Annotated in this window: 56 protein-coding genes, 3 tRNA genes and 1 pseudogene (1 of these 60 cut by a window edge); 54 read left to right on the top strand and 6 right to left on the bottom strand. The window is 69.6% G+C overall.

Annotation, left to right across the window (positions count from 1 at the left end; genetic code table 11):
- Together ABIA38_RS38265 and ABIA38_RS38270 are read right to left on the bottom strand one after the other, a co-directional pair.
- A pseudogene (locus ABIA38_RS38265) lies at positions 1 to 216 on the bottom strand (sugar ABC transporter permease); the annotation flags it as partial.
- A 4-nt stretch (positions 217 to 220) separates the two neighbouring features.
- A complete protein-coding gene (locus tag ABIA38_RS38270; RefSeq protein WP_424643591.1) occupies positions 221 to 1,513 on the bottom strand; it encodes an extracellular solute-binding protein in 1,293 nt (430 codons plus the stop codon).
- A 347-nt stretch (positions 1,514 to 1,860) separates the two neighbouring features.
- On the opposite strand from ABIA38_RS38270, the gene ABIA38_RS38275 reads away from it, so the two are divergent.
- From ABIA38_RS38275 to ABIA38_RS38295, 5 genes are all read left to right on the top strand, one after another.
- Entirely contained in the window at positions 1,861 to 3,408 is a 1,548-nt protein-coding gene (locus ABIA38_RS38275; RefSeq protein ID WP_424643592.1) for an N-acyl-D-amino-acid deacylase family protein, read from the top strand.
- A gap of 4 nt (positions 3,409 to 3,412) precedes the next feature.
- Positions 3,413 to 4,285, top strand: coding sequence for an IclR family transcriptional regulator (locus ABIA38_RS38280; RefSeq protein ID WP_424643593.1), 873 nt, complete (start codon positions 3,413 to 3,415; stop codon positions 4,283 to 4,285).
- Positions 4,282 to 5,478: an alanine racemase gene (locus ABIA38_RS38285; protein ID WP_424643594.1), complete on the top strand. Its 1,197-nt coding sequence runs from the start codon at positions 4,282 to 4,284 to the stop codon at positions 5,476 to 5,478. Before ABIA38_RS38280 ends, ABIA38_RS38285 begins: the two co-directional genes overlap by 4 nt.
- Positions 5,479 to 5,588: 110 nt before the next feature.
- The gene (locus ABIA38_RS38290; RefSeq protein WP_424643595.1) at positions 5,589 to 6,599 is read left to right on the top strand and encodes a sugar kinase; all 1,011 of its coding nucleotides are present in this window, start codon (positions 5,589 to 5,591) and stop codon (positions 6,597 to 6,599) included.
- 79 nt (positions 6,600 to 6,678) lie between these two features.
- Positions 6,679 to 7,059, top strand: a complete 381-nt coding sequence (locus tag ABIA38_RS38295; RefSeq protein WP_424643596.1) for a RidA family protein — start codon at positions 6,679 to 6,681, stop codon at positions 7,057 to 7,059.
- A gap of 19 nt (positions 7,060 to 7,078) precedes the next feature.
- Here the strand turns inward: ABIA38_RS38295 and ABIA38_RS38300 are convergent, their stop codons facing one another.
- The 3 genes from ABIA38_RS38300 to ABIA38_RS38310 all read right to left on the bottom strand — a co-directional run bounded on the left by ABIA38_RS38300 (position 7,079) and on the right by ABIA38_RS38310 (position 7,906).
- Positions 7,079 to 7,207, bottom strand: a complete 129-nt coding sequence (locus tag ABIA38_RS38300) for a hypothetical protein (protein ID WP_424643597.1) — start codon at positions 7,205 to 7,207, stop codon at positions 7,079 to 7,081.
- A 34-nt stretch (positions 7,208 to 7,241) separates the two neighbouring features.
- Entirely contained in the window at positions 7,242 to 7,484 is a 243-nt protein-coding gene (locus ABIA38_RS38305; protein ID WP_424643598.1) for a chaplin, read from the bottom strand.
- A gap of 116 nt (positions 7,485 to 7,600) precedes the next feature.
- Complete coding sequence (locus ABIA38_RS38310; protein WP_424643599.1) at positions 7,601 to 7,906, bottom strand: hypothetical protein; 306 nt, start codon at positions 7,904 to 7,906, stop codon at positions 7,601 to 7,603.
- A gap of 223 nt (positions 7,907 to 8,129) precedes the next feature.
- Here ABIA38_RS38310 and ABIA38_RS38315 point away from each other — a divergent pair, with 223 nt between their 5' ends.
- From ABIA38_RS38315 to ABIA38_RS38365, 11 genes are all read left to right on the top strand, one after another.
- Complete coding sequence (locus tag ABIA38_RS38315) at positions 8,130 to 8,981, top strand: DUF4132 domain-containing protein (RefSeq protein ID WP_424643600.1); 852 nt, start codon at positions 8,130 to 8,132, stop codon at positions 8,979 to 8,981.
- Positions 8,978 to 13,849 (top strand): hypothetical protein, encoded by a 4,872-nt coding sequence (locus tag ABIA38_RS38320; protein ID WP_424643601.1) that lies wholly within the window; start codon positions 8,978 to 8,980, stop codon positions 13,847 to 13,849. Before ABIA38_RS38315 ends, ABIA38_RS38320 begins: the two co-directional genes overlap by 4 nt.
- Positions 13,849 to 15,030 carry an ATP-binding protein gene (locus ABIA38_RS38325; protein WP_424643602.1) on the top strand — a complete coding sequence of 394 codons (1,182 nt, stop codon included), beginning with the start codon at positions 13,849 to 13,851 and terminating at the stop codon, positions 15,028 to 15,030. The genes ABIA38_RS38320 and ABIA38_RS38325 overlap by 1 nt, the downstream gene beginning before the upstream one ends.
- Before the next feature lie 4 nt (positions 15,031 to 15,034).
- Positions 15,035 to 19,672 carry a DUF5682 family protein gene (locus ABIA38_RS38330; protein ID WP_424643603.1) on the top strand — a complete coding sequence of 1,546 codons (4,638 nt, stop codon included), beginning with the start codon at positions 15,035 to 15,037 and terminating at the stop codon, positions 19,670 to 19,672.
- On the top strand, positions 19,669 to 21,513 hold the full coding sequence (locus ABIA38_RS38335; RefSeq protein WP_424643604.1) for a hypothetical protein: 1,845 nt from the start codon (positions 19,669 to 19,671) through the stop codon (positions 21,511 to 21,513). The genes ABIA38_RS38330 and ABIA38_RS38335 overlap by 4 nt, the downstream gene beginning before the upstream one ends.
- A 65-nt stretch (positions 21,514 to 21,578) precedes the next feature.
- Positions 21,579 to 21,651: transfer RNA gene (locus ABIA38_RS38340), tRNA-Thr, on the top strand.
- Between the two features lie 45 nt (positions 21,652 to 21,696).
- Positions 21,697 to 21,772: transfer RNA gene (locus tag ABIA38_RS38345), tRNA-Met, on the top strand.
- 76 nt (positions 21,773 to 21,848) lie between these two features.
- Positions 21,849 to 22,013 carry a 50S ribosomal protein L33 gene (rpmG, locus tag ABIA38_RS38350; protein ID WP_004571794.1) on the top strand — a complete coding sequence of 55 codons (165 nt, stop codon included), beginning with the start codon at positions 21,849 to 21,851 and terminating at the stop codon, positions 22,011 to 22,013.
- A gap of 117 nt (positions 22,014 to 22,130) precedes the next feature.
- Positions 22,131 to 22,589, top strand: a complete 459-nt coding sequence (locus ABIA38_RS38355) for an FAS1-like dehydratase domain-containing protein (protein ID WP_424643605.1) — start codon at positions 22,131 to 22,133, stop codon at positions 22,587 to 22,589.
- Positions 22,590 to 22,591: 2 nt separating this feature from the next.
- Positions 22,592 to 23,020, top strand: coding sequence for a MaoC family dehydratase (locus ABIA38_RS38360; protein WP_424643606.1), 429 nt, complete (start codon positions 22,592 to 22,594; stop codon positions 23,018 to 23,020).
- A 34-nt stretch (positions 23,021 to 23,054) separates the two neighbouring features.
- Positions 23,055 to 24,107: a UDP-N-acetylmuramate dehydrogenase gene (locus ABIA38_RS38365; protein WP_424643607.1), complete on the top strand. Its 1,053-nt coding sequence runs from the start codon at positions 23,055 to 23,057 to the stop codon at positions 24,105 to 24,107.
- A gap of 59 nt (positions 24,108 to 24,166) precedes the next feature.
- Here ABIA38_RS38365 and ABIA38_RS38370 read toward each other — a convergent pair whose 3' ends face one another.
- Entirely contained in the window at positions 24,167 to 25,240 is a 1,074-nt protein-coding gene (locus ABIA38_RS38370) for an adenosine deaminase (protein ID WP_424643608.1), read from the bottom strand.
- A gap of 330 nt (positions 25,241 to 25,570) precedes the next feature.
- Between ABIA38_RS38370 and ABIA38_RS38375 the strand changes: the two genes are divergently transcribed.
- The 38 genes from ABIA38_RS38375 to map form a co-directional block, all read left to right on the top strand.
- Positions 25,571 to 25,643 (top strand) — tRNA-Trp (locus tag ABIA38_RS38375).
- Between the two features lie 120 nt (positions 25,644 to 25,763).
- A complete protein-coding gene (gene secE, locus ABIA38_RS38380; protein WP_424643609.1) occupies positions 25,764 to 26,090 on the top strand; it encodes a preprotein translocase subunit SecE in 327 nt (108 codons plus the stop codon).
- A gap of 65 nt (positions 26,091 to 26,155) precedes the next feature.
- Entirely contained in the window at positions 26,156 to 27,022 is an 867-nt protein-coding gene (nusG, locus tag ABIA38_RS38385) for a transcription termination/antitermination protein NusG (RefSeq protein ID WP_424643610.1), read from the top strand.
- Between the two features lie 170 nt (positions 27,023 to 27,192).
- Positions 27,193 to 27,627, top strand: a complete 435-nt coding sequence (gene rplK, locus ABIA38_RS38390) for a 50S ribosomal protein L11 (RefSeq protein ID WP_020549250.1) — start codon at positions 27,193 to 27,195, stop codon at positions 27,625 to 27,627.
- 129 nt (positions 27,628 to 27,756) lie between these two features.
- Positions 27,757 to 28,473, top strand: a complete 717-nt coding sequence (gene rplA, locus ABIA38_RS38395) for a 50S ribosomal protein L1 (protein ID WP_424643611.1) — start codon at positions 27,757 to 27,759, stop codon at positions 28,471 to 28,473.
- Between the two features lie 443 nt (positions 28,474 to 28,916).
- Positions 28,917 to 29,480: a 50S ribosomal protein L10 gene (gene rplJ / locus ABIA38_RS38400; RefSeq protein ID WP_424643612.1), complete on the top strand. Its 564-nt coding sequence runs from the start codon at positions 28,917 to 28,919 to the stop codon at positions 29,478 to 29,480.
- A 94-nt stretch (positions 29,481 to 29,574) separates the two neighbouring features.
- Positions 29,575 to 29,958, top strand: coding sequence for a 50S ribosomal protein L7/L12 (rplL, locus tag ABIA38_RS38405; protein ID WP_424643613.1), 384 nt, complete (start codon positions 29,575 to 29,577; stop codon positions 29,956 to 29,958).
- Between the two features lie 670 nt (positions 29,959 to 30,628).
- Complete coding sequence (gene rpoB / locus ABIA38_RS38410) at positions 30,629 to 34,108, top strand: DNA-directed RNA polymerase subunit beta (protein WP_424643614.1); 3,480 nt, start codon at positions 30,629 to 30,631, stop codon at positions 34,106 to 34,108.
- A gap of 138 nt (positions 34,109 to 34,246) precedes the next feature.
- Positions 34,247 to 38,122, top strand: a complete 3,876-nt coding sequence (locus ABIA38_RS38415) for a DNA-directed RNA polymerase subunit beta' (protein WP_424643615.1) — start codon at positions 34,247 to 34,249, stop codon at positions 38,120 to 38,122.
- Positions 38,123 to 38,275: 153 nt separating this feature from the next.
- Positions 38,276 to 38,773 (top strand): DUF4190 domain-containing protein, encoded by a 498-nt coding sequence (locus ABIA38_RS38420; protein ID WP_424643616.1) that lies wholly within the window; start codon positions 38,276 to 38,278, stop codon positions 38,771 to 38,773.
- 449 nt (positions 38,774 to 39,222) lie between these two features.
- Positions 39,223 to 39,597: a 30S ribosomal protein S12 gene (gene rpsL / locus ABIA38_RS38425; RefSeq protein ID WP_020549242.1), complete on the top strand. Its 375-nt coding sequence runs from the start codon at positions 39,223 to 39,225 to the stop codon at positions 39,595 to 39,597.
- Positions 39,597 to 40,067 carry a 30S ribosomal protein S7 gene (rpsG, locus tag ABIA38_RS38430; RefSeq protein WP_020549241.1) on the top strand — a complete coding sequence of 157 codons (471 nt, stop codon included), beginning with the start codon at positions 39,597 to 39,599 and terminating at the stop codon, positions 40,065 to 40,067. Before rpsL ends, rpsG begins: the two co-directional genes overlap by 1 nt.
- Before the next feature lie 42 nt (positions 40,068 to 40,109).
- On the top strand, positions 40,110 to 42,239 hold the full coding sequence (gene fusA, locus ABIA38_RS38435) for an elongation factor G (protein WP_424643617.1): 2,130 nt from the start codon (positions 40,110 to 40,112) through the stop codon (positions 42,237 to 42,239).
- Between the two features lie 132 nt (positions 42,240 to 42,371).
- Positions 42,372 to 43,565, top strand: a complete 1,194-nt coding sequence (tuf, locus tag ABIA38_RS38440; RefSeq protein WP_391585395.1) for an elongation factor Tu — start codon at positions 42,372 to 42,374, stop codon at positions 43,563 to 43,565.
- 526 nt (positions 43,566 to 44,091) lie between these two features.
- Positions 44,092 to 44,400: a 30S ribosomal protein S10 gene (gene rpsJ, locus ABIA38_RS38445; protein ID WP_020549238.1), complete on the top strand. Its 309-nt coding sequence runs from the start codon at positions 44,092 to 44,094 to the stop codon at positions 44,398 to 44,400.
- A gap of 13 nt (positions 44,401 to 44,413) precedes the next feature.
- Positions 44,414 to 45,058: a 50S ribosomal protein L3 gene (rplC, locus tag ABIA38_RS38450; protein ID WP_424643618.1), complete on the top strand. Its 645-nt coding sequence runs from the start codon at positions 44,414 to 44,416 to the stop codon at positions 45,056 to 45,058.
- Positions 45,059 to 45,063: 5 nt separating this feature from the next.
- Positions 45,064 to 45,741, top strand: a complete 678-nt coding sequence (gene rplD / locus ABIA38_RS38455; protein ID WP_424643619.1) for a 50S ribosomal protein L4 — start codon at positions 45,064 to 45,066, stop codon at positions 45,739 to 45,741.
- A complete protein-coding gene (gene rplW / locus ABIA38_RS38460; protein ID WP_424643620.1) occupies positions 45,738 to 46,079 on the top strand; it encodes a 50S ribosomal protein L23 in 342 nt (113 codons plus the stop codon). Before rplD ends, rplW begins: the two co-directional genes overlap by 4 nt.
- 34 nt (positions 46,080 to 46,113) lie before the next feature.
- Positions 46,114 to 46,950: a 50S ribosomal protein L2 gene (rplB, locus tag ABIA38_RS38465; RefSeq protein ID WP_020549234.1), complete on the top strand. Its 837-nt coding sequence runs from the start codon at positions 46,114 to 46,116 to the stop codon at positions 46,948 to 46,950.
- An 11-nt stretch (positions 46,951 to 46,961) separates the two neighbouring features.
- Entirely contained in the window at positions 46,962 to 47,243 is a 282-nt protein-coding gene (gene rpsS, locus ABIA38_RS38470) for a 30S ribosomal protein S19 (RefSeq protein ID WP_020549233.1), read from the top strand.
- Between the two features lie 43 nt (positions 47,244 to 47,286).
- Positions 47,287 to 47,631 (top strand): 50S ribosomal protein L22, encoded by a 345-nt coding sequence (gene rplV / locus ABIA38_RS38475; RefSeq protein ID WP_078979279.1) that lies wholly within the window; start codon positions 47,287 to 47,289, stop codon positions 47,629 to 47,631.
- The gene (gene rpsC / locus ABIA38_RS38480) at positions 47,631 to 48,506 is read left to right on the top strand and encodes a 30S ribosomal protein S3 (RefSeq protein WP_355532993.1); all 876 of its coding nucleotides are present in this window, start codon (positions 47,631 to 47,633) and stop codon (positions 48,504 to 48,506) included. Before rplV ends, rpsC begins: the two co-directional genes overlap by 1 nt.
- A 5-nt stretch (positions 48,507 to 48,511) precedes the next feature.
- Entirely contained in the window at positions 48,512 to 48,931 is a 420-nt protein-coding gene (gene rplP, locus ABIA38_RS38485; RefSeq protein ID WP_020549230.1) for a 50S ribosomal protein L16, read from the top strand.
- Positions 48,931 to 49,164: a 50S ribosomal protein L29 gene (gene rpmC, locus ABIA38_RS38490; protein WP_020549229.1), complete on the top strand. Its 234-nt coding sequence runs from the start codon at positions 48,931 to 48,933 to the stop codon at positions 49,162 to 49,164. Before rplP ends, rpmC begins: the two co-directional genes overlap by 1 nt.
- Positions 49,161 to 49,442, top strand: coding sequence for a 30S ribosomal protein S17 (rpsQ, locus tag ABIA38_RS38495; protein WP_355532996.1), 282 nt, complete (start codon positions 49,161 to 49,163; stop codon positions 49,440 to 49,442). The genes rpmC and rpsQ overlap by 4 nt, the downstream gene beginning before the upstream one ends.
- 62 nt (positions 49,443 to 49,504) lie before the next feature.
- Entirely contained in the window at positions 49,505 to 49,873 is a 369-nt protein-coding gene (gene rplN / locus ABIA38_RS38500; protein ID WP_020549227.1) for a 50S ribosomal protein L14, read from the top strand.
- A 15-nt stretch (positions 49,874 to 49,888) separates the two neighbouring features.
- On the top strand, positions 49,889 to 50,212 hold the full coding sequence (rplX, locus tag ABIA38_RS38505) for a 50S ribosomal protein L24 (RefSeq protein WP_424643674.1): 324 nt from the start codon (positions 49,889 to 49,891) through the stop codon (positions 50,210 to 50,212).
- A complete protein-coding gene (gene rplE / locus ABIA38_RS38510) occupies positions 50,212 to 50,781 on the top strand; it encodes a 50S ribosomal protein L5 (RefSeq protein ID WP_161360668.1) in 570 nt (189 codons plus the stop codon). The genes rplX and rplE overlap by 1 nt, the downstream gene beginning before the upstream one ends.
- A gap of 44 nt (positions 50,782 to 50,825) precedes the next feature.
- Positions 50,826 to 51,011, top strand: coding sequence for a type Z 30S ribosomal protein S14 (locus tag ABIA38_RS38515; RefSeq protein ID WP_020549224.1), 186 nt, complete (start codon positions 50,826 to 50,828; stop codon positions 51,009 to 51,011).
- Between the two features lie 181 nt (positions 51,012 to 51,192).
- Positions 51,193 to 51,591: a 30S ribosomal protein S8 gene (gene rpsH, locus ABIA38_RS38520; RefSeq protein WP_020549223.1), complete on the top strand. Its 399-nt coding sequence runs from the start codon at positions 51,193 to 51,195 to the stop codon at positions 51,589 to 51,591.
- An 18-nt stretch (positions 51,592 to 51,609) separates the two neighbouring features.
- On the top strand, positions 51,610 to 52,149 hold the full coding sequence (rplF, locus tag ABIA38_RS38525; protein WP_424643621.1) for a 50S ribosomal protein L6: 540 nt from the start codon (positions 51,610 to 51,612) through the stop codon (positions 52,147 to 52,149).
- 2 nt (positions 52,150 to 52,151) lie between these two features.
- On the top strand, positions 52,152 to 52,535 hold the full coding sequence (gene rplR / locus ABIA38_RS38530) for a 50S ribosomal protein L18 (protein ID WP_020549221.1): 384 nt from the start codon (positions 52,152 to 52,154) through the stop codon (positions 52,533 to 52,535).
- 46 nt (positions 52,536 to 52,581) lie between these two features.
- Complete coding sequence (gene rpsE / locus ABIA38_RS38535; protein WP_020549220.1) at positions 52,582 to 53,187, top strand: 30S ribosomal protein S5; 606 nt, start codon at positions 52,582 to 52,584, stop codon at positions 53,185 to 53,187.
- Positions 53,187 to 53,369 carry a 50S ribosomal protein L30 gene (rpmD, locus tag ABIA38_RS38540; protein ID WP_020549219.1) on the top strand — a complete coding sequence of 61 codons (183 nt, stop codon included), beginning with the start codon at positions 53,187 to 53,189 and terminating at the stop codon, positions 53,367 to 53,369. The genes rpsE and rpmD overlap by 1 nt, the downstream gene beginning before the upstream one ends.
- A 1-nt stretch (position 53,370) precedes the next feature.
- Positions 53,371 to 53,829, top strand: coding sequence for a 50S ribosomal protein L15 (rplO, locus tag ABIA38_RS38545; RefSeq protein ID WP_424643622.1), 459 nt, complete (start codon positions 53,371 to 53,373; stop codon positions 53,827 to 53,829).
- Positions 53,830 to 54,178: 349 nt separating this feature from the next.
- Positions 54,179 to 55,501 carry a preprotein translocase subunit SecY gene (gene secY, locus ABIA38_RS38550; protein ID WP_424643623.1) on the top strand — a complete coding sequence of 441 codons (1,323 nt, stop codon included), beginning with the start codon at positions 54,179 to 54,181 and terminating at the stop codon, positions 55,499 to 55,501.
- Positions 55,502 to 56,158, top strand: coding sequence for an adenylate kinase (locus ABIA38_RS38555; RefSeq protein WP_424643624.1), 657 nt, complete (start codon positions 55,502 to 55,504; stop codon positions 56,156 to 56,158).
- A 129-nt stretch (positions 56,159 to 56,287) separates the two neighbouring features.
- Positions 56,288 to 56,833 carry the 5' portion of a type I methionyl aminopeptidase gene (gene map / locus ABIA38_RS38560; RefSeq protein WP_424643625.1) on the top strand. It continues 222 nt past the right edge of the window, so 546 of the gene's 768 nt are visible here — the first part of the coding sequence; the start codon lies at positions 56,288 to 56,290; its stop codon lies off the right edge, out of view.

The following is a 56,833-nucleotide window of genomic DNA, read 5'->3' on the forward strand; positions in this document are numbered from 1 at the left end:
CGCCTGCGGCTGGCCGAACTTCAGGAACGACAACAACCCGAGCTGGTAGAGCGGGTAGCCGAACAGCGGGATCAGGATGACCGCCGACGGCAACAGCAGCCACAGCGGCATCCAGGAGCGCCGCCGGCCGGTTGTGGTCTTGCCTGCGCCGCCGCGCGGGCGAACCCGGGCCGGGGTCGGCCGGTCCGCCCGCGCGGGCGTGGTGGTCGTGGTCACCGGGTTACTTCCCGGCGAACGCGTTGTCGATGACGGTCTTCGCCTCGCTCGTGGCACCGGCCACATCCGACTTGCCGGTGATCACCTTCTGGAACATCGTCGGCACCACGGCCTGCGAGTCGATCTTGGCCCACGCGGCGTCCTTGGGCACGAACTTGGTGCCCGCGTTCAGCGTGTCGATGAACGGCTTGAGCCACGGGTCCCTGGCCACCACGTCACCGCGCGCCGAGGCGAGCGTGGGCAGGTTGCCCATCGCCTCGAACATCTGCAGCTGGTACTTCTTGCCGCCCAGGATCTTCATGAAGTCCACCGCGAGGGAGCGGTGTTGCGAGGACTTCAGCACGCCCAGGTCGTTGCCACCGGAGAAGGCCGGCGCGATCGAGCCCGGCGTGTTGCCCGGCAGCGGGACGACCGCGTACTTGCCCTTGGCCGCGCCCGCCTCGACCGCGCTGCGCGAGGAGTTGGGCAGGATCGCCATGCCCGCGGTGCCCGCCGCGAACGCCTCGACCGTCTTGCCACCGGTCAGGTCGGCGCACTGCTGCGGCGGACAGATGTCCTTGGCGAACAGGTCGGTGTATGCCTTGACGCCCGCCTGCGACTGCGCCGTGTCGAGCGAGGCCGCGTACTTGCCGCCCTGCTGCGTGGCGATGTCGCCGCCGTTGGCCCACACGAACGGCAGGCCGCCGTAGGTGTACTTGCCGCCGACCGCGATGCCGAACATGTCCGGCTTGGCGGCGCGCACCTTCTTCGCCGCGTCGACCAGTTCGGCGTAGGAGGTCGGCGGCTTGAGGCCCAGCTCGGTGAACACGTCGGTGCGGTAGTAGAGCGAGCGCAGGCCCAGCCACCACGGCAGGCCGTAGGTCTTGCCGTCGACCAGCGTGGTGTCCTTGAGGTCCTTGGGCAGGTCGCCCGCCTCGGACCAGGTGCCCAGGTCGGCCGAGATGTCCGCGAGGCCGCCGGCCGCGACGTAGCCGAACAGGTCGGTATTGCCGAACTCGACCACATCCGGCGCGCTGTTCGGGTCGTTGAACGCGCCCTTCATCTTCTCCGCGCGCGGACCCGCGTCGGTCGGGATGTAGCCCACCTCGACATTTACTTTCGGATGCGCCGCCTTGAAGTCGGCGACGGCCGCGTTCACGACCTTCTCCTTGGGCGCGCGGTTGGCCTCGTCGTACAGCCACACCTTGAGCGTGCCGGTCTGCTCGTCGGCGGACTTGGTCTTGGACGCCGTGCCCGGCGCGCACGCAGCCAGCGCGATGCCGGCCACTGCGACGGCGGCCAAACTCCGGATCTTCACGACAATTCCTCCTGCGGCGAGGCAGGCCGGAGCGACCGCGGTGGGTGCCGCGACCCGAGGGATCGGCCTGTACGTCTGGACGTCTGCATCAATCGACACGAACGGGCCGCAAGGGGAAACATCCGGTGCGGCGTGAGCGGGACGTTAGAAAGCGGCGCCGCGTTCCGACAAGGCGTCCCGCCGAACGTTGTGCACTGCAAAACTGTGTGCTGCGAAAGTGGCACGGGGCGCTTACGGACACGTAACGTCCCTCCTCGGTCGACCCCTCGGTCGGCCCACCCGGCGACGCACCGCCGGCGCCGATGCGCTCGGCCGCGACCGGATCACGAAGGGCAGGGAGGGCTCGCATGTACGACGTACTGCTGCGCGGCGGGCAGGTGCTCGACGGCACCGGCGCCCCCGCCTTCCGGGCCGACGTGGCGATCACCGGCGAGCGGATCGCCGCGATCGGCCGGCTCGACGGCGCGCGGGCCCGGCTCGAGATCGACGCGACCGGCCGCCACGTGTCGCCCGGCTTCGTCGACGCGCACGTGCACGGGGACGCCGCCGTCCTCGACCCCGACGTGCAACTCGCCGCGCTGCGCCAGGGCGTGACCACCTTCGTGCTCGGCCAGGACGGCCTGTCCTACGCCCCCGCCACCCCCGCCGCGCTGGCCTACGTCACCCGCTACTTCGCCGCGATCAACGGCACCCACCCCGGCCTGGGCCAGGGCCCGGTCTCCGTCGCCGACCTGCTGGCGACCTACGACCGGACCACCGCGGTCAACACCGCCTACCTGGTCCCGCACGGCACCGTCCGGCACAGCGCGCTCGGCCCCACCGCCCGCGCCGCCGACACCGCCGAGCTGGCCGAGATGACCCGGGCCGTCGAGCGCGGCCTGGCCGAGGGTGCCTGCGGCCTGTCCACCGGCCTGGAATACGTCCCCGGCCGCTACGCCGACACCGCCGAACTGGCCGCGCTGCTCGCCCCCGTCGCGGCCCGCGGCCTCCCGCACGTCTCGCACATGCGCGGCTACGAGGCCGCCGCCGGACCGGCCATGGCCGAGCTGCTTGCGGTGGCCCGCGCGACCGGCGTGGCCACCCACGTATCGCACTACCACGGCCCGGCCGAGGAACTGATCGCGATCGTGGACGACGCCCGGGCCGAGGGCCTGGACCTGACCTACGATGCGTATCCCTACCTGCGCGGCTGCAGCATCCTGGCGATGGTCGCGCTGCCCCGCGCACTGGACGACCCCGACCCCGATCGGGTGGTCGCCGCCCTTGCCGAACCGGCCACCCGCCGCCTGCTGGCCACCGACGTGGATCCGGCCCTGTGGCCCCGGATCACCCTCGCGCACGTGCCCGCCGCCGACTTCCGCTGGGCCGAGGGCCGCCGACTCGTGGACGCCGCCGCCGAGGTCGGCACGAGCCCGGCCGAGTTCTGCGCCGACCTGCTGATCGCCACCGACCTGGTGGCGAGCGCCGTGTTCGACCAGCCGCCGACCAACAGCGACGCGTCGGTCCGCGCGCTGCTGCGCCACCCCGCGCACATCGGCGGCTCGGATGGCATCTACATCGGCGGCAGCCCGCACCCGCGCGGCTGGGGCGCGTTCGCCCGACTGCTCGCCCGCCATGTGGTCGAACTCGGCGACTGGACCTGGGAACAAGCCGCGGTACACCTCGCGTCGCACCCCGCCCGGCGCTTCGGGCTCACCGACCGAGGGCTCCTGCGGGTCGGCCTGGCCGCCGACATCGCGGTCATCGATCCGACGCGCGTGGCCGACCTCGCCGACTACCCCGACGCCCGCCGCCCCGCCGCCGGCATCGACGACGTGCTGGTGGCCGGCGTCCCCGTACTCTCGTCCGGAGCCCTGACGGGAAACACGCCCGGGCGCCCGGTCAGGCCGTCCTGAGGACATGCCAGTGAGTACTCCCGAGCACGAGCGCGGCGCCGTCGAGTCACCCGGCGAGACCCGGGGCGGTCCGCGCCCCGAACCTCGCGCCGAAGCCCAGCCCGCCGCCCCGCCCCGCAACCAGTCCGCGTCGCTGCGCCGCGCCCTCGCGGTGCTCGACCAGGTCCGCGACCACGCCGGCGCCGAGGGCCTGTGCCTGACCGAGCTGGCCGACAGCCTCGGCCTGGCCAAGAGCACCGTGCTGCGCCTGGCCCAGCCCCTCCTGGACACCGGACTGCTGGCCCGCGACCGCCGACACGGCCACTTCCGGCTCGGCCCCGGCGCGCTCGCGCTCGGCCAGGCCTACCTGGCCGGGATCGACCTGCGCACCGCCGCCGCCGAGGAGGCACACCGGCTGATGCGCGACGCCGGCGGCACCGTGCACCTGTGCGTGCCGGACGCGCCGCACATCGTCTACATCGACAAGGTGGAGAACGAGACCGCGGTCCGGATGGCCTCGCGGATCGGCAGCCGCGCGCCGATGTACTGCACGGCGGTGGGCAAGGCGATGCTCGCCTGGCTGCCCGAGGAGGTGTTCGTCCAGGTGGTCGACGCGGGCCTGCCCACGGTCACCGCGCGTACCCTGACCGACCCCGCGCTGTTGCGCACCGAGCTGGCCCGGATCCGCAATCGCGGCTACTCGGTGGACGATCGGGAGAACGAGCCCGAGGTGCGCTGCGTCGCGGCGCCTATCTTCGACCACAACGACGTCGTGGTCGGAGCCCTGTCGGTCTCCGGTCTCACGTCCCGCGTCACCGCCGCTCGGGTCCGCGAACTGGGACCCGCGGTAGCGGCGGCGGCCCTCCGTGTATCGCGCACCCTGGGAGCGACCCGATGACCCTCGACTCGTACACCAAGGGCACTTGGCTGCCCTACGAAGAACTCACCGACGACGAACTCGGCGCGGCCGAACACAGCCTGTTCGACGGGCCGTTCACCTGGCCGGTGATGGTCGCGCGCAAGTCCGCGCTGCTCGCGAACGTGGCCACGATGGCCGAATACACCACCCGCCACGGCGTGTTGTTCGCGCCGCACGGCAAGACCACCATGTCGCCCGAGCTGTTCGCCGAGCAACTGGCCGCCGGCGCCTGGGGGATCACCGTGGCCACCGCGAACCAGGCGCTGGCCGCGCACCGGTTCAAGGTGCCCCGGATCATCATCGCCAACGAGGTGCTCGACGAGAAGGTGCTGCGCTGGGCCGCCACCCGGCCGGACCTGCTGTTCTACGTCGACTCGCGGGCGGGCGTCGAGGTGGCCGCCGCGGCGCTCGCGGCGGTGCCCGGCGGGAAGTTGTCGGTACTGGTCGAACTGGGCCGCGCGGGCGGCCGGACCGGCTGCCGGGGCCTGGCCGAGGGCGTCGAACTGGCCCGCTACGCGGCCGAGGTGCCCGGGCTGACGGTGGCGGGCGTGGCCGGCTACGAGGGCGGCCTGCCGGACACCGCCGCGGTGTCCGAGTGGCTGCGCGAACTGGCCGCCCTGGCCGACGCGATCGCCGACCTGGTGCCCGGCACGCCGATCGTCTCGGCGGGCGGCAGCGCGTGGTTCGACGCGGTCGTGGACGTGCTCGCGCCGGACGGCAAGCCGCTGCCGGACCGGACGATCATCCTGCGCAGCGGCGCCTACGTCTCGCACGACGACGGCCTCTACGCGCGCGTGACGCCGTTCGTCCGGCACCCCGAGGAGGGCTCGCTCGCGGGCGCCCTGGAGGTGTGGGCGCAGGTGCTCTCCGCGCCGGAGCCGGGACTTGCCGTGCTCGGCGCCGGTCGCCGCGACGTGCCCTTCGACCAGGACCTGCCGGTCCCGCTGCGGGTGCGCGCCCTTGACGGCACGCTGCGCGAGGCGGGCGCGGCGCGCGTGGTCAAGCTCGACGACCAGCACGCCTACGTCGACCTCGGCGACAGCACGATGGCCGTGGGCGAACTGGTCTGCCTGGGTATCTCGCACCCCTGTACGGCCTTCGACAAGTGGCGCGCGGTGCCGGTGGTGGACGACGAACACCGCGTCGTGGACGTGCTGAACACGCACTTCTGAGCCGGCGCGCCGGGCCCGGACCACCCCCGGGCCCGGCGGCCCGACCGACCACCCGCCGGTCCGACCGACCCGCTCCCGCTCCCGAATCGATCCCGAATCCGATGCCACCGATGACGCGAATCACGCGAATCACGCGAGAGGACATCATGACCGCCGAACCCCGGGAAGCCCCGGACGTGGTCACGCTCGGCGAGACCATGGTGCTGCTCACCGCGCCGCACATCGGTCCGCTGCGGCACGCCCGCACGCTCGACGTCGCCACCGGCGGCGCGGAGACCAACCTGGCGATCGGGATCACCCGACTCGGCCGGCGGGCCGCGTGGATCGGCCGGGTGGGCGACGACGAGTTCGGCCGCCTGGTGCTGGCCGTGCTCGGCGGCGAGGGCCTGGACACGCGCGGCGCGGTGGTCGACCCGGATGCGCCCACCGGCCTGATGGTCAAGGCCCGGCGCACCAGCGCGGCCACCGACGTGCGCTACTACCGGGCGGGCAGCGCCGGTTCGCGGCTTTGCCCGGGCGATGTGGACCCCGCGCTGGTGCGTTCGGCACGGATCCTGCACGTCACCGGGATCACCCCGGCGTTGTCCTCGACCGCCCGCGCGGCGGTGCGCGCCGCGGTCGCCGAGGCGAACGCGGCCGGCGTCCCGGTCTCGCTCGACCTGAACTACCGGCAGGCGCTGTGGTCGGCCGAGGACGCGGCCGACGAGCTGCGCGCGCTGGCCGGCCGGGCGGACATCCTGTTCGCCACCGAGGACGAGGCCCGCCTGGTGCTCAAGGCGTCGGCGCACACCCCGGTGTTGGACCTGGCCCGCGAGTTGGGCACGCTGGGCCCCACCCAGGTGCTGCTCAAGCAGGGCTCGCGCGGCGCGCTGGCGATCGTCGACGGCCGGCCGCACCAGGTGCCGCTGCACCGGGTGGCCGCGGTCGACCCGGTGGGCGCCGGCGACGCATTCGCTGCCGGCTACCTGGCCGAGCTGGTCGAGGGTGGTTCGATCGCCGCCCGGCTGGCCACCGCCGCCGCGGCCGGCGCATTCGCCGTTACCGTGCCCGGCGACTGGGAGGGGCTGCCGCGCCGCGACGAACTGCGGTTGTTGCAACAGGACGACGCGGTCGCCCGCTGAACCGGGGCCCGCACACCCGCGCCGGCCGCACACGTACCATTCCCAAGCACCCGCAATGCGATCAAGAAAGCGAACTCCCATGGCTCACCAGGAAATCCGCACCGACGCCGCGCCCAAGCCCGGGGGCACCTACTCGCAGGGCATCGACGCCGGCGACTTCGTCTACACCGCGGGCATGGGCCCGATCGACCCGGTCACCGGCGCCACCGTCGGCGACGACGTGGCCGCCCAGACCCGGCAGGTGTTGGACAACCTCAAGGCCGTACTCGCCGAGGCCGGTCTCGACTTCAGCCACGTGGTCAAGGTGACCACCCACCTCGAGCACCTCAAGCGCGACTTCGCCGGCTACGACGAGGTCTACCGCGAGTACTTCACCGCGCCCTACCCGGTGCGCACCACGGTCGGCTCGGACCTGATGAACATCCTGGTCGAGATCGACGTGGTGGCCCGCCGCCCGTGATCCCGGCCGACCCGGGCGGTCAACGCGGCTGGAGGAATTCCAGCCGGTTGCCCACCGGGTCCCGGGCGTAGCACCGTCGGGGGTCCGGGAATTCGCCGTCCGGGAGCACCTCGAACATGCCGAGGCCCCGCTCGACGCGTGCACGCACGCATCGAGCGGGGCCTCGGTGTTCGTCCGGGTGTTCAGCCCTTGTTGACGCAGACGTTCCCGATGGCCGGGTTGAGCACCGCGATGATGTCGATGCTGTTGCCGCAGACGTTGACCGGGATGTGAACCGGAACCTGGATGTTGTTGCCGGAGAGCACGCCGGGCGAGCTCACGGCCGCGCCCCCGGCCTCGGAGCTTGCCATCGCGGGGCCGGCAACGCCCGCGACAGCGGCGCCCACAGTGGCGGTCAGGACGGCGGCCTTGGCGATACGCGACATCTTGAGTCGGTCCTTTCGGTTCGTACAGTCCCACCCGCGGCGGGTGGATCCTGAACAACGCGCCAACTCGCGGTCGGATACGGCGACAGGTCCGAACGAGCGGTTGCCCCGGCGAATCAGGTCGTTCGGGCGGCGGCGCGCAGCCGCAGCGCCAGTTCCCGGGCCACCTGCGCGAGGTCGGTCGGCGCGCTCGCGGCCAGCGCGTACAGCACGTCCGCGGACGCCTCGGCGACCGCGCGCGGCACCGCCACCGGCGCCAAGCCGTCCAGCACCGAACGGGTCCGGGCCGCGATCGGCGGCTCGGCCGGCGGCGGGGGATCGGCCCGACCCGGTCCGGGATCGCCCACGCCGCCCGGATCGAGGTCCGAGCCGGGACCGGGAATCAGGCTGCGCAGACCTCGGGGCACGGCGGGCACTGTCATTCGACGCAAGTTAGTCCACGCGCCGCCGAGAGTTTCCTTGTCGGGCGCGATTTCCGGCCATCGAATGTCGATTCCTCGGGTGTTTCATCCTGTCGGGTGACGGCGCTGTCGGAATCGACGGCTAACGTTCCCGCCAACCTGGTCTCCGGCGCCGAGCGCCTTGTGCCGCTTGGCATTTGACGGGTTGTCACCGACATTCGCGCAACGTGTGGAGGGAACGATCGTGGGATGGATCCGGGCGGGCGACTACGAGGTCGCCGTCGAGGACGGCAAGGTGGTGTGCCGCAATGCCAAGGGGCGGCAACTGAAGTCGGTGCCCGGGAAACTCGCCGAGGATCCGGCCGTGGTGGGCCTGCGGCAGCTCGTCGAGTGGCTGGAACGGCACGACCGCGCCTGCCTGGCCGCGGTCGAGCGCTGGATGATCGGCTCGCTGCCGGTCCCGGTCGCGGTGTTGTCCCGGGTGTGGCCGGATCCCTCCTGGCAGGGCGTGCTGCGTGACCTGGTGGTCACCGCCGAGGACGGCGCGGTGGCCGGTTTCCTGCGCGGCGCGGACGCCGAGCGCGGGGTGGGCATCGTCGACCCCGACGGCGACACCGTCTACCTCGACGCGAGCACCATCCGCATCCCACACCCGGTGCTCCTCGACGACCTCGAGGACCTGCGCGAGTTCGCCGTCGAACTGGGTGTCGACCAGCGGGTGCAACAGCTCTACCGCGAGGTGTGGCACCGGCCCGCCGACCTGGACGGGGCGCGCACCAGTGTCGAGGAGTTCACCGGCGGCCGCTACGACCAGCTGCGCTTCCTGATCGGCCGGGCCACCCAGCTGGGCTACCAGGTGCGCGGCGGCCAGGCCGTCTGCGCGGTGCTCGACGGCGGGCGTGAGCTGGAGGCCCGGATGTGGCTGGGCGACTACGACGGCTACGAGTCGACCGAGACCGGCCCGGTCGCCTGGACCGAGGGCGGCGGCACGCTGACCCTGGACCGGGTGCCGCCGGTGGCCTGGTCGGAAGGCATGCGCATGGGCGCCGCGCTGTACGCGGGCCGCACGATCGAGACCACGGAGGAAGCGGCATGAGCACCACCCCCGACCCCTCGCGCGTCCTGCTCGACGCCGGCGCGATCCTGCTCCCGGGCACGCTGGGTGGCGACGACATCGACACCCTCACGGTGCGCACCTACCGGCACCCCGCGTTCGAGGACCGCCCGATCGTGCAACTGGTGCCGGCCACCCTGGGCGAGGCCGAGGACCTCGCGCTGGGCTTTCTGGGCCTGACCCGCGAGGCGGACGCGCCCGAGGTCGGCCAGGTCCGCCGCGAGGCGCTCGGCTTCCCCGCCTGGGCGCTGGTCAACGACGCGGCCAACGGGCACCACGCGCTGGCCCTGGTCCGCGACATCGAACGGCTCGACCGGCAGGCCAAGACCAAGCCCGGCGCGGCCAAGGACGGCTTCGAGGAACTGGCGAGCCGACTCGGCCGGGCCGTACCGCACTTCCTGCCCACCTTCTACGAGCAGGCCGCGCGGATCTTCCTCAAGCACGACAACAAGAGCTACGCGTCCGCGCTCTTCGGCAAGGCCCGCGAGGCCGAGCGGGTGCACAACCTGCCGATCGAGGAGGAGCGGCTGCGCGCGGTCTTCCTGGAATTCGCCTTCGCCGGCGCGCTGACCGCCAAGGCGCTCAAGGAACACGCCAAGTCGCTGGCCGCCCGGCTCGGCCCCGCCGAGGCGTGGGTACAGTTCCGCCAACTCGCGGTCGAGCGCTGCACCGCGGGCATGCCGCCCTACGCGGGCCTGGCCGAGGACGCCCGCGCGCTGATCCGCGCAGCCGGCGGCGACCACACCGCCGAGGAGCGCGCGCTGCTGCGCGAGCTGCTCGCCACCCCCGCGATCGGCCGCGCGCCGCTGTCCTTCTGGAAGGTCAACCGCAAGCCGCTGGCCGAACTGGCCGCCGCCGAGCCGCAGACGCGCACCCGCCTGTTGGAGATCCTGCCCACCCCCGGCGGCACCACCCCGGACGCCGAACTCGACGAGTTCTGGCTCGACGTGCTCGCCGAGACCGGCGTCGAGGACCTGCTCGTGGCCGGCGACCTGCCCGCCGGCGCCCGGGCCTCCTGGGTCACCCGCTGGGCCGGACACCGCCAGCGCAGCTGGCGCTACACCGCGCGCCACGCCCGGACCGCGAACCTGATCGCCCGGATGGCCGGCGCGCTGCGCACCGAGGCGGTGCCGGTCACCCTGTTCAGCGGCAACGGCTGGCGCTCGGTGGTGGACGTGGACCTGCTCGACCTGGCCCTGGTCGAGGCGATACCGCTGACCGAGCCCGACCCCAAGGGCTCGGTCGACCTGGGCGAATGGTGGGACGACCAGGCCGAGGGCCGCCGCGACCTGGCCGCGCTCGCCGCCGACGACCGCTACGCCACGCTGTTGCGGAACGCGATCGGCGGCCTGAAGGGCCGGCACCAGCAGGACGCCGCCGCCCACCCGGTGCTGCGCGGCGTGCTCGCCGGCTGGCTGACCGAACAGGGCGCCAAGGTCACCTCGGCGGCCGGACTGCCGACCGCCAAGCGCGAATTGGCGGTGCTCGACGAGTTCCGCACCGTGGTCGAGGACGTCACCCCCGACCTGGTCGCCCGCGTCCGCGCGTTCGACCCGATCCCGCTCCTGCTGGACACGCTGCACGCGGGCGTCTACGACGAACTCGGCTGGCCCGCCCTCGACGAGGCCGCCGAACTGCTCGGCCGCAAGACCGAGATCCGGGTCGACGAGTCCTGGCCCGCGCTGGTGCTCTCCACCGACAAGCGGGCGATCGTGGTCGGCCCCGAGGGCATCCTGCTCGACCACGAACCGCGCCTGCCCGACGGCCGGGTCAGCTGGCAGCGCACCCAATACCGCTACGTCGACGGACAACTCCTGGTCGCCTGGTACAACAAGGACTACGACTGGGAGGGCTACTGGTCGCCCCGCCCCGCCGAGACCTTCCTGCTCAACGACCACCCGAACTCCGGTTCGACGCACAACTCCCTGCTCGCCCTCCCGCTGCCGGGCGGCGGGGTGACCACCGGCGGCCGGCCGCTGCACGCCGGCGACACCAAGCTCCCGCCGCGCCGGGGCGTGCTCACCGACGGCATCACCCACTGGTCGCTCGACTACGACCGCGCCGAACGCAAGTGGACCGAGTACGACCCGGCCACCGGCGCCCACGGCCGCGCCTCGCTGCCCGCCCCGTTCGCCGCCGCGGTCGCCGACGGCGGCTCGCTCGTGCCCGACCGTTGCGAACTGCTCCCGCTGCTGCCCGGTCTGGAACACACCCCGCTGGGCACCGACGGCACCCTGCTCGGCCACTGGGTTCGAGTCGACGGCGACACGATCACCGCGGGTTCCGTGGCCGGGCACACCGTGACCGCGCCCGTACGCTCCCGGCGGCACTGGGACCAGACGCCGCAGGAGGTGCCGATCGGCACCCTGCGGCTGCCCGGCGGCGCGGCCCCCACGGTGGTCGTCGAACACCAGGGTGTGTCGCTGTGGTCGGGCGACGTCCTGCTCGGCCAGTGCACCGACCACAAGGGCGGCACCGGCCTGGCGGAAGGCACCCGGGTGGTTCCCCCGACCGCGTTCTGGCACGCGCTGCGCCCGCGCGACGAGGCCGGCTCGCTGGCCCTGCGCACACTCACCCACGAGCGGGTCGCCGCACTGGTGGCCGAGGTGCACGCCGATCACGAGCGTGCGCTGGCCGAGTACACGATCGCCAAGAAGTCGCCGAACAAGCCCGCCCGGCCGGACTCGGTCCGGACCGAGGTGGTCGGGCGGCTGCTGCCCGAGGTCGGCCACCCCCGGCTGCGCCGCTGCGTCGCCGGACTGGCCCGGGACACCGCCCGACTCGCCGAGCGGCTGCGCGGGTTCGGCAAGGTGAGCAAGAAGGACCAGCAGGCCCGCGCGGTGCCCACCGGCCCCGCCCACGGCCGGGACGGCGAACTGCGCACCGCCCTGGCCGGGCTCGGCGGCATCGGCAGCCACAGCTACTACGGCCACTCCGGCGCCACCACCTGGACCACGCTCGACCACATCACCGCGGTCACCGGGGCGCTGGCCCGCACCGACGGCCCGGCCGAGTGGACCGTCGAGTCCGGTCGGCTGACCGAGCCGCACGTCGGCTGGCACGACCTGCTCGACCAGCGGGCCGCGCTGCTCGCCCGCGCGCTGTCCCCGTTCACCCCCGCCGACCAGCGCACCGGACTGCTTCTGGTGCTCGACGCGCTCGCGGTCGGCCCACTGGCTGCCCCCGCCGGCACGCTGCGCTCGGTCACCCTGTGCGAGCCCACCGTCAAGAAGGGCAAGGACAACAGGCGCAAGGGCCGGATCATCCGCCGCGGCGAGCGCACCGTGATCGTCCTGGACAGCCAGTACACCTACGGCAACAACAAGGACCACTGGCTCGCCCTGGACCACGACCCCTCGGGGCAGTTCGCCGCGATCGACGGCTTCACCACCCACGAGGAACACCGCTACACCGAGCCGATGTCCGCCGAGCGGATCGCCGCCGTGCTGCGCGGAATCCGCGAACACGGCCCGGTGACCTGGCGCCCGGAGGCGGTCCCCACCCTGATCGAGGGCACCGGCGTGGGCCGGGGCGAGGCGAGCCTGCTGCTCGCCGGGCTGCCCGCCGGCGACCTGGACAAGGACCAGCGCGCACTCCTGGGCCTCAAGGCCGCCGAGGCGAGCAACGCCCGCGAGCAACTGGACCGCCTGGCCGGCCCGGCCCGGGCCCGCGTACTGGACGCACTGGTGCCCGCGCGGCCCGAGGACGTGCACACCCTGTGGACGACGGGCCACGACATCGCCGCCGGCTGCCGGGCCTGGGAGGCCGCGTTCGGTCGGGTGTTGCGGCTGCCCGAGGAGGTCGCGGCGGATGCCCGAGGCATGTCCTCCGGCGTGTTCGAGAACGTGCTCACCCCGGAAACACGGAAGTGGATCACCGGCACCTCCACCCACACGCTGGACAAGGACGGCCGCTTCGTCGCCTCCGACAACGACGCGGTGCCCAGTGGCCACGTCCTGAACTTGACGGTGGACGCGCTCGCTTGGCTCGCCTACCGGCTGCCCTACGGCGACCCGCTGCGCGCGCACCTGCCGCACGTGCTCGGCCTGTTGCGCAGCCGGCTGGCCGACCCGGGCCTGGTGTTCGACCTGGACGTCGAGTCCGCCGAGAGGGGCACCACCGCCGCCCGGCTGCGCGAGGCGGCCGGCCTGCCCGAGGTCGGCGGCGCCGACCCGGACGGCCTGGTCCGGATCGAGGACCGGTTCTGGCTGTACCCCTGGTACGGCGAGAGCGAGTTCACCCTGGTCCGCCCGGCCGGCTTCACCGCCGCCGACGACCCGTGGTTCGACCGGCTGATCGCGCTGCGCGGCGCGGCCGACTCGACCAACTTCCGCGCCTTCCGCCGGATTCTGGACCCCGCCTTCGAGGCGCTGCTGCGCGCCGACGGCCCGCCCGGCTGCCAGCAGGACCCGGCCTACACGGTGCCCGAACTGGTCGCCGAGGTGGCCAAGACACACGGGATCGGCGAGGACGCGGCGGTGCTCTACCTCCAGTTGCTCGCGCTGCCCGACCCGACGGACCGTCAGGTCGCCCGCTGGACCGGCTGGAAGCCCGCGCGCCTGAAGCAGGCCCGGACCGAACTCCTGGCCACGGACCTGGTCGTCGAGGCCAAGCGCGCCCGCGCCGGCCGCACGCTGTTCCTGCCCGGCGGCTGGAACGCGCTGAAGAACCCGGCCCTGCCACTGGAGACCTGGAAGGACGGGCTGTACGAACAGCCCAGGAACACCGTGATCGTGCCCGACTGCCCCGTGCCCGAACTCTTCCACCGGGCCTGGCGCCGGGTGCAGGACGGCGACGCGCCGGGCTTCGAACAACTGGTCACCCGCACCACCCGAAAGGGCCGCCGCTGATGACCACCGCAACCACAACCACAACCACAACCGAACCCGCGGTCCGGGCGGCCCGCCAGATCCACCCGCCCGAGGACCTGTACGCGGCCGAACTGGCCTTCCTGGCCGGCTACGACCGCGGCCCGCGCCCGCCCGCGTGGCGGCTGACCCCGCGCGCGGTGGTCACCTTCGTGATGGGCAGCGGCGACCCGCTCGAACTGCCCGAACCGGTCGACGGCCTGCCGCGCAGCCTGACCATCGGCGCCAAGTTCGTCGGCGAACGTGCCCTGGTCGAGCGCTGCGTGGTCACCCTGGCCGGGGAGCGCGGTCTGCTCCTGGTCGGCGAGCCGGGCACCGCCAAGTCGATGTTGTCCGAACTGCTCGCCGCCGCCGTGTGCGGGACCAGCGGGCTCACCGTGCAGGGCACCGCCGGCACCACCGAGGACCAGCTCAAGTACGGCTGGAACTACGCGCTGTTGCTCGCCCAGGGCCCCAGCCGGGGCGCCCTGGTGCCCTCGCCGGTGCTCACCGCGATGACCACGGGCGGGGTGGCCCGGATCGAGGAGGTCACCCGCTGTCTCCCCGAGGTCCAGGACGCGCTGGTGTCCCTGCTGTCCGAGCGCCGGATCGCGGTGCCGGAACTTGCGGGCGGCCCCGACGCCCAGGTGCACGCCGCGCCCGGCTTCACCCTGATCGCCACCGCGAACCTGCGCGACCGGGGCGTCTCGGAGATGTCCGCCGCGCTCAAGCGCCGGTTCAACTTCGAGACGGTCGGCCCGATCGGCGACCACGACGCGGAGATCGCGCTGGTCCGCCGACAGGCCAAGGCCGCGGTCGAACGCACCGGGACCGCGTACGCCGTCGACGACACGGTCCTGGAGGTGCTGGTCACCGCGTTCCGCGACCTGCGCACCGGCCGCTCCGCCGAGGGCTGGGAGATCGAACGCCCGTCCACCGTGCTGAGCACCGCCGAGGCGGTCTCGGTCGCCTCGTCGCTGGCCCTGGCGGCGGCCTACTTCCCGGGCGACCGGGACGTGCTGAGCCTGCTCCCGGGGCATCTGCTCGGCGTCGCCAAGAAGGACGACCCGGCCGACGCGGCCCGACTCCTGTCCTACTGGGACGCGGCGGTGCGTCGTCGTGCCGAACACGGTTCGGCGACCTGGCGCACCCTGTGGGACCTGCGCGGAGTCCTGGAGGGCTGACGAGGTGTCCACCACGCATACGGACGGGCCCATCGACGAGGCCCGTCCGGCCGCCGCGCGCCTGGCCGCGTCCCGGCAGCCGTACCTGATCGGCGTCCGCCACCACGCCCCGTCGCTGGCCGCTGCCATCCCCGCGCTGCTCGACGCGGCGCGACCCGACGTGGTCCTGGTCGAACTGCCGCAGGAGGCCGCGCCCTGGCTGGGCTGGCTTGCGCACCAGGACACGCGCGCGCCGATCGCGCTGGCCGGGACCGGGCCGAACGGGCTCGGCTTCTACCCGTTCGCGGACTTCTCGCCCGAGTTGGCCGCACTGCGCTGGGCCGCCCGCAACGGCGTCCCGGCACTCCCGTGCGACCTCCCGCTGGGCCACCCCGGTTGGGATCGTACGGACAGCGCGCCGTCCTCCGCCGCCGCCGGCGGCCTGCACGCGGTGCTGCGGGATCGGCTCACCGGGCGGGCCGGCGACGACCTGTGGGACCGGCTGGTCGAGGCCACCGCACCCGGTTCGAGCGCCGAGGCGATCCGCCGCGCCGCGCTGACCGTCGGCTGGGCGCTGCGCCGCGACGCGGGCCCGGTCGACCCGGTCGACCTGCGCCGCGAGGCATGGATGCGGTACACGCTGCGCGAGGCGACGGCATCGGGCGCGCGCGCCGCCGTCGTACTCGGCGCATTCCACGCCCCGGCGCTGCTCGACGACCACCCGGAGCCCCCGGAGCTCCCGGGGCCTGCCGAACTCACCGATGTCACCGACGTCACCGACGTCGCGATGTCGTTGATCCCGTACACCTACCCCCTCCTGGACGCCCGCTCCGGCTACCCGGCCGGCATCCGCGACCCGGAGTGGCAGCAGTCCGTATTCGAATCGGCCGGGGACCCAACCGCGCTCCACGAGGTGCTGATCGCCACCGCGGTCCGCATCTGCACCGAACTGCGCCGCGAAGGCCACCCCAGCGGCCCGGCCGACGCCCGGGAAATCGTCCGCCTCGCCGGCGACCTGGCCAACCTGCGCGGCCTGCCTGCCGCCGGCCGAGGCGAACTCCTCGAAGCGGTCCAAACAGTCCTCACCCACGGCGAAACCCTGGGCCGAGGCCGCTCGGTGGCCCGCGCCCTGGAACGAGTCCTGGTCGGCAAGCGCGCCGGCCGCCCGACCGCGAAGGCCCCGCGCGCCGGCCTGGGCCCGGAGGTGGAGCGCCGACTGGCCGCCCTCAACCTCCCGGACCCGACCCACCCCACCGAACGCGACCTACGCCTGGACCCCCTCCGCAGCGACCTCGACCACCGCCGCGAACTCCTCCTGCAACAACTCCACACCTGCCGAATCCCCTACGCGGAACCAATGCAAGTCGTAGGCACCGCAGGCGCAGACGCGGTCACCACCCGCTGGCGAGTCCGCTGGACCCCGTCCACGGCAGCCCTACTCGACGCAACCGGCACGAAGGGCATCACCCCCGAACAGGCCGCCGAAGGCACGCTCCGCGAACAACACCACCGCGAACTGTCCGAAGGCGGCCCCACCGCCGACCAAATCCTCACCGGCCTGGAACGCGCCGCAGCCTGCGGCCTGGAAGCCCTGACCAAGACCCGCCTGACCGAAACCGCCACAATTCTCCCCACCATCGCCACCCTCCCCAACCTCCTGACCGCCCTGACCCTCACCGACCGAATCCACGCCGGCCACTTGGGCACCTTCACGCGCAACACGCCGACCGCCCCGACCACTCCCCCCGAAGCCATAGACCCCGGGCAAAACACGCCGCTCGCCGCCCCCAAGCCCCGACAGGGCACCGTGGCCTCGCCGTTCCCGGCCGGATCGGCGTCCGGTGCGGCCGATGGATCGGGCGGTCCGGCCGGGGCCCCCGGGCCATCCGAAGCCGTGGGCTCAGCGGGCCGTTCGTCGTCCGCCGCCCCCGGGTCCCGGCAGGCCATCGTCGCCTCGCCGTTCCCGGCCGGGTCGGCGTCGGGTGCGACCGATGGATCGGGCGGTCCAGCCGGGGCCCCTGGGCCATCCGAAGCCACGAGCCCACAAGGCCGTTCGACATCCGCCGCAACCAAGTCCCGGCAGGGCACCGTCGCCTCGCTGTTCCCGACCACGTCGGCGCCGGGCGCGACCGACGGATCGGGCGGTCCGGCCGGGGTCCCCGGGCCATCCGAAGCCACGAGCCCACAGGGCTGTTCGACATCCGCCGCCCCCAAGTCCCGGCAGGCCACTGCCGCCTCGCCGTTCCCGGCCGGGTCGGCGTCGGGTGCGACCGACGCGCCGGGCGGTCCGGGCGGGGCCCACGACTCTCGGGGAGCCGCCGCGTCGCCGCCTCCCCAGGCTCCCGGGTTCCGAACCACCGACGACTCGGCGCCCACGCCACCCGAAGCCGCAGGGCCCGACGGCGCTTCGACGTCCCTCGCCACCAAGTCCCGGGAGACCACGGCGGCTTCCGAGGTCACCAGGCCCGCCGCCGGCGGGGGAGAGGTCGACCCGACGTCCGAAGCCGCCCTCCACGCCGTCGGGAACGAGGAGATCACCCGGACCCTGCTCACCGCCGCGGTTCGTCATCTCGACGGGCTGACCGGGTCGGACGATCCGGCCGATGCCCGGGCGCTGGCCGATCTGGCGGCGCGTGCCGACGTGTTCGGCGGGGTGCGACTGAGCGCCGGGCTGGCCCGATTGGCCGCCGACGGCTCGCCACTGATGTCCGCCGCCGCCGGTGCGGTCCGGGTGTTGCTCGGCCAGGAGGACGCCGCGACCCTGGGCGACCGGATCGGCTCGTGGCTGGACACTGCGACCACGTCCGCGGCCCGGGCCGAGTTGACCCGCCGACTCACCGGCCTGCTGACCGCCGCGGGCCCCCTGCTGCAAGCCGGCGGCCCGGTCCTGACTCCGCTCCTGGACCGCGTCGACACCCTCCCCGACCGCCCGTTCCTCGACCGCCTCCCGGCGCTGCGCGGCGGCTTCGACACACTCAGCCCCGCCGCCCGCGACCGCGTACTCGACGCGGTGGCCGACCACTTGGGCGACCGCATCGAATCCGACCTCGACCCCATCGAACGCGCCCGCTGGACCACCGCCGACCTGACCGCCCACGAAACCCTGACCAGACGCGGCCTACTCCCCACCACCCCCACGCCGGCCACGCCCACAACCTCGACGCCGGCAACCACCACACCCACCACATCCACGCCCACCGACCCCGGACCATCGACTCTCACCGCGACCGCGACCGCCACCGCCGAGCCCACCACCCGCGAACCGTCGCCGATCTCCGCACCCGAGTCCGCGTCGTCGGCGTCCGCGCCCACCGACCCCGGACCATCGACGCTCACCGTCCCCACACCCGCCGGCCCGGAACCCGCACAGCCCGCGTCCACCACATCCACACCCGCACCCACCACCCGCGAACCGTCGCCGACCGCCGCCCCCGAGCCCGCGCAGCCTGCGCAGCCCACCCCCGCCGATCGGCCGCAAGGCCGGAACAGCCCGGCCGACGCCGTAGAACCGCAGCCCGTACACCTCGCGCAACGGGTGGGCGGGTGGGCACAAAACCAAGAACTACCCCCCACCCACCGCTGGAGCCTGATCCTCGGCCGCCGCACCACCCGCCTCCAGGGCAACACCGCCCGCATGGCCACCGCGCTCGACGAGCTATACGGCACCGGCAAGGGCGAAGGCTCCCGCGCCGACCTGACCAACGCCCCCGGAGGAGGCCGCGAAGCCCCCTACCCGGGCGTCCGCGAGTGGTCCGAGGAACTGAGCGCCCTGTTCGGCCCCAGCGTCCGCGAGGAAGTCCTGGCCGCCGCCGCGTCAGCGGGCCGCACCGACGTCCTCACCCACCTCGACCCCGCCGCCGCCCGCCCCTCCGTCGACCTGCTCAAGACCGTACTGGCCCATGCCGGCGGCCTCCCCGAGGCCAAACTCGCCCGCCTGCGCCCGCTGATCGCCCGGATCGTCGCCGAACTCACCCGCGAACTCGCCACCCGGATGCGCCCCACCCTCACCGGCATCACCACCCCACGCCCCACCCGCCGCCCCGGCGGCGCACTCGACCTGCCCCGCACTCTCCGCGCCAACCTCACCACCACCCGCCGTACCACCGACGGCTCCGTGGTCGTGGTCCCGGAGAAGCCGATCTTCCGCACCCGAGCGAGCCGCAGCAACGACTGGCGGCTGATCCTGGTCGTCGACGTGTCCGGCTCGATGGAGGCGTCGACCATCTGGTCCGCGCTCACCGCGTCGATCCTGGCCGGCGTCCCGTCCCTGAGTACTCACTTCCTGGCCTTCTCCACCGAGGTGATCGACCTCACCGACCACGTCCACGACCCGCTCGGCCTGCTCCTGGAGGTCGAGGTCGGCGGCGGCACGCACATCGCCGCCGGGCTGCGCGCCGCCCGGGACCTGGTCACCGTGCCCTCGCGCACCCTGATCACGCTGATCAGCGACTTCGAGGAGGGCTACCCGCTCGGCGGCCTGCTTGCCGAGGTACGCGCGCTGGCCTCCTCCGGCTGCCACGTCCTCGGCTGCGCGAGCCTGGACGACACCGGCCGCCCGCGCTACTCCACCGCCGTGGCCGGCCGACTCGTCGCCGCCGGCATGCCCGTCGCCGCCCTGAGCCCCACCGAACTGGCCCGCTGGGTCGGAGAGAAGGTCCGATGAGTACGCGGGACCTGCCCCCCGTCGCGCCCGACGTCACCGCGGACATCGTCGAGGCCCTCACCCCGCGCCTGCGCAAACGCCTGGACGCCGCGATCGGCAAACTCGCCGCGTGCCCGATCGAACACGACGGCGACACGGTACGGATCACCGTCGGCGAGGACGCCGAACTGACCCTGTACATCCCGACCGGCGCCGTCACCACCACCGCCGACCTGCGCTGCTCGTGCCTGCTCGCCCCGGCCTGCGTACACCGCGCCGCCGTCGCCGCCGCAGCCCCGGTAGCCGACGCGGCCCCGACCTCCGACACCCCGGACCCCGACCCCCGACCCGATTCCCCACCCCCGGCCGATGCCCGACTCCCGCCCGAACCCGACGACATCCCCACCCCCGCCGACATCCCCACCCCCGCCGAACACGCCGCCGCCGACGCCCTCTGGACCGCCGGCGCCGCGATCGTGGACGCCGGCGTCGACTCCGCCGGGGCGGTACTCCAGGCCGGCCTGCTGCGCGCCGCGCACACCGCCCGCCTGGCCGGCCTGCACCGCGCGTCCGCCGCCGCCGTCGCGGTCGCCACCGGCCTGCGCGCCGCCCGCGACCGCGACCCCGCGTACCACCTCGCCGAACTGGTCGCCGCACTACGCGAACTGCTCGACGTGGCCCACGCCTTGCGCACCCCACCCCGGCCCGACGGCAGATCACTCACCCCGCCGCTCGACCTGCTCCGCGGCACCTCCCGCCGTGCCTACACCCCGGCCGGCTCGCTGCGTCTGTACGGCCTGTACACCGAACCCGTACTCACCGCCCGCGGCTTCGCCGGCGCCGTGACCACCACCGTCGACCCCGCCGGCACCCTGCGCACCATCGGCGACGTCGCCCCCGGTGGCGCCGAACGTGCGGTCGGCGCCGCGACCCGCGCGATCCGGGTCGGCGACACCTCGATCGACCCGGTCGCGCTCACCCGCGCCGGTCTCGTCGTCTCCGGCGCCACGGTGTCCGCCAACGGCCGACTCGGCGCCGGCCAGGGCGTCCGCGCCGCCCGCGCGAGCGGCGTGGCCTGGACCGACGAGCCGCTCGCCGCGCTGTGGGAGATGCCACTGCCCGCCCAGATCGACCGCGTCGTGGGCCACCGCGACCTGCCCCCCGACGACCGCCCCGCCGGGGCCGACCTGCTCTTCCTCGACGTCACCGTGCGTGGCACCACCCCCGGCGCCGGGGACCGCGCACTCGCCGACTGCGCCGGGCTCGATGTCCACCTCCTGGTCGCGCACGCCGACCCCGCCTTCGCCTACCGGGACAACCTGCGCCTGCTGGCCGGCCGACCCGGCCTGCGACTGCGGCTGATCGGCCGACTCGAACCCGGCGTCGACCGCGCCGTCCGAGTGCTCGCCGTAGGTGTCCCACCCGGCGAGGGCCCCACCCTGCGACTGCCCGAGGACCGCCTGGGCCGCATCGACCTCGGCCTGGAGCGACTGCACCGCGCCGACCTCCCGCCCGCCGAGGTCGCCGCCACCCACCCCGAACCGGCCGAGGAACTCCCGCCCGCGCCGCTATACCTGATGCACCGTCACGTCGAACGCGCGATCAGCGGCGGCCGACCGGTGCTCGCCCTGGCCGGCTCCACCGCCGGCGACAGCGCCCGACTGCGCGCGGTCGGGCTGACCACGGGGGCGGTCCTGGTCGAGCACCTGACGCACGTCGCGGCGGGCCGCGAACGGGATGTTTTCGGGCGTCTTCGCGCGGGCGACAACGACCTTTTGTCCGCTGCGTGGTTGGCCGCCGCGGTCTACGCGCAAACCGTGGAAGGGGCCCTGACCAGGGCGGTTTGGTCCACCGGCGAGTAGTGTCGGGGGCGTTGCGCCAATCGATTTCCGATCGGTGACAGGCAGCGTGTATGGTTTTCCTGCTCGCCCCAATAGCTCAGTCGGTAGAGCGTCTCCATGGTAAGGAGAAGGTCTACGGTTCGATTCCGTATTGGGGCTCAGACGATGGGATCCCCGCCTGGAAACAGGTGGGGGCCTCGTCGAGGCGGCGTAGCTCAGTCGGTAGAGCAAGCGGCTCATAATCGCTGTGTCACCGGTTCAAGTCCGGTCGCCGCTACCAAGCGAGCCGATTCGGGGGAGACTCCGCATCGGCTGCTTTTGCTGTATTCACCCCTGACCGCAAGGAAGGCACTCCAGTGGCTGCCACCGACGTCCGCCCGAAGATCACGCTGGCCTGCGTGGAGTGCAAGGAGCGGAACTACATCACGAAGAAGAACCGGCGTAACGACCCGGATCGCCTCGAGATGAAGAAGCACTGCCCCCGCTGCAACGCGCACACCGCGCACCGCGAAACCCGCTAGGCGATTCGCACCGCGACACCGACGAGGCCACTCCCCACCAGGGGGGTGGCCTCGTTGTCGTATCCTCACCGGCGTCACCCACACCCCGGCCCGCCACCCACCAGGGAGAACCGCTTCATGCCGCTGGACGCGAAGTTCATCGGGCGGACCTATCCGCCCACCGAGCCGTACGAGGTGGGCCGAGAGAAGATCCGCGAGTTCGCCGCCGCGATCGGCGATCACGATCCGGCGTACCACGACCCCGAGGCGGCCAAGGCGCTCGGCCACCCGGACGTGATCGCGCCGCCGACCTTCGCGATCGTGGTCACCATGCGCGCCGCCGACCAGGTGGTCTACGACCCCGAGCTGGGCCTGGACTACTCGCGCGTGGTGCACGGCGACCAGAAGTTCACCCACACCCGCCCGGTCCGCGCGGGTGACCGGCTGACCGTGGTGACCACCGTGGACAACATCAAGTCCCTCGCGGGCAACGACATCCTCACCACCCGCGCCGAGGTGACCACCGTCGAGGGCGAGCACATCGTCACCGCGCTCTCGACCCTGGTGGCCCGCGTCGCGGCCGACTCGGAGGCCTGACCATGACCGCCAAGATCTCCTTCGACGACGTCGCGGTCGGCACCGAACTGCCCGCACGCAGCTTCCCGGTCACTCGCGAGACGCTGGTCCGCTACGCCGGTGCCTCGGGCGACTTCAACCCGATCCACTGGAACGGCCGCTTCGCCGCCGAGGTCGGCCTGCCGGACGTGATCGCGCACGGGATGTTCACCATGGCCGAGGCCGCCCGCGTGGTCACCGACTGGCTGGGCGACCCGGGTGCCCTGATCGAGTTCGGCGTGCGCTTCACCAAGCCGGTCGTGGTCCCCGACACCGCCGAGGGTGCGACCATCGAGGTCGCCGGCAAGGTCGCGGTACTCCTGGACGACCGCCGCGCCCGCGTCGACCTGGTGGTCACCGCCGCCGGCACCAAGGTCCTGGGCCTGCCCAGAGCCATCGTGCAACTCGCCTGAACCCGACCCCTACCACCAATGCGAGAATCCAACGGTGCAGCCTGAACCCGACGCGCCCCTCGCCGCCCTGACCACCCTCCGCCTCGGCGGCCCGGCTCGTCGGCTCCACACGGCCACGACCACCGACGCGATCCTGGCGACCGTACGCGCCGCCGACGAGCAGGGCACCCCGTTGCTCGTGCTCGGCGGCGGCAGCAACCTGGTGGTCGGCGACGAGGGTTTCCCCGGCGAGGTCCTGCGGATCGCCACCACCGGCCTGACCATCGACGGCACCGACGTGACCGTCGAGGCCGGCGTCCCGTGGGACGACGTGGTCACCGCCGCCGTCGCGGCCGGCCTGTCCGGCATCGAATGCCTCGCGGGCATCCCGGGCAGCGCCGGCGCGACCCCGGTCCAAAACGTCGGCGCCTACGGCCAGGAAGTCGCCGAAACGATCACCACGGTCGAGGTCTACGACCGCACGCAAGACGTGGTACGCGTCCTGCCCGCCGCCGACTGCGGCTTCACCTACCGGCACAGCATCTTCAAGGCCGACGACCGCTACATCGTCCTGCGCGTGCGCTTTCGCCTACACGACGACGCGGCCGAATCAGCCCCCATCCGATACGCCGAACTGGCCCGCACACTCGGCGTGGAACCGGGCGACCGGGTCCCCGTCACCGAAGCCCGTACGGCCGTCCTCGCCCTCCGCCGCGCCAAAGGCATGGTCCTGGACCCGGCCGACCACGACACCTGGAGCGCGGGTTCCTTCTTCACCAACCCGATCCTCACCCACGCGGCCTTCGCGGCCCTGACCAGCAGAGCCGCGACCCACCTGGGCCCCGAGCAAACCCCGCCCCGATACCCCTCCGGCCCCGACCACGTGAAAACCTCCGCGGCGTGGCTGATCGAACGGGCGGGCTTCACCAAGGGCTACGGCCAAGGCGAAGCGAGGATCTCCACCAAGCACACCCTGGCCCTGACCAACCGAGGCAAGGCCACCACCGAAGACCTCCTGACCCTGGCCAGAGAGGTCCAGGCAGGAGTAGCCACCACCTTCGGCATCACCCTGACCAACGAACCGGTCCTGATCAACACCAAACTCTGACCCCACCCGGGCGCGGAGCCGAATCGCGCCACCGGCAGCAAATCCCGCAGCCATCCTCCTTACGCAACGGGTGGGCGGGCGGGCACATATCCTGCCCCAACCCCCACCTCAGCCGAAGCCAGCCACCCATCGACCCCGTCCAACAACCCGCGCTGGACCGCCGCCGGCGCCACCGACCCCAAAATCGACTGCCGCGCGAGCTCCGCCAACTCCGAGTCCGTGAACCCGTGTTCGTCCCGCGCCAACTCGTACTGCGCGGCCAACCGCGACCCGAACAACAACGGATCGTCGGCCCCCAACGCAATCGGCACGCCCGCGTCGAACAACTTCCGCAGCGGCACGTCCGCCGGCTTGTCATAGACGCCCAGCGCGACGTTCGAGGCCGGACACACCTCGCAGACGATCCGCCGCCGAGCCAGCAGCGCCATCAACTCGGGATCCTCCACCACCCGGATCCCGTGCCCGAGCCGCCGCGCCCCCAACACGTCCACGCATTCCCGGATGCTCCGCGGCCCGTCCAACTCGCCACCGTGCGGATTCGCGAACAACCCGGCGTGCCGGGCGATCTCGAAGGCCCGCTCGAACGCCGGCGCCCGCCCCCGCCGCTCGTCGTTGGACAGCCCGAACCCGACCACCCCACGATCGGTGTACTGCGCCGCGAGCCGGGCGAGCGTCCGCGCCTCCAATTGATGTTTGGTCCGGTTCGCCGCGATCACCACGGCGATGCCGATCCCGGTCGCCGCCCGCGCCGCGTCCACCGCGTCGAGCACGACCTCCACCGCCGGCGTCAACCCGCCCAGGCGAGGGGCGTACGACGTGGGATCGACCTGGATCTCCAGCCAGCCCGACCCCTCGGCCCGATCGTCCTCGGCCGCCTCGCGCACCAGCCGATGCATGTCGTCGGGAGTGCGCACACACGAGCGCGCGATGTCGTAGAGCCGCTGGAACCGGAACCAGCCCCGCTCGTCGGTGGCCCGCAATCGCGGTGGCCGACCCGACGTCAACGAGTCGGGGAGCCGCACTCCGTGCAGATCCGCCAGTTCCAACAGGGTTTCCGACCGCATGGATCCCGTGAAGTGCAGGTGGAGATGAGCCTTCGGGAGGGTGCGGACATCGCGTGCGGGACGATCCATCCACAGATCATGGACCACCGACCCGGCGCCTGTGTGGGGTACCGCGGATCATCCCCTGAAGGAGAACCGAAACTTCGGGGCCCACCACATGAACAGACCCGCCGGCCGCCTCGCTTCGCCATCCTGCGATTCCGGCTCCGACGGAGGCACCCGGATCGGCACCCGGATCCACCACCCGGGCGACCGAACCGACCGCCACCGCGGCATGGGTTCGACCTGACGCACTCGACCCCGTACACTCGACGCTTGGCGGTCCCAACCTGCATGCTGCCGCGCCCGAAAACCTTGTGTTCTCGGGCCGGTGTCTCCGCTAGGTTGGTGACCACGTGAAGGGCACTAGCTCAATTGGCAGAGCACCGGTCTCCAAAACCGGGGGTTGGGGGTTCAAGTCCCTCGTGCCCTGCGATGTGCGACCGTGATCGATCCACGGATCGATGACGACTCGTACGCAGTCAGCGCAAACTGTCGGCGCCGACAACCCCGTCGGTGATCCACGGTCGGAACCGGATCAGGTGAGGACGAGTTGACGGAGGCCCACGGCTCCACGGCTACGCCTGAGCACAGCAGCTCTGATGGCCACGGCTCCGACGACGTGCCCCCCGGCGGTCGCCGGACGAATCGCCCGAAGGGTAATTCGGGCAAGCCGGAGCAGAAGAAGAAAAACCTGTTCGCGCGGGCGGCTCTCTTCTACCGGCAGATCATCGCCGAGCTGCGCAAGGTCGTTTGGCCGACCCGCAACGAGCTGACCACGTACACCACGGTGGTCATCGTGTTCTGTCTGATGATCATCGGCCTCGTCTACGGACTCGACCTCGGCTTCGCGAAGGCCGCGCTCGCCATCTTCGGCTGAGCCGCCTCCCTTCGCGGCGCACCTGCACCGACCGTTCGACCCCCAGCCAGGAAGAAGCACCCAACGTGTCTGACCCGAACCTGTCCGCCGACAACTCCGCCGATGAGACGGTGGCCCTGTCGGAGCAGGCGGAGGCCGCAGCTCTCGAGAGCACCGCTCTCGAGGACGCGGCCGAGGCCCCGGCCGTCTCCACCGATGACGAAGTGGAAGACGCCGAGGCCACCGAGGACGACGCCGAGGGCGCGGAGGCCGAGCTCGACGACGCCGCCGACGACGAGTTCGCGGACGACGCCGCCGAGGGCGACGACGACGCCGAACCCGAGGACGCCCCCGAGGGCGACCCGGCGGAGGACTTCAAGGACGCGCTCCGCCGCGCCCCGGGCGAGTGGTACGTCATCCACTCGTACGCCGGTTACGAGAACCGGGTGAAGGCCAACCTCGAGTCCCGCACCACCTCGCTCAACATGGAGGACTACATCTTCCAGGTCGAGGTGCCGCAGGAAGAGGTCGTCGAGATCAAGAACGGTCAGCGCAAGACCGTCAAGCGCAACAAGTTTCCCGGCTACGTGCTGGTCCGGATGGACCTCACCAACGAGTCGTGGGGCGCCGTCCGGAACACCCCGGGCGTCACCGGCTTCGTCGGCAACGCGCACGAGCCCTTCCCGCTCACCCTCGACGAGGTCGTCAAGATCCTCGCCCCCGAGGAGGAGAAGGCGGCGGCGGGCGCGGCCGGCTCGAAGAGCACCACCGAGGTCAAGGTGCTCGACTTCGAGGTCGGCGACTCGGTCACCGTCATCGACGGCCCCTTCGCGACGCTCCAGGCGACGATCAACGAGATCAACGCCGACTCGCAGAAGGTCAAGGGCCTGGTGGAGATCTTCGGGCGCGAGACGCCGGTCGAGCTCTCGTTCAACCAGATCCAGAAGAACTGATACTTCCCCCAGGTGGGACCCCGATTCGCCGGGGTCGCGCCCGGGTGGTGGACAAGGCGCCCTCACAACGGTGGTTATCGTTGAGGGGGCGCCGCACCGCGTGGCGGGCCCGAACACGTCCGCGCTCCGCGTGGTGATCGGGACGTACATCTCGTCGAAGGACCCGGAAAATGCCTCCCAAGAAGAAGAAGCTGTCAGCGATCATCAAGCTGCAGATCAAGGCCGGCGCAGCCACGCCGGCCCCGCCGGTCGGCCCCGCGCTGGGCCAGCACGGCGTCAACATCATGGAGTTCTGCAAGGCCTACAACGCGGCGACCGAGTCGCAGCGTGGCGACATCGTCCCGGTGGAGATCTCGGTCTACGAAGACCGCTCCTTCACCTTCGTGACGAAGACGCCGCCGGCCGCGCGCCTGATCCTCAAGGCCGCCGGTGTCGAGAAGGGCTCGGGCGAGCCGCACAAGACCAAGGTCGCCAAGGTCACCCGCGAGCAGATCCGCGGCATCGCGCAGACCAAGATGGCCGACCTGAACGCCAACGACATCGACGCCGCGGAGAAGATCATCTCCGGCACCGCGCGGTCGATGGGCATCACGGTCGAGGGCTGATCCAGCCCCGCAGTCCGGCACTACCGAAACAGCGCGAGGACGTGGGCACCAGCCCATGACCTCGCGGAGTGGAAGGGTCCGCGCGACCCGCTCCCACCACAACTCCTTTCAGAATTCCAGGAGCTTTCAGTGAAGCGCAGCAAGTCCTACCGCGAGGCCGACACCAAGATCGACCACGAGCGCCTCTACTCGCCGCTCGAGGCCGTTCGACTGGCCAAGGAGACCTCGCCCACCAAGTTCGCCGGCACCGTCGAGGTGGCCATGCGCCTGGGTGTCGACCCGCGCAAGGCCGACCAGATGGTCCGCAGCACGGTCATCCTCCCGCACGGCACCGGCAAGACCGCCCGGGTCCTGGTCTTCGCGACCGGTGACCGTGCCGAGGCGGCCAAGGCCGCGGGCGCCGACATCGTCGGCTCCGACGAACTCATCGACGAGGTCGCCAAGGGTCGGCTCGACTTCGACGCCGTCGTCGCCACCCCGGACCTGATGGGCAAGGTCGGCCGGCTGGGCCGCGTGCTCGGTCCGCGTGGCCTGATGCCCAACCCGAAGACCGGCACGGTCACGCCCGACGTGGCGAAGGCCGTGAACGAGATCAAGGGCGGCAAGATCGAGTTCCGCGTCGACAAGCACTCGAACCTGCACTTCATCATCGGCAAGACGACGTTCGACGACGCCCAGCTCGTCGAGAACTACGCCGCCGCCCTCGAAGAGGTGCTCCGCGCGAAGCCGTCGGCCGCCAAGGGTCGCTACATCAAGAAGGTCGGCGTCTCGACCACGATGGGCCCCGGCATCCAGGTCGACCCGAACCGCACCCGCAACCTCCTGACGGAGGAAGAGGCGGTCTGACCCGCCCCGCACGCGAACGAGGCCCGGCCCCCACACGGGGTGCCGGGCCTCGGCGCGTCACGGGACGGTCGTGGTCGCGCCGCCGCCCCGGCCTCCGCGCAGCGCCGCGCCGGCGGCCCCGACCAGGCGATTTGCTCCGAACGAGCACCGTCCCGTACCTTGGCTGCAAGCCAAAGACCGTCGGTCGTTGTCGCCGTGCCGCAAGGCAGGGTCGGCAAACGAAGGTTCCGCGTCGCGGACGACCTGCGCAGGTGTGAACGTGAGACGTTACCCCCGATGCCCGCGCATTTCCGCGTGCGTCGAGGATGTACGCCCCGGGCGCCTGCGCCGGGGCGTTTTTCGTATGTGGACTCCTTCCGCCCCCGCGGACCGGCGTATTCATCCGGCACACGATCGACCGCCACGGTCGATCGGCAATCGCATCGCGGAAGGAGGCCAGCCCTATGGCGAGGCCCGACAAGGTGGCCGCGGTCGCCGAGCTCACGGAGCAGTTCCGTGACTCGAACGCCGCAGTGCTGACCGAGTACCGCGGGCTCACCGTCGCGCAGCTCAAGGAGCTGCGCCGTTCGCTCGGTGAGAACGCGCAGTACGCCGTGGTGAAGAACACGCTGACCAAGATCGCCGCCAACGAGGCGGGCATCGATCAGCTGGACGAGCTTCTCGAAGGCCCGTCCGCGATCGCGTTCGTCACGGGTGACCCCGTGGAGGCCGCGAAGAGCCTGCGTGACTTCGCCAAGGCGCACCCCCTTCTCGTCATCAAGGGCGGCGTCCTTGAGGGCAAGGCGCTCAGCGCCGACGAGATCAAGAAGCTCGCGGACCTCGAGTCCCGCGAGGTGCTGCTCTCCAAGCTGGCGGGCGCCATGAAGGGATCCATGGCCAAGGCCGCGGCGACCTTCCAGGCTCCGCTCACGGAGTTCGTCCGCACCGCGGACGCGCTTCGGGCGAAGGTCGAGCAGGGCGGTGCCGGCGAGCCGGCTCCCGCCGCCGAGGCCGAGACCGCCGAGTAGTTCGGCAGTCGCGACCCACGGTCGCCGGGGGCAGCGCCCCCGCCCATCCACACCACCCGGCACCAGCCGAATCGATCAGGAAGGACCGCCGATCATGGCGCTCACCCACGAAGAGCTCATCGAAGAGTTCAAGGCCATGCCCCTCATCCAGCTCTCGGACTTCGTGAAGCTGTTCGAGGAGACCTTCGACGTCAAGGCCGCCGCCCCGGCCGCCGTCATCACCGGCCCGGCCGGCGGCGGCGCCGCTGCCGAGGCTCCCGAGGAGCAGGACGAGTTCGACGTCATCCTCACGGGTGCCGGCGACAAGAAGATCCAGGTCATCAAGGAGGTGCGCGCGCTCACGAGCCTCGGTCTGAAGGAGGCCAAGGACCTCGTGGACTCCGCCCCCAAGGCGCTCCTGGAGAAGGTCTCGAAGGAGGCCGCCGAGAAGGCGAAGGCCGCGCTCGAAGGCGCCGGCGCCTCGGTCGAGGTCAAGTAATTCGACGCCGCCCACTCGGGCGGCTGCACCGAAGGCGATCGTCCGTCAGGGCGATCGCCTTCGGGCTTTTCCGGGACTCGGCAGGCTCGCTCCGGCGCTTTCGAGGAACCCGCGCGGCGGGCCGACAGAGTCGGACATACCTCTCTCGGCTTCGCTCGAAAGGGTGATACTCCCAACACTCTGAGCACTCGCCGAACCCCCTCGCACCAGCGCCGTCGTGCCCCGGAGAGGGCGCGCGACACGGCGCGCGCGGCGAGTTTGCGGCGTCGGATCGGGCCGTTGTCGGACCGGCGGACTACCGTGTTTTCCCGGCTTCCCGAGGCTCCTCGCGAACTCGGTCGGCCACTGTGACGAGACTCTCGCCGCAGGCCGCGAGTTCGGGACGGAGGTCCGGTTTTCTCGGTGCTCGGAAGGGTTCCGTCGGCCGTCAGGGGGAAAGCAACCCCTTGACGAACGGATCGGGGCGCGCAATTCTTCGGACGCACCCCTGAAGCACGGTTGCCGGATGGTTTGCGAATCCGGGTGGTGGACCGGCCCTTCATAGGGGCTGGACAGCGGTGTGCCTTGTGGCTACACTGACCCTTTGCGCTGCCTATTGACTTCTCCCGGTGTATGAACCCGGGCCGTCCAGTATGCGCATAGTGAGTCCGAGCCCTCGGAAGGACCCCTCTTGGCCGCCTCGCGCACCGCCTCCGCTACCAACCCCGGCGCCGCCACTGCCCCGCTCCGCATCTCCTTCGCCAAGATCAGGGAACCCCTGGAGGTTCCGAACCTTCTCGCGTTGCAGACCGAGAGCTTCGACTGGCTGCTCGGCAACAGTGCGTGGAAGGCACGGGTCGAGGCCGCCCTCGCGGGCGGACAGGATGTACCCACCAAGTCCGGCCTCGAGGAGATCTTCGAAGAGATCTCCCCGATCGAGGACTTCTCCGGTTCGATGTCCCTGACGTTCCGGGACCACCGGTTCGAGCCTCCGAAGAACTCCATCGAGGAGTGCAAGGAGCGCGACTTCACCTACTCGGCGCCGCTGTTCGTCACGGCCGAGTTCACCAACAACGAGACCGGCGAGATCAAGAGCCAGACGGTCTTCATGGGCGACTTCCCGCTCATGACGAACAAGGGCACCTTCATCATCAACGGCACCGAGCGTGTCGTGGTGTCCCAGCTGGTTCGCTCCCCGGGTGTCTACTTCGACAGCCAGGTCGACAAGACGTCCGACAAGGACATCTTCAGCGCGAAGGTGATTCCCTCGCGTGGCGCCTGGCTGGAGCTGGAGATCGACAAGCGCGACACCGTCGGTGTCCGCATCGACCGCAAGCGCAAGCAGAGCGTCACCGTGCTGCTGAAGGCGCTGGGCTGGACCGACTCGCAGATCCTCGAGGAGTTCGGCCAGTACGAGTCGATGCGGCAGACCCTGGAGAAGGACCACACCCAGGGCCAGGACGACGCGCTGCTCGACATCTACCGCAAGCTGCGTCCGGGGGAGCCGCCGACCCGCGAGGCCGCGCAGACCCTGCTCGAGAACCTCTACTTCAACCCGAAGCGCTACGACCTCGCCAAGGTCGGCCGCTACAAGGTGAACAAGAAGCTCGGCGTCGAGCAGGCCCTGGACGCCGGCGTGATGACCGTCGAGGACGTCATCGCCACCATCAAGTACCTGGTCAAGCTGCACGCCGGCGAGACCGAGATGGAAGGCGCCTCGGGCCAGGAGATCGTGGTCGAGGTCGACGACATCGACCACTTCGGCAACCGTCGCCTGCGCAACGTCGGCGAGCTCATCCAGAACCAGGTCCGCACCGGGCTGGCCCGGATGGAGCGTGTCGTTCGCGAGCGGATGACCACCCAGGACGTCGAGGCGATCACGCCGCAGACGCTGATCAACATCCGGCCGGTCGTCGCCTCCATCAAGGAGTTCTTCGGCACCAGCCAGCTGTCCCAGTTCATGGACCAGACGAACCCGCTGTCGGGCCTGACCCACAAGCGTCGTCTGTCCGCGCTGGGCCCCGGTGGTCTCTCCCGCGAGCGGGCCGGCTTCGAGGTCCGTGACGTGCACCCGTCGCACTACGGCCGGATGTGCCCGATCGAGACCCCCGAAGGCCCGAACATCGGTCTGATCGGCTCGCTCGCGTCCTACGGTCGGGTCAACGCGTTCGGCTTCGTCGAGACTCCCTACCGCAAGGTGGTCGAGGGCCGGGTCACCGACGGCATCGACTACCTGACGGCCGACGAGGAGGACCGCTTCGTCATCGCCCAGGCGAACGCGCCGCTCAAGGAAGACGACGTCTTCGCCGAGGCTCGTGTGCTCGTCCGTCGCCGCGGCGGCGAGATCGACTACATCCCCGGCGACGAAGTCGACTACATGGACGTCTCGCCGCGCCAGATGGTGTCGGTCGCGACCGCGATGATCCCCTTCCTCGAGCACGACGACGCGAACCGCGCGTTGATGGGCTCGAACATGATGCGCCAGGCCGTGCCGCTGCTGAAGGCGGAGTCCCCGCTGGTGGGCACCGGCATGGAGTACCGCGCCGCGGTCGACGCCGCCGACGTGATCACCGCCGAGAAGCCCGGTGTGGTCCAGGACGTCTCGGCCGACTACATCACCGTGATGAACGACGACGCCACGTACACCACGTACCGCGTGCAGAAGTTCATGCGCTCCAACCAGGGCACGTCCTTCAACCAGAAGGTCGTCGTCGACGAGGGCGCGCGGGTCGAGGCCGGCCAGGTGCTGGCCGACGGTCCGTGCACCGAAGAGGGCGAGATGGCCCTCGGCAAGAACCTGCTCGTGGCGTTCATGCCGTGGGAGGGTCACAACTACGAAGACGCGATCATCCTGTCGCAGCGGCTGGTGCAGGACGACGTCCTCTCCTCGATCCACATCGAGGAGCACGAGGTCGACGCCCGGGACACCAAGCTGGGCCCGGAGGAGATCACCCGGGACATCCCGAACGTCTCCGAAGAGGTGCTCGCCGACCTCGACGAGCGCGGCATCATCCGGATCGGCGCCGACGTCGTCCCCGGCGACATCCTGGTCGGCAAGGTCACGCCCAAGGGCGAGACCGAGCTGACCCCGGAGGAGCGCCTGCTCCGCGCGATCTTCGGCGAGAAGGCGCGCGAGGTGCGCGACACCTCGCTCAAGGTCCCGCACGGCGAGTCCGGCAAGGTCATCGGCGTCCGGGTCTTCGACCGCGAGGCCGGCGACGAGCTGCCGCCGGGCGTGAACCAGCTGGTCCGCGTCTACGTCGCGCAGAAGCGCAAGATCACCGACGGCGACAAGCTCGCCGGCCGGCACGGCAACAAGGGCGTCATCTCGAAGATCCTGCCGGTCGAGGACATGCCGTTCCTGGAGGACGGCACCCCGGTCGACATCATCCTCAACCCGCTGGGTGTCCCGTCCCGAATGAACCCGGGTCAGGTCCTGGAGACGCACCTGGGCTGGATCGCCAAGACCGGCTGGAGCGTCGAGGGCGACGACGAGGACTGGAAAGGTCGCCTCCGGGCGATCGCGGCCGACCAGGGTGCCCCCGGCACCAACGTCGCCACCCCGGTCTTCGACGGCGCGCGCGAGGAGGAGATCACCGGCCTCCTCGACTCGACCAACAAGACCCGCGACGGCGTCCGGCTGATCGACGGCACCGGCAAGGCGAAGATGTACGACGGCCGCTCCGGCGAGCCGTTCCCGCACCCGGTCTCGGTCGGGTACATGTACATCCTCAAGCTGCACCACCTGGTCGACGACAAGCTGCACGCCCGGTCGACCGGTCCCTACTCGATGATCACCCAGCAGCCGCTGGGTGGTAAGGCCCAGTTCGGTGGCCAGCGTTTCGGTGAGATGGAGGTGTGGGCACTCGAGGCATACGGTGCCGCCTACGCGCTCCAGGAACTGCTGACCATCAAGTCCGACGACGTCCTCGGCCGCGTGAAGGTCTACGAGGCCATCGTCAAGGGCGAGAACATCCCGGAGCCGGGCATCCCCGAGTCCTTCAAGGTGCTCATCAAGGAGATGCAGTCGCTCTGCCTCAACGTGGAGGTCCTCTCCAGCGACGGCATGTCGATCGAGATGCGCGACACCGACGAGGACGTCTTCCGCGCTGCGGAGGAGCTGGGTATCGACCTGTCGCGGCGCGAGCCGAGCAGCGTCGAAGAGGTCTGAGGCTCCCTCCCGGGTCCGGCCGCGCGGCCGGACCCGGGATTTCGACCCCAGTCCTGATGAAGACACACACTGGTGTGCACGGCACAGCCCCCGCCGTGACCGCCGGGACCAAACCCCGAAAGAGGGATTGACGAAACAGTGCTCGACGTCAACTTCTTCGACGAGCTGCGTATCGGCCTCGCTACCGCAGACGACATCCGCCAGTGGTCACACGGTGAAGTCAAGAAGCCCGAGACCATCAACTACCGCACCCTGAAGCCGGAAAAGGACGGGCTCTTCTGCGAGAAGATCTTCGGTCCGACCCGGGACTGGGAGTGCTACTGCGGCAAGTACAAGCGCGTCCGCTTCAAGGGCATCATTTGTGAGCGCTGCGGCGTCGAGGTCACTCGCGCCAAGGTGCGTCGTGAGCGCATGGGCCACATCGAGCTCGCCGCGCCGGTCACGCACATCTGGTACTTCAAGGGCGTGCCCAGCCGCCTCGGCTACCTGCTCGACCTCGCCCCGAAGGACCTCGAGAAGGTCATCTACTTCGCGGCGTACATGATCACGTACGTCGACGACGAGCGTCGTCAGCGCGACCTGCCATCCCTCGACGCCAAGATCTCGGTCGAGCGTCAGCAGATCGAGCAGCGTCGCGACGCCAGCGTCGAAGAGCGCCAGAAGAAGCTCGAGACCGACCTCGCCGAGCTGGAGGCCGAGGGCGCCAAGTCCGACGTCCGCCGCAAGGTGCGCGAGGGTGCCGAGCGCGAGATGAAGCAGCTGCGCGACCGCAACCAGCGCGAGCTGGACCGGCTCGACGACGTGTGGACCCGGTTCAAGAACCTCAAGGTCCAGGACCTGGAAGGCGACGAGATCCTGTTCCGCGAGATGCGGGACCGGTTCGGCACGTACTTCATGGGCGGCATGGGCGCGCAGGCGCTCCAGCGTCGGCTGGAGTCGTTCGACCTCGACGCCGAGGCCGAGAAGCTGCGCGAGATCATCCGCACCGGCAAGGGCCAGAAGAAGACCCGCGCGCTCAAGCGCCTCAAGGTCGTCTCCGCGTTCCAGCAGACCCGGAACAGCCCCAACGGCATGGTCCTGGACTGCGTCCCGGTGATCCCGCCGGACCTGCGTCCGATGGTGCAGCTCGACGGTGGCCGCTTCGCCACCTCCGACCTGAACGACCTGTACCGCCGGGTGATCAACCGCAACAACCGGCTCAAGCGACTGCTCGACCTCGGTGCCCCCGAGATCATCGTGAACAACGAGAAGCGGATGCTCCAGGAGGCCGTCGACGCGCTGTTCGACAACGGCCGCCGCGGTCGTCCGGTGACGGGCCCGGGCAACCGGCCGCTCAAGTCGCTCTCGGACATGCTCAAGGGCAAGCAGGGTCGTTTCCGCCAGAACCTGCTCGGCAAGCGCGTGGACTATTCCGCGCGTTCGGTCATCGTCGTCGGCCCGCAGCTCAAGCTGCACCAGTGCGGTCTGCCGAAGGCCATGGCGCTCGAGCTGTTCAAGCCGTTCGTGATGAAGCGCCTGGTGGACCTCAACCACGCGCAGAACATCAAGTCGGCCAAGCGCATGGTCGAGCGCGCCCGCCCCGTGGTGTGGGACGTGCTCGAAGAGGTCATCGCCGAGCACCCGGTGCTGCTCAACCGCGCACCGACGCTGCACCGTCTGGGCATCCAGGCGTTCGAGCCGCAGCTCGTCGAGGGCAAGGCCATCCAGATCCACCCGCTCGTGTGCACCGCGTTCAACGCGGACTTCGACGGTGACCAGATGGCCGTGCACCTGCCGCTCTCCGCGGAGGCGCAGGCCGAGGCCCGGATCCTGATGCTCTCGAGCAACAACATCCTGAAGCCGGCCGACGGTCGCCCCGTCACCATGCCGACCCAGGACATGGTGCTCGGCCTGTTCTTCCTGACCTCCGAGCGGGAGAACACCAAGGGCGACGGGCGCACCTTCGCGTCCACGGCCGAGGCGATCATGGCGTTCGACGCCCGGGAGCTCGACCTCCAGGCGAAGATCGAGCTGCGCCTGCCGGCGGGCACCGTCCCGTCGCGCGGGTGGGTCGCCCCCGAGGGCTGGGAGCCCGGTTCGCCGCTGCGCGTGCGCACCTCGCTCGGTCGCGCGCTGTTCAACGAGCTCCTGCCGGCGGACTACCCGTTCGTCGACGAGGAGATCGGCAAGAAGACCTTGTCGATCATCGTGAACGACCTGGCGGAGCGGTACCCGAAGGTGGTCGTGGCGGCGACGCTGGACAACCTGAAGGAGGCCGGCTTCCACTGGGCCACCCGGTCCGGGGTCACCGTCTCGATCTCCGACGTCGTCGTCCCGCCGGCGAAGAAGGAGATCCTGGAGCGCTTCGAGGCCCAGGCCGAGAAGGTCCAGAAGCAGTACGAGCGCGGCCTGATCACCAAGGACGAGCGGCAGCAGGAGCAGATTCAGATCTGGACCAAGGCGACCAACGAGGTCGCCGAGGCGATGAACCTGAACTTCCCCAAGACGAACCCCATCTTCATGATGGTCGACTCGGGTGCTCGCGGAAACATGATGCAGATGCGGCAGATCGCGGGTATGCGCGGTCTGGTGTCGAACGCCAAGAACGAGACGATCCCCCGTCCCATCAAGGCGTCCTTCCGTGAGGGTCTGTCCGTCCTCGAGTACTTCATCTCGACGCACGGTGCCCGTAAGGGTCTGGCCGACACCGCGCTGCGTACCGCCGACTCGGGTTACCTGACCCGTCGTCTGGTGGACGTGTCGCAGGACGTGATCGTGCGCGAGGAGGACTGCGGCACCGACCGTGGCCTGGTCCTGTCGATCGCCACCCGCGGCGCCGACGGCGTGCTGCGCAAGGACGACGACGTCGAGACCAGCGTCTACGCCCGCAACCTGGCCGAGGACGTCGTCGTCGACGGCAAGGTGCTGGCCCCGGCCAACGCCGACCTCGGCGACGTGATCATCAACCACCTCGTCGCCGAGGGCGTCGAGTCGGTGAAGACACGTTCGGTGCTGACCTGCGAGTCCAAGGTCGGCACGTGCGCGATGTGCTACGGCCGTTCGCTGGCCACCGGCAAGCTGGTGGACATCGGCGAGGCGGTCGGCATCATCGCCGCCCAGTCGATCGGTGAGCCCGGCACCCAGCTGACGATGCGTACCTTCCACACCGGTGGTGTGGCCGGTGACGACATCACCCAGGGTCTGCCGCGTGTCGTCGAGCTCTTCGAGGCGCGTACCCCCAAGGGTGTCGCCCCGATCAGCGAGGCGGCCGGTCGGGTCCGGATCGAGGACACCGAGAAGACCCGCAAGGTCGTGGTGGTCCCGGACGACGGTTCCGAGGAACTGGCGTACGCGGTCAGCAAGCGCTCGCGCCTGCTGGTGGACGAGGGCGACCACGTCGACGTCGGCCAGAAGATGCTCGTCGGCGCGGTCAACCCGCACGACGTGCTGCGCATCCTCGGCCAGCGTGCGGTGCAGATCCACCTCGTGGCGGAGGTCCAGCAGGTCTACCGCTCGCAGGGTGTGTCGATCCACGACAAGCACATCGAGATCATCATTCGGCAGATGCTCCGCCGGGTGACGATCATCGAGTCGGGCGACGCCGAGCTGCTGCCGGGCGAGCTGGTCGAGCGCGGCCGGTTCGAGACCGAGAACCGTCGGGTGATGTCCGAGAGCGGACACCCGGCCTCGGGTCGTCCGCAGCTGATGGGCATCACGAAGGCGTCGCTGGCCACCGAGTCGTGGCTGTCGGCGGCCTCCTTCCAGGAGACCACCCGAGTGCTGACCGACGCGGCGATCCACGCCAAGTCGGACCCGCTGCTCGGCCTGAAGGAGAACGTGATCCTGGGCAAGCTCATCCCGGCCGGTACGGGCATGCCCCGCTACCGCAACATCCGGGTCGAGCCCACCGAGGAGGCGAAGGCCGCGATGTACTCGATGTCCGGGTACGACGAGGCCGACTACTCCGCGTTCGGCTCGGGCTCCGGCCAGGCCGTCCCGCTGGAGGAGTACGACTTCGGCGGCTACCAGGGCTGATCCGCCCATAGCCGGTGCCGTGTGACAGGGCCGCCATCCTTCGGGGTGGCGGCCCTGTCGCATCCGCGTACCCGGTGTACGGAGACCTGCCCAACCGGCCCCGATCGGTGGGACGATGCTGCGTACGCGCCGTCCTCTCTGCGGGAGAACCCCATGAGCACCCCTGGCGGGTCCGAGTACGGCCCCTACCCCGAGCGGCCGTACGCCGGCGACGGCCCGGGCCCCTACGGCGGGCAGCCGTCGCCCTACGGCCCCGGGCCGGGGGAGCCGCCGCCGAACGGCTACGGCCAGGCGCCGCCCTACGGGCAACAGCCGCCCTACGGCTACGGCTACCACCAATACCCCGGCTACGGCGGCTACCTGCCCCAGCCGGGCACCAACGGCCTGGCCATCGCGTCGATGATCCTGGGCATCGTGTGGCTCTACTGGCTGGGCAGCCTGCTCGCGGTGATCTTCGGGCACATCGCCCTGGCGCAGACCGCGCGCACCGGCCAGCAGGGCCGCGGCATGGCGATCGCCGGCGTGGTGCTGGGCTGGATCGGGATGGCCCTCCTGGCCCTGGGCATCGTGGTGCTCGTCCTGGACTCGAGGCACGGCCACGGTTATTCCGACTACCTGAACCTGCTCGGCGCGCTCGGCGGCGTGGGCTGAGTCACCTCCCCGCCGTCGCCGGGGCCCGGCTCGCGCGCTCGTTCGCCTCCGGCCGCAATGCCGGGTACGGTGGGGCTCGGAGGGTGATGTACCGCCCTGAACGATTCGGTGCTCCACCTGCGTGCGAGCGCCGAATTCCATGTCGTGGCGGGGGTCTTTCTTTTCGCTTTGACCTCTGCTGCTGTGGTAGGTAGTCTCTCTCCTTGTGCCTGGGGTGTCCCCGGGCTCTTGTGCCTGCGCTCACCGCAATCCCTTCGGGATGCGTGCGTGAGAGGGCACTGGAGACCGACCCACAGCCTCCCGAGCAAGCACACTCCCAAGACCGGGCGACACGCCCGACCGCGGGGGTCGGACTTGCGGTTGGCTCCGGCGTCGACCGGGATGCAGGCCGATTCAGACATTGCAGTCGCTTCACAAAGACCGCTCGGCACGAAGAAGACGGAGACGCGGTGCCCACGATCCAGCAGCTGGTCCGAAAGGGCCGCCAGGACAAGGTCGACAAGGCCAAGACTCCGGCGCTCAAGGGGAGCCCGCAGCGTCGCGGCGTGTGCACCCGTGTTTACACGACGACGCCGAAGAAGCCGAACTCTGCGCTTCGCAAGGTCGCGCGTGTGCGCCTCACGAGTGGCATCGAAGTGACGGCCTACATCCCCGGTGAGGGTCACAACCTCCAGGAGCACTCGATTGTGCTCGTTCGTGGTGGTCGTGTGAAGGACCTCCCCGGTGTCCGCTACAAGATCATTCGTGGTTCGCTCGACACCCAGGGTGTCAAGAACCGCAAGCAGGCGCGCAGCCGCTACGGCGCGAAGAAGGAGAAGAGCTAATGCCGCGTAAGGGCCCTGCCCCCAAGCGACCGGTCATCATCGACCCGGTTTACAACTCGCCGCTGGTCACCTCGCTGGTGAACAAGGTCCTGATGAGCGGCAAGCGCTCCGTCGCCGAGAAGATCGTCTATGGCGCGCTCGAGGGCTGCCGCGAGAAGACCGGTACCGACCCGGTCATCACGCTCAAGCGCGCGCTCGAGAACGTGAAGCCGACCCTCGAGGTCCGCAGCCGCCGTGTCGGTGGCGCGACCTACCAGGTGCCGGTCGAGGTCCGTCCGGGCCGCTCCACGACGCTCGCTCTCCGCTGGCTCGTCGGCTACTCCCGCGCCCGTCGCGAGAAGACGATGACCGAGCGTCTGATGAACGAGCTCCTGGACGCGAGCAACGGTCTCGGTGCCGCGGTCAAGCGCCGCGAGGACACGCACAAGATGGCCGAGTCCAACAAGGCCTTCGCGCACTACCGCTGGTAGTTCCACCCGCAACGACGAGAAGCCGAGAGAAGACAAGCCACGATGGCTACCACTGCTCTTGATCTGGCCAAGGTCCGAAACATCGGCATCATGGCCCACATCGACGCGGGCAAGACCACCACCACCGAGCGGATCCTGTTCTACACCGGGGTCAACTACAAGATCGGTGAGGTTCATGAGGGCGCTGCCACCATGGACTGGATGGAACAGGAGCAGGAGCGCGGCATCACCATCACGTCTGCCGCGACGACCTGTCACTGGACGCTCGACGACGTCGATCACACGATCAACATCATCGACACCCCGGGCCACGTCGACTTCACCGTCGAGGTGGAGCGTTCGCTGCGCGTGCTCGACGGCGCCGTCACCGTCTTCGACGGTGTCGCCGGCGTGGAGCCGCAGTCCGAGACCGTTTGGCGTCAGGCCGACCGGTACGGCGTGCCGCGCATCTGCTTCGTGAACAAGCTCGACCGCACCGGCGCCGAGTTCCACCGCTGCGTCGACATGATCGACGAGCGGCTGGGCGCGGTTCCGCTGGTCATGCAGCTGCCGATCGGCACCGAGATGGACTTCCAGGGCGTTGTCGACCTGGTCGCCATGAAGGCGCTGGTCTGGTCGGCCGAGGCGGCCAAGGGCGAGATGTACGACGTCGTCGACATCCCGGCCACGCACACCGAGGCCGCCGCCGAGTACCGCGGCAAGCTGCTCGAGACGATCGCCGAGTACGACGAAGAGATGATGGAGCTCTACCTGGAGGGCGAAGAGCCCACCACGGAGCAGCTGATGGCCGCGATCCGTCGCGCCACCATCGCCTCGACCAAGGGTGACAACAAGGGCCAGCCGACGTTCACTCCGGTGTTCTGCGGCACCGCGTTCAAGAACAAGGGCGTCCAGCCCCTGCTCGACGCGGTCGTCCGTTACCTGCCGTCGCCGCTCGACATCGAGGGCATCCAGGGGCACGCGGTCAACAAGGAGGAAGAGGTCATCGTTCGCCAGCCGAGCGATGACGAGCCGTTCGCCGGCCTCGCCTTCAAGATCATGCGTGACCCGCACCTCGGCAAGCTCACCTTCGTCCGGGTCTACTCGGGTGTCCTGGAAGCCGGCAGCTCCGTGCTGAACTCGGTGAAGGGCAAGAAGGAGCGCATCGGCAAGATCTACCGGATGCACGCGAACAAGCGTGAGGAGATCCCGTCGGTCGGCGCGGGCGACATCATCGCGGTGATGGGTCTCAAGGACACCACCACCGGTGAGACGCTCTGCGACCCGGCGAAGCCGGTGATCCTGGAGTCGATGACGTTCCCGGCCCCGGTCATCCAGGTCGCGATCGAGCCGAAGTCCAAGGGCGACCAGGAGAAGCTGGGTGTCGCCATCCAGTCCCTCGCCGCCGAGGACCCCTCGTTCCAGGTGCACACCGACGAGGAGACCGGCCAGACGATCATCGGCGGCATGGGCGAGCTGCACCTCGAAGTGCTGGTCGACCGGATGAAGCGCGAGTTCCGCGTGGAGGCCAACGTCGGCAAGCCGCAGGTGGCCTACCGCGAGACGATCCGCAAGGTCGTCGAGCGGGTGGACTACACGCATAAGAAGCAGACCGGTGGTACCGGTCAGTTCGCCAAGGTGCAGATCGCGCTCGAGCCGCTCGAGGGCGACGCGTACGAGTTCGTCAACAAGGTCACCGGTGGCCGCATCCCCCGGGAGTACATCCCGTCGGTGGACGCGGGCGCGCAGGAGGCCATGCAGTACGGCGTGCTCGCCGGCTACCCGATGGTCGGCGTGCGACTGACGCTGATCGACGGTGGCTACCACGAGGTCGACTCGTCCGAACTCGCCTTCAAGATCGCCGGTTCGCAGGCGTTCAAGGAAGCGGCTCGGCAGGCCAGCCCGGCTCTTCTCGAGCCGATGATGGCCGTCGAGGTCACCACGCCCGAGGACTACATGGGCGATGTGATCGGCGACCTCAACTCGCGTCGCGGCCAGATCCAGGCCATGGACGAGCGCTTCGGTGCGCGTGTCGTCAAGGCCCTGGTCCCGCTGTCGGAGATGTTCGGCTATGTCGGCGACCTCCGCAGCAAGACCTCGGGTCGCGCGAGCTACTCCATGCAGTTCGACTCCTACGCCGAGGTTCCGAGGAACGTCGCCGAGGAGATCATCGCCAAGTCGCGCGGCGAGTAATCACCGCAGGCGCGGCACCAGCGATACCAGGGGGACCCGGAGTCCGTACGCGGACTCCGGTGCCTCCGCCCCGGCTCACCCCCGATACCCGACGTCGTACGGCGTAAAGAACCAGTCCACAGGAGGACCCCAGTGGCGAAGGCTAAGTTCGAGCGGACTAAGCCGCACGTCAACATCGGCACCATTGGTCACATCGACCACGGTAAGACGACGCTGACCGCGGCGATTACCAAGGTGCTGCACGACGCGTACCCGGACCTGAACCCCTTCACGCCGTTCGACCAGATCGACAAGGCGCCGGAGGAGCGGCAGCGCGGTATCACGATCTCGATCGCGCACGTCGAGTACCAGACGGAGAACCGTCACTACGCGCACGTCGACTGCCCCGGGCACGCCGACTACATCAAGAACATGATCACCGGTGCCGCGCAGATGGACGGCGCGATCCTCGTGGTCGCCGCCACCGACGGCCCGATGCCGCAGACCAAGGAGCACGTGCTCCTGGCCCGCCAGGTCGGCGTTCCGTACATCGTGGTCGCGCTGAACAAGGCCGACATGGTGGACGACGAGGAGATCCTGGAGCTCGTCGAGCTCGAGGTGCGCGAGCTCCTCTCCGAGTACGAGTTCCCGGGCGACGACCTTCCGGTCGTGCGGGTCTCGGCGCTCAAGGCGCTCGAGGGCGACAAGGAGTGGGGCGAGAAGCTTCTCGGCCTGATGGCTGCCGTCGACGAGGCGATCCCGACCCCGCCGCGCGACACCGACAAGCCGTTCCTGATGCCCGTCGAGGACGTCTTCACGATCACCGGTCGTGGCACCGTCGTCACCGGTCGCATCGAGCGTGGCATCGTCAAGGTCAACGAGACTGTCGACATCGTCGGCATCAAGGAGACCAAGACCACCACCACGGTCACCGGCATCGAGATGTTCCGCAAGCTGCTCGACGAGGGCCAGGCGGGCGAGAACGTCGGTCTGCTCCTCCGTGGCATCAAGCGCGAGGACGTCGAGCGCGGCCAGGTCATCATCAAGCCGGGTTCGGTCACGCCGCACACCGAGTTCGAGGCCCAGGTCTACATCCTGTCGAAGGACGAGGGTGGCCGTCACACCCCCTTCTTCAACAACTACCGGCCGCAGTTCTACTTCCGTACGACGGACGTGACCGGCGTGGTGACCCTCCCCGAGGGCACCGAGATGGTCATGCCGGGTGACAACACCGGCATGGACGTCGCGCTGATCCAGCCGATCGCCATGGAAGAGGGCCTGCGTTTCGCCATCCGCGAGGGTGGCCGCACCGTGGGCGCCGGCCAGGTCGTCAAGATCAAGAAGTGATGAAATCCCGCCCGCCGGTCCACCTGGGTCGGCGGGCGGGGCTTTGTCCGGATCGATTCCACCCCCTAGGTGGGACCGGATATCCATTGCTCGGGGGCTCTCTCAAACCTTGGGGGAGTCGCTCGATTGGCCAAGGCCGCCATTCGTGGGGCATACTAGCCAAGTTGCTCGGATAGACAACGGGCTGCGCCGTGCCTGTCGAACAGACAGTGCCGTAGCGCCGGCCCCGTTGGCTCCGAACAATCGGTGGACTTCTGTCCTGCCACCCATGCAGCCGGCGTCGTCGCTTAGCGACCTCGTGCCGTCCTTTCGCTTGCCGCAGCGAAGGTGACGCCGAGCGTACGTTGCCCAGGCCCCCAGGCCGCCCGTAAGGGTTTCCAAGGGGTGCTTGTGAGCAACAAAGCGACACGCCCGACCGCGGGGGTCGGCGGGGAAGGGAAACCCCAACGGGTTTTCAGCCCAAGTCTTCTCCCCGTGTCAGCGGGGGTGATCCGCAGCGGTACGAGAGAAGGAATTCGAAGCAGCCATGGCGGGACAGAAGATCCGCATCAGGCTCAAGGCCTACGACCACGAGGTCATCGACAGTTCGGCGAAGAAGATCGTCGAGACGGTGACGCGTACTGGTGCGCAGGTTGCGGGGCCGGTGCCGCTGCCGACCGAGAAGAACGTGTACTGCGTCATCCGCTCGCCGCACAAGTACAAGGACTCGCGCGAGCACTTCGAGATGCGCACTCACAAGCGGCTCATCGACATCCTCGACCCCACGCCGAAGACGGTCGACTCGCTTATGCGTCTCGACCTGCCGGCCGGCGTCGACATCGAGATCAAGCTCTGAGGACGCACCGACGATGACGAAGCAGATGAAGGGCATTCTGGGCAAGAAGCTCGGCATGACCCAGGTCTGGGACGAGAACAACCGCGTCGTTCCAGTGACTGTGGTCGAAGCCGGGCCCTGCGTCGTGACCCAGGTCCGCAACGCCGAGGTCGACGGCTACTCCGCCGTCCAGATCGCGTTCGGCGCGATCGACCCCCGCAAGGTGAACAAGCCGCTCGCCGGCCACTTCGCCAAGGCGGGTGTGACCCCGCGTCGCCACCTGGTCGAGCTGCGCACCTCCGACGCCGGCGAGTACTCGCTGGCGCAGGAGATCACCGCCGAGGTGTTCGAGGCCGGCCAGAAGGTCGACGTCATGGGCACCTCGAAGGGCAAGGGAACCGCCGGTGTCATGAAGCGACACGGCTTCAAGGGTCTCGGCAGCTCGCACGGTACGCAGCGCAAGCACCGTTCGCCCGGCTCGATCGGTGGCTGCGCCACCCCGGGTCGTGTGTTCAAGGGTGTGCGCATGGCAGGCCGCATGGGTAACGAGCGCGTCTCCACCCAGAACCTGACCGTGCACGCCGTCGACGCCGAGAAGGGCCTGCTCCTGATCAAGGGCGCGGTCCCCGGTCCGAACGGCGGCCTGGTTCTGGTGCGCACTGCGGCGAAGGGTGTGTGAATTTCATGACCAGCATTGACGTTCTTTCGCCCGCCGGCGAGAAGACCGGGACGATCGAACTCCCCGCGGGGCTGTTCGACGTCCAGGTGAGCATCCCGACGATCCACCAGGTCGTCGTGGCCCAGCTCGCCGCGGCTCGGCAGGGCACGCACAAGACCAAGACTCGTGGCGAGGTCCGCGGCGGTGGGCGCAAGCCGTACCGCCAGAAGGGCACCGGTCGCGCCCGTCAGGGCTCGACCCGCGCGCCGCAGTTCGCCGGTGGTGGCGTCGTGCACGGTCCCGTGCCGCGTGACTACGAGCAGCGGACCCCGAAGAAGATGAAGGCGTCCGCGCTGCGCGGTGCCCTCTCCGACCGGGCGCGTCACGAGCGCATCCACTGCGTTTCCGCGCTGATCGAGGGCGACAAGCCGTCGGTCAAGGCGGCGAAGACGCTGCTCGGCAAGATCAGTGAGCGCAAGAACGTGCTCCTGGTCGTCGAGAAGTCCGACACCACTGCCTGGCTGAGCGCCCGCAACCTTCCGCAGGTGCACTTGCTCGAGGTCGGGCAGCTGAACACCTACGACGTGCTCGTCTCCGACGACGTGGTCTTCACGAAGGCCGCGCTGGAGCGCTTCATCGCCGGACCGGCGCAGGCCGCCTCGGCGGTCGCGAGCTCCGACGAGCTCGAAGGGAGCATCGCGTGAGCACCGAAACCGTCGAGAGCACGACGAAGGTCACCAGCAAGACCTACACCGACCCGCGCGACGTGCTGCTGAAGCCGGTGATCTCGGAGAAGAGCTACGGGCTCATCGACGAGAACAAGTACACGTTCATCGTGCACCCCGACGCCAACAAGACCCAGATCAAGCAGGCCGTCATCGCGGTCTTCGGGGTCAAGGTCGAGAGCGTCAACACGATCAACCGAGTTGGTAAGCGCAAGCGCACCAAGACCGGTTTCGGCAAGCGCAAGGACACGAAGCGCGCGATCGTCACCCTTGCAGAGGGCGAGCGGATCGACATCTTCGGTGGACCCGTCGGCTGACGGCCGCTGATACGGACGAGGACTAAGAGAAGCCATGGGCATCCGCAAGTACAAGCCGACGACGCCGGGCCGTCGTGGCGCCAGCGTCGCCGACTTCGTCGAGATCACGCGGTCCGAGCCGGAGAAGTCGCTGGTCCGCCCTCTGCACAGCAAGGGTGGTCGTAACAACCACGGCCGTGTGACGGCTCGCCACCAGGGTGGCGGCCACAAGCGCGCGTACCGACTGATCGACTTCCGGCGCAACGACAAGGACGGCGTTCCGGCGAAGGTCGCGCACATCGAGTACGACCCGAACCGCACCGCGCGCATCGCTCTTCTGCACTACGCGGACGGCGAGAAGCGCTACATCCTGTGCCCGAACAAGCTGAAGCAGGGCGACCGGATCGAAAATGGTCCGGGCGCCGACATCAAGCCGGGCAACAACATGCCGCTCCGGAACATCCCGGTCGGTACGGTCATCCACGCCATCGAGCTTCGGCCCGGTGGCGGCGCGAAGATCGCCCGTTCCGCGGGTGTCAGCGTGCAGCTCCTTGCCAAGGAGGGCGCGCACGCGACCCTCCGCATGCCGTCGGGCGAGATTCGCCTGGTGGACGTGCGCTGCCGGGCGACGGTCGGCGAGATCGGCAATGCCGAGCAGTCGAACATCAACTGGGGCAAGGCCGGTCGCATGCGCTGGAAGGGCAAGCGCCCGACCGTCCGCGGTGTGGCGATGAACCCCATCGACCACCCGCACGGTGGTGGTGAGGGCAAGACCTCTGGTGGTCGCCACCCGGTGAGCCCCTGGGGTAAGCCCGAGGGTCGTACTCGTCGGCCGAAGAAGGCCAGCGACAAGCTCATCATCCGCCGCCGCAAGACGAACAAGAAGCGCTAGGAGCAGTCTCGATGCCGCGCAGTCTGAAGAAGGGACCCTTCGTCGACGGCCACCTCATCAAGAAGGTGGACGTACAGAACGACAAGGGCACCAAGAACGTCATCAAGACCTGGTCCCGCCGCTCGATGATCGTCCCGGCGATGCTGGGCCACACGATCGCGGTGCACGACGGCCGTAAGCACGTCCCGGTGTTCGTGACCGAGTCGATGGTCGGCCACAAGCTCGGCGAATTCGCGCCGACTCGGACCTTCCGCGGTCACGAGAAGGACGACCGGAAGTCGCGTCGTCGCTGACGCGGCGAATCGCATGGATATCGAGATGAGCAAGGGGACGTCGATGGAAGCCAGGGCTCAGGCGCGGTACATCCGCGTCACGCCCATGAAGGCCCGCCGCGTGGTGGACCTCATCCGTGGCATGAACGCCGCGGAGGCCCAGGCGGTCCTGCGATTCGCTCCGCAGGCCGCGAGTGAGCCGGTCGGCAAGGTGCTCGACAGCGCCATTGCCAACGCCGGTCACAACCACAACTTGGACACGAACAACCTGTACGTGTCCTCCGCCTACGTGGACGAGGGTCCGACCCTCAAGCGTTTCCGTCCGCGGGCACAGGGTCGGGCGTACCGCATCCGCAAGCGCACCAGCCACATCACCGTGGTTGTCGCCGAGAAGGAGAGGACCCGCTAGTGGGCCAGAAGGTTAACCCGCACGGGTTCCGTCTCGGCATCACCACGGACTTCAAGTCCCGGTGGTACGCCGACAAGCTGTACAAGGACTACGTCGGCGAGGACGTCAAGATTCGTCAGATGATGACGAAGGGCATGGAGCGCGCGGGCATCTCGAAGGTCGAGATCGAGCGCACCCGTGAGCGCGTCCGCGTCGACATCCACACCGCCCGGCCGGGCATTGTCATCGGCCGTCGTGGTGCGGAGGCCGACCGCATCCGCGGTGAGCTGGAGAAGCTCACCGGCAAGCAGGTCCAGCTGAACATCCTCGAGGTCAAGAACCCCGAGGTGGACGCCCAGCTGGTCGCGCAGGGTGTGGCCGAGCAGCTCTCGAGCCGCGTGTCCTTCCGCCGTGCCATGCGCAAGGCGATGCAGAGCTCCATGAAGGCCGGGGCCAAGGGCATCAAGATCCAGTGCGGTGGTCGTCTGGGTGGGGCAGAGATGTCCCGCTCGGAGTTCTACCGCGAGGGTCGGGTGCCGCTGCACACGCTGCGCGCCAACGTCGACTACGGCTTCTTCGAGGCCCGCACGACGTTCGGTCGCATCGGCGTGAAGGTGTGGATCTACAAGGGCGACGTCAAGAACATCGCCGAGGTTCGCGCCGAGAACGCGGCGGCTCGTGCCAGCAACCGTCCCGCCCGCGGCGGCGCTCCCGAGCGTCCCCGTCGTGGTGGCGAGGGTGGCGGCGGCGGTCGTGGCGGCGAGCGCGGTGGCCGTGGTGGCCGCGGCGGACGTCCGCAGCAGAACGACGCGCAGGCCACCGGTTCCTCGGACACCGGCTCCGCGCCGGCGGCCGAGGCTGTGAACTCGGCGCCCGAATCCGGATCGGAGGCCTGACCCCGATGCTGATCCCCCGCAGGGTCAAGCACCGCAAGCAGCACCACCCCAAGCGTGGTGGCCGCGCCAAGGGCGGTACGGAACTGGCGTTCGGCGAGTACGGCATCCAGGCCCTGGGCCAGGCGTACGTGACCAACCGTCAGATCGAGTCCGCTCGTATTGCCATCACCCGGCACATCCGCCGTGGTGGCAAGGTGTGGATCAACATCTACCCCGACCGTCCGCTGACCAAGAAGCCTGCCGAGACCCGCATGGGTTCCGGTAAGGGCTCGCCCGAGTGGTGGGTCGCGAACGTCAAGCCCGGTCGGGTGATGTTCGAACTGTCGTACCCGAACGAGAAGGTGGCTCGTGAGGCGCTCACCCGCGCCGTGCACAAGCTGCCGATGAAGTGCCGGATCGTCCGGCGCGAGGCTGGTGAGGCGTGATGGCGGCCGTTACCAAGGCGTCCGAGCTCCGCGAACTCGGTGACGAGGAAATCGTCGCCAAGCTCCGCGAAGCCAAGGAGGAGCTGTTCAACCTCCGTTTCCAGGCGGCGACCGGGCAGCTCGAGAATCACGGGCGGCTCAAGGCTGTCCGTAAGGACATCGCCCGGATCTACACGCTGATGCGCGAGCGCGAGCTGGGCATCGACGTGCAGGAGACCGGAGGCGCGGCGTGAGCGAGAAGACTGAGATGACTGAAGCAACCCGGGGTTTCCGCAAGACCCGTGAGGGCCTCGTCGTCAGCGACAAGATGGACAAGACCGTCGTCGTCGCCGTCGAGGACCGCGTGAAGCACCCGATGTACGGCAAGGTCATCCGCCGCACGAACAAGCTGAAGGCTCACGACGAGCAGAACGCCTGTGGCGTCGGTGACCGTGTCGTCCTCATGGAGACTCGGCCGCTGTCCGCCAGCAAGCGCTGGCGCATCGTCGAGATCCTCGAAAAGGCCAAGTAGCGAGCGCCGGTCGCCCCACCATCCGTGGGTCGTGACCGCGACGTGACGATCAGGAGTTAGACGTGATCCAGCAGGAGTCGCGACTGCGAGTCGCCGACAACACGGGTGCGAAGGAGATTCTCTGCATCCGTGTGCTCGGTGGCTCCGGCCGGCGCTACGCGGGCATCGGGGACGTCATCGTTGCCACCGTCAAGGACGCGATCCCCGGTGGCAACGTGAAGAAGGGTGACGTCATCAAGGCGGTCATCGTGCGGACGGTCAAGGAGCGCCGGCGTGTCGACGGCTCCTACATCCGCTTCGATGAAAACGCCGCCGTCGTCCTGAAGAACGATGGCGAACCCCGTGGCACCCGTATTTTCGGCCCGGTCGGCCGTGAGCTTCGTGAGAAGAAGTTCATGAAGATCATCTCGCTCGCGCCGGAGGTGCTCTAACCAATGGCGAAGGCGATGAAGATCAAGAAGGGTGACCTGGTACAGGTCATCACCGGCAAGGACAAGGGCAAGCAGGGCAAGGTCATCGCGGCCTACCCGCCGCAGGAGCGCGTCCTGGTCGAGGGCGTCAACCGGATCAAGAAGCACACCAAGGTGGGTCAGTCCGCCAAGGGTGCCAAGACCGGTGGCATCATCACCCAGGAAGCCTCCATCCACGTCAGCAACGTGATGCTGGTGGTGGAGAAGGACGGGAAGAAGGTTCCGACGCGGACCGGCTTCCGGTTCGATGACGAGGGCAACAAGATCCGGTACGCCAAGCGGACCGGTGAGGACATCTGATGACGGTCACCACTGAGGCGCGCGAACTGCCGCGTCTGAAGCAGCGTTACCGCGAGGAGATCCTCGGCAAGCTGCGTGAGGAGTTCTCGTTCGAGAACGTCATGCAGGTTCCGGGCGTCACCAAGATCGTGGTCAACATGGGTGTGGGCGACGCCGCCCGCGACTCGAAGCTGATCGACGGCGCGATCAAGGACCTGATGGCCATCACCGGCCAGAAGCCCCAGGTCACGAAGGCCCGCAAGTCCATCGCGCAGTTCAAGCTGCGCGAGGGTCAGCCGATCGGCGCGCACGTTACACTGCGCGGCGACCGGATGTGGGAGTTCCTCGACCGTCTGCTGTCGATCGCGCTGCCGCGTATCCGCGACTTCCGCGGCCTCTCGCCGAAGCAGTTCGACGGGCGCGGCAACTACACCTTCGGTCTCACGGAGCAGTCGATGTTCCACGAGATCGACCAGGACAAGATCGACCGCGTTCGTGGCATGGACATCACCGTGGTGACCACCGCCAAGAACGACGACGAGGGCCGCGCTCTGCTGCGTCTCCTCGGCTTCCCGTTCAAGGAAGCGTGAGCAGTCGCCACGGCGACTGAGGAACGCAACAAGGAGACTGAGACGTGGCGAAGAAGGCCCTGATCGCAAAGGCCGCCCGCAAGCCGAAGTTCGAGGTTCGTGGCTACACGCGCTGCCAGCGCTGTGGCCGCCCTCACTCGGTGTACCGCAAGTTCGGCCTGTGCCGCGTGTGCCTGCGCACGATGGCGCACGCCGGCGAGCTGCCGGGCGTCACCAAGAGCAGCTGGTAGTTCGCGGTCGCCTCGGCGACTGACGCAACACGGCAATCGCCCGTCCCGCGGGGACGAGCGAGAACAGTAACGACGTCGTAGGTCCCGCACCGCAGTCGTCGCCCGTCGCCCTTCCCCGGAAGGGCGGCGGGTGAGGGATCGCACGCCGGGAAACCACGGCGAGAAAGGCCTTGAGGCCGTCATGACCATGACCGACCCCATCGCAGACATGCTGACCCGTCTGCGGAACGCCAACTCGGCATACCACGACGATGTCGTGATGCCGTTCAGCAAGATCAAGTCGCACATCGCGGAGATCCTCCAGCAGGAGGGTTACATCCAGGGCTGGCGCGTCGAGGACGCGGAGGTGGGCAAGAAGCTCACCGTCGTCCTCAAGTACGGCCCGAACCGCGAGCGCTCGATCGCCGGCGTCCGCCGTGTGTCGAAGCCCGGTCTGCGGGTGTACGCAAAGTCCACCAACCTGCCGAAGGTGCTCGGCGGCCTCGGCGTCGCGATTATCTCGACGTCGACCGGTCTGCTCACCGACAAGCAGGCGGCCAAGAAGGGCGTGGGCGGGGAAGTCCTCGCCTTCGTCTGGTAAGGGAAGGGAAGGAGAGCAATGTCGCGCATCGGACGTCTCCCCATCCCGGTTCCCACCGGTGTGGACGTCACCATCAATGGCCGCGAGGTTGTCGTGAAGGGCCCCAAGGGTTCCCTGTCGCACACCATCGCCGCCCCGATCGAGATCGCGAAGTCGGACGACGGCACCCTCGCGGTGTCGCGCCCCGACGACGAGCGTCGCTCGAAGGCCCTGCACGGGCTGTCCCGGACGCTGGTGGCGAACATGATCACTGGTGTGACCCAGGGATACATCAAGAAGCTCGAGATCAGCGGTGTCGGTTACCGTGTCCAGGCGAAGGGCTCCTCGCTGGAGTTCGCGCTCGGATACAGCCACCCCATCGTCATCGAGGCCCCGGAGGGCATCACCTTCGTGGTCGAAGCCCCGACCCGTTTCTCGGTCGAAGGCATCGACAAGCAGAAGGTCGGTGAAATCGCCGCGAACATCCGCAAGCTGCGGAAGCCCGACCCGTACAAGGCCAAGGGCGTCAAGTACGCCGGCGAGGTCATCCGCCGCAAGGTCGGAAAGGCTGGTAAGTAGGCATGGCTGTCGGCGTGAAGACCGGCAAGGGCGTTGCGAAGAAGTCTGTCGCACGCAAGCGCCGGCACATCCGGGTGCGGAAGAAGGTTTCCGGCACCCCGCTGCGGCCCCGTCTCGTCGTGAGCCGCTCCACCCGTCACATGGTGGCGCAGGTTATCGACGACATCGCCGGCCACACTCTCGCTTCGGCCTCCACGATGGACCCGTCCATCCGTGGTGGCGAGGGCGACAAGACCGCTCAGGCTCGCAAGGTCGGCGAATTGGTCGCCGAGCGCGCGAAGGCTGCCGGTGTCGAGGCCGTCGTGTTCGACCGCGGTGGTAACAAGTACCACGGTCGAATCGCCGCCCTCGCGGATGCCGCACGCGGAAACGGGCTCACCTTCTGAGCCCGCTGCTCCGGACAAGCTTCGAACGACAGATGAGGACATTCTGATGGCTGGACCCCAGCGCCGCGGTGGCGGCGCCGGCGGCGGCGAGCGGCGGGACCGGCGGGATCGACGTGATGGTGGCGCAGCCGCCGAGAAGACTGCTTACGTCGAGCGCGTCGTCGCGATCAATCGCGTCGCCAAGGTCGTGAAGGGTGGTCGTCGCTTCAGCTTCACCGCGCTGGTCGTGGTGGGCGATGGCGATGGCACCGTAGGTGTCGGTTACGGCAAGGCCAAGGAGGTGCCGGCCGCGATCGCCAAGGGTGTTGAAGAGGCCAAGAAGCACTTCTTCAAGGTCCCCCGTATCCAGGGCACCATTCCGCACCCGATCCAGGGTGAGAAGGCTGCCGGCGTGGTGCTCCTGAAGCCGGCGTCGCCGGGTACCGGTGTCATCGCCGGTGGCCCCGTGCGCGCCGTACTCGAGTGCGCCGGCATCCACGACGTGCTGAGCAAGTCGCTCGGCTCGTCCAACCCGATCAACATCGTGCACGCGACCGTCGCGGCGCTCCAGGGGCTCGTTCGCCCCGAGGAGATCGCGGCTCGTCGCGGACTGCCCCTGGAGGACGTGGCCCCGGCCGCGCTGCTGCGGGCTCGCGCGGGGGTTGGTGCGTAATGGCACGTCTCAAGGTCACGCAGACCCGATCCAAGATCGGTGGCAGGCAGAACCAGCGGGACACTCTCCGTTCGCTCGGTCTCAAGCGCGTCCACGACGTGGTCGTCAAGGAAGACCGCCCGGAGATCCGCGGCATGATCGCGACGGTGTCGCACCTCGTCACCGTCGAGGAGGTCGACTGACATGGGTGCTGACAACCCGCTGAAGGTGCACCACCTGCGGCCCGCCCCGGGCGCCAAGACCGCCAAGACCCGCGTGGGTCGTGGCGAGGGCTCCAAGGGCAAGACCGCCGGTCGTGGCACCAAGGGCACCAAGGCTCGTTACCAGGTGCCGGCCCGCTTCGAGGGTGGGCAGATGCCGCTGCACATGCGGCTGCCCAAGCTCAAGGGCTTCAAGAACCCGTTCCGGGTCGAGTTCCAGGTCGTGAACCTGGACAAGATCGAGTCCCTGTACCCCGAGGGTGGCGAGGTCACCGTCGAGGGTCTGATCGAGAAGGGCGCGGTTCGCAAGAACCTGCCCGTCAAGATCCTGGGCACCGGCGAGATCTCGGTTGCCGTCCAGGTGAAGGTGCACGCCTTCTCCGGCTCGGCGAAGACGAAGATCGCCGCCGCGGGTGGCTCGGCCGACGAACTGTCGGTCTGATCCGCTCGAGCGGACAAGGAATGACCGTCATGGCCCGTTCGGATCGGTACCGAACGGGCCTTGACGTCGTTGGAGGCTATAGCGCAGGGGCGTCACGCCGGTAAGGTGGTGACGCCCCTGTGGTTTGCTGTGTCGTGGGGGCGGGTTCATTGCTCCACCCCCGTACCTGACTTGCTGTGTTTTCGCCGTGTGTTGTGTCATGTCGCATGAACGTCGGCCGGGGCGATACTTCCGGCCCGTCGGCGCTGTTATTGTCCGTGAGGTTCCTGTGAGGGACCTGACCAGTGGTCCTACCGGACCGACGACTCGATCGACTCGCCCCTAAGACGGGCGGGGCGCAGGAGGCAGTGTGCTCACCGCGTTCGCCAGGGCGTTCCGCACGCCCGACCTGCGCAAGAAGCTGCTGTTCACGTTGGCGATCATCGTGCTCTTCCGGATCGGGTCGCATATCCCGGTACCGGGCGTCTCGTTCGAGATGGTGCGCTCTTGCGTAGAGGACTCCAACCGGAACAGCCTGTTCGGCCTCGTCAACATGTTCAGCGGCGGTGCGCTGCTGCAACTCACCATCTTCGCGCTCGGGATCATGCCGTACATCACGGCGAGCATCATCCTGCAGCTGCTGACCGTGGTGATCCCGCGACTGGAGGCCCTCAAGAAGGAGGGCCAGGCCGGCACCGCGAAGATCACCCAGTACACGCGCTACCTCACCATCGCGCTGTCGATCCTCCAGGCCACCGCGCTGATCGCCACCGCCCGCAGCGGCGCGCTCTTCTCCAGCGCCCGCAGTGCCACCTGCGACCCGCAGGGCATCGTGCCCGACGACTCGCTCTTCAGGGTGATCGTGATGGTCGTCGTGATGACGGCCGGCACCTCGACGATCATGTGGCTCGGTGAGCTGATCACCGACCGCGGCATCGGCAACGGCATGTCGATCCTGATGTTCGTCTCCGTCGCCTCCGGCTTCCCGGCCGCGCTGTGGACGATCAAGGACCAGGGCACCATCGGCGGCGGCTGGGTGCCGTTCTTCACCGTCATCGCCATCGGCCTGGTGATGGTCGGCCTGGTGGTCTTCGTGGAGCAGGCGCAGCGCCGCATCCCGGTGCAGTACGCAAAGCGCATGATCGGGCGTCGCGCCTACGGCGGGACCTCGACCTACATCCCGCTCAAGGTGAACCAGGCGGGCATCATCCCCGTCATCTTCGCCTCTTCGCTGCTGTACATCCCGGCTCTCATCGCACAGTTCAGCGGCGGCAAGTCGGACTGGGCGGTGTGGATCGAACGCAACTTCGTCAAGGGCGACCACCCGCTGTACATGATCACGTACTTCCTGCTGATCGTCTTCTTCGCGTTCTTCTACGTGGCCATCACGTTCAACCCCGAAGAAGTAGCCGACAACATGAAGAAGTATGGTGGCTTCATTCCGGGGATCCGCGCCGGCAGACCGACCGCGGAATACCTGAACTACATCCTCACCAGGATCACGTGGCCCGGATCGTTGTACCTGGGCATGATCGCGCTGGTACCCAGCATCGCGCTCGTGCTCTTCAACGCCAACCAGAACTTCCCGTTCGGCGGCACGAGCATCCTGATCATCGTGGGAGTGGGTCTGGAAACCGTGAAGCAGATCGAGAGTCAGCTCCAGCAGCGCAACTACGAAGGCTTCCTCCGCTAAATGCGTATCGTTCTCGTGGGGCCTCCCGGCGCGGGTAAGGGAACCCAGGCCCAGTACATCGCCGCCAACCTGTCGATTCCCGCCGTCTCGACCGGTGACATCTTCCGCGCCAACGTGAGTCAGGGCACCCCGCTCGGCCGCGAGGCGAAGACCTACATGGACGCGGGCAATCTGGTACCCGACGAGGTGACCATAGGCATGGTCCGGGAGCGCCTGGCGCAGCCGGACGTGGCCGGTGGTTTCCTTCTCGACGGGTTCCCGCGCAACACCGCCCAGGCCAAGGTGCTCGACGAGATCCTCGCCGAGAACGACACCGAGCTGGACGTGGTGCTCGAACTCAAGGTCGACGACTCGGAGATCATCCAGCGGATCTCCGGCCGCCGGCAGTGCCGGGCCAACGGGCACGTCTGTCACATCCTGACCGACCCGCCGAAGGTGGCCGGGGTCTGCGACGAGTGCGGCAGCGAGCTCTACCAGCGCGACGACGACCGCGAGGAGACCGTCCGGCACCGGCTGGACGTCTACAAGGAGCAGACCGAACCTTTGGTCGGCTACTACTCCGAGCGCAACCTCCTGCTGCCGATCCAGGCGACGGGTCCCGTCAAGGAGGTCACCGGACGCGCGATGACCGCACTTCGGGAGTTCGGCGGCGCCTGATCGGCGTCGGCCGCGACAGACGGCACACATGGGCGATCCGGGGAAACCCCGGATCGCCCATCGTGCTTTTTCGGTGATGGACAGAAGAGGACGGCGAGGACGGCCATGCCGGTGTTCCGGAAACGGCAGATGCGTATCGAACGCAAGACGCCGGAGCAGATCGAGAAGATGCGTCGGGCGGGCGCGGTGGTGGCGAACACCCTGGAGTTGTTGCGCGAGGCGGCGAAGCCCGGGGTGACCACCGCGGATCTGGACACGATCGCCGAGCGGTCGATCCGGGCCGCCGGGGCGATTCCCTCGTTCAAGGGCTACCACGGCTTCCCGGCGTCGATCTGCGCGTCGGTCAACGACGTGGTGGTGCACGGGATCCCGGACGACACCCCGCTGCGCGACGGCGACCTGATCTCGATCGACTGCGGCGCGATCCTGGACGGCTGGCACGGCGATTCGGCGATCAGCGTGCCGATCGGCGAGGTGCGGCCCGAGGTGCTCGAACTGAGCCGGGTGTGCGAGCAGTCGATGTGGGCGGGCATCGAAGCGGCGGTGGCGGGCGGCCGGTTGACCGACATCAGCCACGCGGTGGAGAAGTCGATCCGGGCCAACCCGCTGCCGGGCGGCGCCAGGTACGGCATCGTCGAGGACTACGGCGGCCACGGCATCGGCACCGAGATGCAC

It is taken from the genome of Embleya sp. AB8 (assembly GCF_049739465.1).
Lineage (GTDB): Bacteria > Actinomycetota > Actinomycetes > Streptomycetales > Streptomycetaceae > Embleya.

Excerpts from the sequence above, each read along its gene's own strand:
- ABIA38_RS38275 (WP_424643592.1), top strand. The coding sequence starts at position 1,861 with ATGTACGACGTACTGCTGCGCGGCGGGCAGGTGCTCGACGGCACCGGC.
- rplC (WP_424643618.1), top strand. The coding sequence starts at position 44,414 with ATGACGAAGCAGATGAAGGGCATTCTGGGCAAGAAGCTCGGCATGACC.
- rpmC (WP_020549229.1), top strand. The coding sequence starts at position 48,931 with ATGGCGGCCGTTACCAAGGCGTCCGAGCTCCGCGAACTCGGTGACGAG.
- rplE (WP_161360668.1), top strand. The coding sequence starts at position 50,212 with ATGACGGTCACCACTGAGGCGCGCGAACTGCCGCGTCTGAAGCAGCGT.
- rplJ (WP_424643612.1), top strand. The coding sequence starts at position 28,917 with ATGGCGAGGCCCGACAAGGTGGCCGCGGTCGCCGAGCTCACGGAGCAG.
- rpsG (WP_020549241.1), top strand. The coding sequence starts at position 39,597 with ATGCCGCGTAAGGGCCCTGCCCCCAAGCGACCGGTCATCATCGACCCG.
- ABIA38_RS38290 (WP_424643595.1), top strand. The coding sequence starts at position 5,589 with ATGACGCGAATCACGCGAATCACGCGAGAGGACATCATGACCGCCGAA.
- rpsE (WP_020549220.1), top strand. The coding sequence starts at position 52,582 with ATGGCTGGACCCCAGCGCCGCGGTGGCGGCGCCGGCGGCGGCGAGCGG.
- rplX (WP_424643674.1), top strand. The coding sequence starts at position 49,889 with ATGAAGATCAAGAAGGGTGACCTGGTACAGGTCATCACCGGCAAGGAC.
- ABIA38_RS38360 (WP_424643606.1), top strand. The coding sequence starts at position 22,592 with ATGACCGCCAAGATCTCCTTCGACGACGTCGCGGTCGGCACCGAACTG.
- fusA (WP_424643617.1), top strand. The coding sequence starts at position 40,110 with ATGGCTACCACTGCTCTTGATCTGGCCAAGGTCCGAAACATCGGCATC.
- ABIA38_RS38320 (WP_424643601.1), top strand. The coding sequence starts at position 8,978 with ATGAGCACCACCCCCGACCCCTCGCGCGTCCTGCTCGACGCCGGCGCG.
- ABIA38_RS38280 (WP_424643593.1), top strand. The coding sequence starts at position 3,413 with ATGCCAGTGAGTACTCCCGAGCACGAGCGCGGCGCCGTCGAGTCACCC.
- rpsJ (WP_020549238.1), top strand. The coding sequence starts at position 44,092 with ATGGCGGGACAGAAGATCCGCATCAGGCTCAAGGCCTACGACCACGAG.
- ABIA38_RS38355 (WP_424643605.1), top strand. The coding sequence starts at position 22,131 with ATGCCGCTGGACGCGAAGTTCATCGGGCGGACCTATCCGCCCACCGAG.
- ABIA38_RS38325 (WP_424643602.1), top strand. The coding sequence starts at position 13,849 with ATGACCACCGCAACCACAACCACAACCACAACCGAACCCGCGGTCCGG.
- rplL (WP_424643613.1), top strand. The coding sequence starts at position 29,575 with ATGGCGCTCACCCACGAAGAGCTCATCGAAGAGTTCAAGGCCATGCCC.
- rplB (WP_020549234.1), top strand. The coding sequence starts at position 46,114 with ATGGGCATCCGCAAGTACAAGCCGACGACGCCGGGCCGTCGTGGCGCC.
- rpmD (WP_020549219.1), top strand. The coding sequence starts at position 53,187 with ATGGCACGTCTCAAGGTCACGCAGACCCGATCCAAGATCGGTGGCAGG.
- rpsS (WP_020549233.1), top strand. The coding sequence starts at position 46,962 with ATGCCGCGCAGTCTGAAGAAGGGACCCTTCGTCGACGGCCACCTCATC.
- rplF (WP_424643621.1), top strand. The coding sequence starts at position 51,610 with ATGTCGCGCATCGGACGTCTCCCCATCCCGGTTCCCACCGGTGTGGAC.
- ABIA38_RS38305 (WP_424643598.1), bottom strand. The coding sequence starts at position 7,484 with ATGTCGCGTATCGCCAAGGCCGCCGTCCTGACCGCCACTGTGGGCGCC.
- ABIA38_RS38335 (WP_424643604.1), top strand. The coding sequence starts at position 19,669 with ATGAGTACGCGGGACCTGCCCCCCGTCGCGCCCGACGTCACCGCGGAC.
- ABIA38_RS38310 (WP_424643599.1), bottom strand. The coding sequence starts at position 7,906 with ATGACAGTGCCCGCCGTGCCCCGAGGTCTGCGCAGCCTGATTCCCGGT.
- ABIA38_RS38295 (WP_424643596.1), top strand. The coding sequence starts at position 6,679 with ATGGCTCACCAGGAAATCCGCACCGACGCCGCGCCCAAGCCCGGGGGC.
- rplP (WP_020549230.1), top strand. The coding sequence starts at position 48,512 with ATGCTGATCCCCCGCAGGGTCAAGCACCGCAAGCAGCACCACCCCAAG.
- rplK (WP_020549250.1), top strand. The coding sequence starts at position 27,193 with ATGCCTCCCAAGAAGAAGAAGCTGTCAGCGATCATCAAGCTGCAGATC.
- rpsH (WP_020549223.1), top strand. The coding sequence starts at position 51,193 with ATGACCATGACCGACCCCATCGCAGACATGCTGACCCGTCTGCGGAAC.
- rplO (WP_424643622.1), top strand. The coding sequence starts at position 53,371 with ATGGGTGCTGACAACCCGCTGAAGGTGCACCACCTGCGGCCCGCCCCG.
- ABIA38_RS38370 (WP_424643608.1), bottom strand. The coding sequence starts at position 25,240 with ATGGATCGTCCCGCACGCGATGTCCGCACCCTCCCGAAGGCTCATCTC.
- rplD (WP_424643619.1), top strand. The coding sequence starts at position 45,064 with ATGACCAGCATTGACGTTCTTTCGCCCGCCGGCGAGAAGACCGGGACG.
- rplR (WP_020549221.1), top strand. The coding sequence starts at position 52,152 with ATGGCTGTCGGCGTGAAGACCGGCAAGGGCGTTGCGAAGAAGTCTGTC.
- ABIA38_RS38555 (WP_424643624.1), top strand. The coding sequence starts at position 55,502 with ATGCGTATCGTTCTCGTGGGGCCTCCCGGCGCGGGTAAGGGAACCCAG.
- ABIA38_RS38285 (WP_424643594.1), top strand. The coding sequence starts at position 4,282 with ATGACCCTCGACTCGTACACCAAGGGCACTTGGCTGCCCTACGAAGAA.
- rplV (WP_078979279.1), top strand. The coding sequence starts at position 47,287 with ATGGAAGCCAGGGCTCAGGCGCGGTACATCCGCGTCACGCCCATGAAG.
- ABIA38_RS38420 (WP_424643616.1), top strand. The coding sequence starts at position 38,276 with ATGAGCACCCCTGGCGGGTCCGAGTACGGCCCCTACCCCGAGCGGCCG.